This is a genomic window from Pseudomonas sp. YQ_5 (assembly GCF_043103305.1).
Lineage (GTDB): Bacteria > Pseudomonadota > Gammaproteobacteria > Pseudomonadales > Pseudomonadaceae > Aquipseudomonas > Aquipseudomonas putida_Y.
Window position 1 is genome coordinate 1 of the sequence record NZ_JBICJS010000121.1, and the last position, 54,422, is coordinate 54,422.

Below are 54,422 nucleotides of genomic sequence, written 5' to 3' on the forward strand. Positions count from 1 at the left end.
TTTGCTTCGGGCCAGTATTGCCTGCACCAGCGCGCGCGACCGCCTTGTTTGTTCCACACAATATCGAGGCGGACACCAAGGCGGGCGCGCGCCTCTGCCCCAGGAATAATTGGCCCGAAACAAACGTAGGAGCGAGCGCAGCTCGCGATGCGCCGCGCGGGCGGCGCTCGATCTCACGGTCGAAATGACTCTTGAGACATGCCCCCGCAGCCACAATGCAATTTAATGACATGCCCCACTCCCATACAACTTTTGCCCCGCGAACGCATCAAACCCCAAGTAAGCCCCATCCACTCCAAGGAGGTCACCCATGGCGCTGCGCACGACACTGCTGCTTTCCTGCATGACCCTGGCCCTGCTCGGCTGCGCCGGCAACGATCACCCGGCACCGCCGCGTACGCAGCAGGTGGACCTGCAACGCTACCAGGGTACCTGGTACGAACTGGCGCGGCTGCCGATGTTCTTCCAACGCAACTGCGTGAAGTCCGAGGCGCGCTACGGCTTGCGCGAGGACGGCCGTATCGACGTCACCAACCGCTGCCAGGAAAAGGACGGCCATTGGAATGAAGCCAAGGGTATTGCCGAACTCCAGCAGCCAGGCAGCACCGACAAGCTCTGGGTGCGCTTCGACAACTGGTTCAGCCGCCTGGCACCGGGCCTGACCAAGGGCGAGTACTGGGTGCTGTACCACGACAAGGACTACCGCGTGGCACTGGTCGGCCACCCCAACCGGGAGTACCTGTGGCTGCTTTCGCGCACGCCAGCAGTCACCGACCAGCAGCGCGAGCAACTGCTGACAATCGCCCGGGAGCAAGGTTATGACACCAGCAAGCTCATCTGGCGACAGGCCAACTAGCAGACCGTCGACGGCGGGCGGCAATCCGGCTAAGGTGTGTGCCCCGTATCACCTTGGCCGCTTCCGGCCTGAAACAGGACCCTGAGCATGGACCTGCTGTTCCTCGGCACCTCCGCCGGGGTGCCCACCAAGGCACGCAATGTCAGCGCCACAGCCGTGATCGAAGCCAGTGGCAGCCACTGGTATCTGGTCGATTGTGGCGAAGGCACCCAGCACCGGCTGCTACACACCCCACTTTCGGTCCGTGACCTGCGCGCGATCTTCATCACCCACGTGCATGGTGACCATTGCTTCGGCCTGCCCGGCCTGTTGGCCAGCGCGGGCATGAGCGGGCGCACCCAGCCGCTGGAAGTGATCCTGCCCGCCGCACTGCACGACTGGGTACGCCAGGGCCTGCTTGCCAGCGACACCTTCCTGCCGTTCGAGCTGCACCTGTTGCCCGTGGAAGCGTTGAGCGAATGGCGCAGCGAGAACCTGCAGGTGACCACCGTGCAACTGTCGCACCGGGTGCCCAGCGTGGGTTTCGTATTCATCGAAACCAACCCGGAGCCACGCCTGGACATCCAGCGCCTGGACGCCGAGGGCATACCGCGTGGTCCGCTGTGGGGTGAGCTGGCCAAGGGGTTGACCGTGACGTGCAACGGGCAGCTGCTGAACGGCAATGACTACCTGCGGCCTTCGCGCCCGCCACGGCGGGTGATCGTGTGCGGGGACAACGACAAACCAGAACTGCTGGCAGCCGTTGCCAAGGGTGCGGATGTACTGGTGCACGAAGCCACCTTCACCCAGGCGGTGGCCGAACGCACCGGGGGCACGTTCGGCCACAGCACCGCCGCTGAGGTGGCACGCCTTGCCGAGGCCGCTGGCGTGCGCAACCTGGTACTGACGCATTTCAGCGCCCGCTACCAGAACGATCCACGGCGCAGCCCGCACATCGACAACGTGCGCGACGAGGCCCTCGCCCATTACAGCGGACAGTTGACCCTGGCGCAGGACCTGCAGCGCTATCACCTTGGCCGCGACGGCTGTCTTGAGGCCAGTGGTTAGGCCGCCAGCCGCCCGCTGGCAATTGCCTCCGACGCCGCCAGCATCGCCCGTAACAGCACCGCGCAGCCTGCCGCCAGGTCATCAGGCGTGGCGTTCTCGATTTCGTTATGGCTGATGCCGTTTTCGCACGGCACGAAAATCATCCCCGCCGGCCCCAGCTCGGCCAGGAAGATGGCGTCATGCCCCGCTCCACTGACGATGTCCATGTGCGGCAGGCCCAACGCCTTGGCCGATTCGCGTACGGCGTCGACACAGCCTTTGTCGAAGTAAAGCGCCGGGAAGTCGGCCGTGGGCACCAGCTCATGGCTCAGGCCATGCTTGGTACAGGTCGCCTCGATCACCTCGCGCACATCGGCAATCATCGCATTCAACTGCTCGCCCTCAAGGTGGCGGAAGTCCAGGGTCATGCGCACTTCGCCCGGGATCACGTTACGCGAGCCCGGGTACGCCTGAAGGCAACCCACCGTGCCGCAGGCGTGGGGCTGGTGGGCAAGTGCCGTGCGGTTGACCGCCTCCACCACAGCGGCTGCGCCCACCAGGGCGTCCTTGCGCAGGTGCATGGGCGTAGGGCCGGCATGGGCTTCAACACCCCGCAGGGTCAGGTCGAACCACTTCTGGCCCAAGGCGCCGAGGACCACGCCGATGGTCTTGGCCTGGTCCTCAAGGATAGGCCCCTGCTCGATATGCGCTTCGAAATACGCCCCCACCGGGTGCCCCGACACCGCACGCGAACCGGCGTAGCCAATGGTGTTCAACGCTTCGCCAACGCTGACGCCCTGGGCATCGCGCTTGGCCAGGGTTTCTTCCAGGGTGAACTTACTGGCGAACACCCCTGAACCCATCATGCACGGCGCAAAACGCGAACCTTCTTCGTTGGTCCACACCACCACTTCGAGCGGCGCTTCGGTTTCCACGCCCAGGTCGTTGAGGGTGCGGATCACCTCCAACCCGGCCATCACCCCGAAGCAGCCATCGAACTTGCCGCCGGTGGGCTGGGTGTCGATATGGCTGCCGGTCATCACCGGCGGCAGCTTGGGGTTACGGCCCGGGCGGCGGGCGAATATGTTGCCGACGGCGTCGATGCTGACCGAGCAACCGGCCGCCTCGCACCACTGCACGAACAGATCGCGGGCCTGGCGGTCGAGGTCGGTCAAGGCCAGGCGGCAGACACCGCCCTTGGCGGTGGCGCCGAGCCGGGCCAGGTCCATCAGCGATTGCCACAGGCGGGTACTGTCGACGTGATGGGCGTTGGTCTTCAGGATCTCTTTGACGGGGGTCACGGGTTTCTCCTTCAGGCTTTTTTTGTTGTCTGTTCAGGGCGCTTGGCGGGCACGCCCGCTACCACAGGACTGCGTACCGCCATACCGCCAAGCACGTAGTACAGTGCACCGCCCAGCAACGAGCCGGTGAACCAGCCATAGTCGTAGAACCAGCTGAAACTGCTGTTGCCAATCGCCATTACCGTCAGCCCTACTGGCAAGGCGAAGGCGGCAAAACCGGCCCAGTTCCACGCGGGATACACGTCGTCGCGGTATAGCCCGGCCAGGTCCAGCTTCTGCCGGCGGATCAGGAAGTAGTCCACCGCCATGATGCCGGCAATGGGCCCCAACAAGCTGGAATAGCCCAGCAGCCAGTTGGAGTACACGCTCTCCAGGCTAAGGTCGGAGACAATCAGGCCCAGCTTCTTCAGCAGCTCATGACCCATCAGCGCCAGGCCGATAAAGCCGGTCAGCCATATCGCGCGGCTTCGCCCGATCAGGCGTGGGGCAATGTTCTGGAAGTCATTGGTCGGCGACACGATGTTTGCTGCAGTGTTGGTCGACAGCGTGGCGATCACGATCAGCGCCATGGCCAGGGCCACCCAGAACGGGCTTTGAATCTTGCCGATCAAGCTGACCGGGTCGGACACCGTCTCGCCCACCAGTGATGCCGACGCGGCGGTCAGTACCACTCCCAGCGCAGCGAACAGGAACATGGTCAGCGGCAGGCCGAAGATCTGCCCGAGAATCTGGTCCTTCTGGCTGCGGGCGTAGCGGCTGAAGTCGGGAATGTTCAGTGACAATGTGGCCCAGAAGCCGACCATGGCCGTGAGCCCTGCGCAGAAGTAACTGACCACGCTCGCCCCTTCCGGGCGCTTGGGCGGCTGGGCCAGCAGTTCGGTCATCGACATGTGTGGCAAGGCCCAGAACAGCAGACCGATGCCCACTGCCACCAGTAGCGGTGCCGACAGCGTTTCCAGCCACTTGATCGACTCGGCGCCGCGCAGTACCACCCACAGGTTCAGGCACCAGAAGATCATGAAGCCAATCACCTCGCCCGTCCCGCCCAGCGCCTTCCAGCCGTCGAACACCGAACCGAGGAACAGGTGAATGGCCAGCCCGCCAAACATGGTCTGGATACCGAACCAACCACAGGCCACCACCGCGCGGATCAGGCACGGTACGTTGGAGCCGAGAATGCCGAACGACGAACGCAGCAGCACCGGAAACGGGATGCCGTACTTGGTACCGGGAAAGGCATTGAGGGTAAGCGGTATCAGCACGATAACGTTGGCCAGCAGAATCGCCAGCAGCGCTTCGCCAACGCTGAGGCCGAAGTAGGCGGTGAGCACGCCGCCGAGAGTGTAGGTGGGTACGCAGATGGACATGCCCACCCACAGGGCGGTGATGTGCCATTTGTTCCAGGTGCGCTGGTGCACCTTGGTCGGTGCTATGTCGGGGTTGTAGCGCGGGCTGTCGAGGACATCGCTGCCCTCGGACAGCTCGAACAGGCCATCTTGCTCGACCACTTCCGATCTGCTCTGTTGCATAGGCCCTTCTCCAGTTTTTTCTTCTATTTTTCGCTCATCAGGCTGATTCGATGACCGGAGTTCGCACGCTGAATGTGCATAGAAATCTCGACCAGATTTTCATCTTGTCAAGCCAGTCAAATACCCTTAAAGCCCCTGCCTCCGCATGCACACTTAATTTATCCCTTTAATATCAATTAGTTAAAAACCACAAAATTAATGGGAAAATTTTCTTGCTGAATCCAGAATCAGCATCTAGCCTCGAATCTTGTCAGGTCTGACAGGATTGACCGCCCTGCCCGCCCTGGCATCCATGACAATGCAAAGAACCGGCCAAGACCGGTCAGCCTGCGAGGAAAACGGCATGTCCCTGTTGATCCGTGGCGCCACCGTGGTTACCCACGAAGAGAGTTACCCCGCCGATGTCCTGTGTGCCGATGGCCTGATCCGTGCCATCGGGCAAAACCTCGAACCACCCACCGACTGCGAGATCCTCGACGGCAGCGGCCAGTACCTGATGCCCGGCGGCATCGACCCGCACACCCACATGCAGTTGCCGTTCATGGGCACTGTAGCCAGCGAGGACTTCTTCAGCGGCACCGCTGCGGGCCTGGCAGGCGGCACCACTTCGATCATCGACTTCGTCATACCCAACCCGCAGCAGTCGTTGCTGGAGGCCTTCCACACCTGGCGTGGCTGGGCGCAGAAAAGCGCCAGCGACTATGGCTTCCACGTCGCCATCACCTGGTGGAGCGAGCAGGTGGCCGAAGAGATGGGCGAGCTGGTGGCCAAGCACGGGGTGAACAGCTTCAAGCATTTCATGGCCTACAAGAATGCGATCATGGCCGCCGACGATACCTTGGTGGCCAGCTTCGAGCGCTGCCTGCAACTGGGCGCGGTGCCCACCGTGCATGCCGAGAACGGCGAGCTGGTGTACCACCTGCAGAAAAAACTGCTCGCCCAGGGCATGACCGGGCCGGAAGCCCACCCGCTGTCACGCCCCTCGCAGGTTGAAGGCGAAGCAGCCAGCCGCGCCATCCGCATTGCCGAAACCCTCGGCACGCCGTTGTACCTGGTGCACATTTCCAGCCGCGAGGCACTGGATGAAATCGCCTATGCCCGAGGCAAGGGCCAGCCGGTGTATGGCGAGGTGCTGCCCGGCCACCTGCTGCTGGATGACAGCGTCTACCGTGACCCGGACTGGGCCACCGCAGCCGGTTATGTAATGAGCCCGCCGTTCCGCCCACGCGAGCACCAGGAAGCGCTGTGGCGCGGCTTGCAGTCGGGCAACCTGCACACCACCGCCACCGACCACTGCTGCTTCTGCGCCGAGCAGAAAGCCATGGGCCGCGACGACTTCAGCCGCATCCCCAACGGCACCGCCGGCATCGAAGACCGCATGGCGGTACTGTGGGATGCCGGGGTCAACAGCGGGCGCCTGTCGATGCACGAATTCGTCGCGCTGACCTCTACCAATACGGCGAAAATCTTCAACCTGTTCCCGCGCAAGGGCGCTATCCGCGTGGGTGCCGATGCCGACCTGGTGCTGTGGGACCCGCAGGGCACCCGCACCATCTCCGCCCAAACCCACCACCAGCAGGTGGACTTCAACATTTTCGAAGGCCGAACCGTGCGCGGCATCCCAAGCCACACGATCAGCCAGGGCAAGGTGCTCTGGGCCGATGGCGACCTGCGTGCCGAACCGGGCGCGGGGCGCTATGTGGAACGGCCGGCGTACCCGTCAGTGTATGAGGTGCTGGGGCGCCGGGCCGAGCATCAGCGGCCGATGCCAGTTCAGCGCTGAAGCCATTGGGGCTGCTGTGCAGTCCATCGCGACACAAGGCCGCTCCCACAAGGACCGCGATCGCCTGTGAGAGCGGCCTCGCGTCGAGATGGGCCGCGCAGCGCCCCCAGAATCCACCGCAATACCTGTCGCCTGCACCATAAAAATAGAGAGGCTACAACCGTGATCGACGCCCTGAACCATTTGCCGCGCCCCCGGGCCGGCGCCGACCAGTTGGCCGAGCGCTTCAGCGATCTGGCCCCACCCCTCACCGCGCGCCAGGCCGCCCTGGAAAGTGCACGCTGCCTGTACTGCTACGACGCCCCTTGCGTCAACGCTTGCCCTAGCGAGATTGACATTCCCTCGTTCATACACCGCATCAGTGACGAGAACCTGCAAGGTGCTGCCGAGCGCATTCTTTCGGCCAACATTCTTGGCGGTAGTTGCGCCCGCGTGTGCCCCACCGAAATCCTCTGCCAGCAAGCCTGCGTGCGCAATAACGCCCAGGAATGCGCACCGGTGCTGATCGGCCTGCTGCAGCGTTACGCCCTGGACAACGCCCAGTTCAGCGCACACCCGTTCAAGCGCTCGGCAGCCACCGGCAAGCGTATCGCCGTGGTCGGCGCCGGCCCGGCAGGGCTGTCCTGCGCCCACCGCCTGGCCATGCACGGGCATGACGTGGTGGTGTTCGAGGCCTGCGACAAAGCCGGCGGCCTCAACGAGTACGGCATCGCCCGCTACAAGCTGGTAGACGACTATGCCCAGCGTGAAGTGGATTTCTTGTTGGGCATTGGCGGTATCGAAGTCCACCATGGCCAGCGCCTGGGTGGCAACCTCAGCCTGGGCGAGCTGCGCGATCAGTACGACGCGGTGTTCCTGGGCCTCGGCCTGAACGCCGTGCGCCAGCTAGGCCTGCCCGACGAGGAAGCCCCCGGCGTGCTCGCCGCCACCGAATACATCCGTGAGCTACGCCAGGCCGATGACCTGAGCCAGCTACCGTTGGCCGACCGCTGCCTGGTGATCGGTGCTGGCAACACGGCCATCGACATGGCCGTGCAGATGAGCCGTCTGGGGGCCCGCGACGTCAACCTGGTTTATCGCCGTGGCCACGCCGACATGGGCGCGACCGGCCACGAGCAGGACATCGCCAAGGCCAACCAGGTGCGCCTGCACACCTGGGCCCGCCCTGATGCCGTGCTGCTGGATGACGCCGGTAAGGTCCGCGGCATGCGTTTTGCCCGCACCGAACTGGCGGAAGGCCGCCTGCGCGATACCGGCGAAACCTTTGAGCTGGCTGCGGACGCGATCTTCAAGGCCATTGGCCAGCGCTTCGACGACGCCAGCCTCCATGACCCGGTGGCTGCGCAACTGGCCCGCGAGGGTGAGCGCATCCGCGTTGACGAAAACCTGCAGACCAGCCTGCCGGGCGTGTACGCAGGCGGCGACTGCACCGCGCTGGGCCAGGACCTTACCGTGCAGGCCGTGCAACACGGCAAGCTGGCCGCCGAAGCCATCCATGCCCAACTCATGCTCAACGTGGAGGCAGCGTAAATGGCCGACTTGTCTATCGTATTTGCCGGCATCACGGCACCCAACCCCTTCTGGCTGGCCTCCGCACCGCCAACCGACAAGGCCTACAACGTGGTCCGCGCCTTCGAGGCCGGCTGGGGCGGCGTGGTCTGGAAGACCCTGGGCGAAGACCCTGCAGCGGTCAACGTGTCGTCGCGCTACTCGGCGCACTATGGCCCCAACCGTCAGGTACAGGGGATCAACAATATCGAGTTGATCACCGACCGCTCACTGGACATCAACCTGCGTGAAATCACCCAGGTAAAGAAGGACTGGCCCGACCGCGCATTGATCGTGTCGCTGATGGTGCCGTGCATAGAGGAATCGTGGAAGTTCATCCTGCCGCTGGTGGAAGCCACCGGGGCCGATGGCATCGAGCTGAACTTCGGTTGCCCGCACGGTATGCCGGAACGCGGCATGGGGGCGGCCGTCGGCCAGGTGCCGGAATATGTGGAAATGGTCACCCGCTGGTGCAAGACGTACTGCGCGCTGCCGGTGATCGTGAAGCTTACGCCAAACATCACCGATATCCGCCAGTCGGCCCGCGCCGCGCACCGGGGCGGGGCCGATGCCGTGTCGTTGATCAATACCATCAACTCGATCACCAGCGTCGACCTGGACCGCATGGTGGCCCACCCGATTGTCGGAGACCAGAGCACCCATGGCGGTTACTGCGGTTCGGCAGTGAAGCCGATTGCCTTGAACATGGTGGCGGAAATCGCCCGCGACCCGGAAACGCGTGGCTTGCCGATTTGTGGCATTGGCGGCATCGGCAACTGGCGTGACGCCGCCGAGTTCATGGCCCTGGGCAGTGGCGCCGTGCAGGTGTGCACGGCAGCGATGCTGCATGGCTTCCGTATCGTCGAGGACATGCAGGACGGCCTGGCACGCTGGATGGACCAGCATGGGCACCCCAACATCGAGGCGTTCCGCGGGCAGGCGGTGGGGCATACCACCGACTGGAAATACCTGGACATCAACTACAAGTCGGTGGCGCACATTGACCAGGAGGCGTGCATCGGCTGCGGGCGCTGCCACATTGCGTGTGAGGACACCTCGCACCAGGCGATTGCCAGCACGCTGAAGGCTGACGGCACGCATGCCTACAGTGTGATCGAAGAGGAATGCGTGGGCTGCAACCTGTGCCAGATCACCTGCCCGGTGGAAAACTGCATCGAAATGGAGGCACAGGATACCGGCAAGCCGTACCTGAACTGGACGCAGGATCCGCGTAACCCGTACCGCGAGGCCAGTTGAAGCAATGGGGGGCTGCCATGCAGCCCTTCGCGGGTTCACGGCTCCCACAGGACTGCGCCGTTTCTGAGGACAGCGCAGAACCTGTGGGAACGGGCAAGCCCGCGAAGGCCGTGCAGCGGCCTCCATCGCCGGTTCACGGCTCCAGCCCGATCCCCCGCAAGATCACGCTGGTCACCGTCTGCACCGCACTCTCGAACGCCATGTCCGACAGCATCTCGCCGCCGTTCAGCAACTGCACCTGGTAGCCGAAGTCGGCGTAATGCTGGGTCGAGGCCCAGATCATGTACAGCAGCGCCGACGGCTCCACCGGCAAGATGCGCCCCTCTTCCACCCAGCAGCGGATCTTGGCTTCTTTCATCTTCGCCCAGGGCACCAGGCTTTCGTCGAGGTTAACCCCCAGCACCGGCGCCCCATGCAGCATCTCTTCGGCCCAGATTTTCGAGCCCAGCGGCCGCGAGCGCGAATGGCCCATCTTCGCCCGGATGTAGCTGGTCAGCACCACACGCGGGTCGTCGAAGTTCTCGAAGCACAGGGCGTCCTGCTTCCACACATCCAGCAGGTCCTGCAGCACTGCGCGGAACAACTCATCCTTGGTGCTGAAGTAATAATGCAGGTTGGAGCGTGGCAGCTCAGCCTGCTCGGCGATATCCCCCATGGAGGTGGCGCCATAGCCCTTTTCAGCAAACACCTTCTCCGCCGCTTGCAGGATTTTTTCGATATTGCGTCGGCGGATTTCGATCTTGTGATTGGCCATCAGGCTTGGGCCGTCCACACCGCCAGCTCATAACCGTCCGGGTCAATGAAATGAAAGCGCCGCCCGCCGGGAAAGGCAAAGGTCGCCCGGCTGATTTTCGCCCCGGCGGCTTCGATCCGCTGCTGCGTGGCCGCCAGGTCGTCGGTGTACAAGATAACCAGGGGCCCACCCGGACGCACCGGCTCACCCGTGGTGAAGCCACCCGTCAACCGGCCATCACTGAACTCGGTATAGGTAGGCCCGTAGTCGGTGAACGCCCAACCAAACACGCTGCCATAGAAGGCCTTGCTCCGTGAAATGTCGCTGACATTGAACTCGATGTTGTCGATCTGCCGGTCAGTACCGCGAATGCCCATGTGTGCTCCGTGCCGAAGGGTGTTTGGCCTAGTCTACTCCGGTCAAGGCAGTCGCCCCACTCATTCGCTACCCACAACGCGCCCGGTCGCGCGCCGGGCACTGTGCGCGGTGCAGATTGAGCGCGGTGTTGATGATGCCTATGTGGCTGAAGGCCTGGGGGAAGTTGCCGAGCATGCGGCGGCCGGCCGGGTCGTACTGTTCGGCCAGCAGGCCGAGGTCGTTGCACAGGCTGGTCAGGTATTGGTACAGCGCTTCGGCTTTGGCCTGGCGCCCCAGCAATACATAAACGTCAGCCAGCCAGAACGAACACACCAGGAAAGTGCCCTCCCCCGGCGTCAAGCCGTCGCTGCAACTGTCACTGTCATAGCGCAGCAACAGGCCGTTCTTCATCAGGCGCTGTTCGATCTGCTCCAGAGTACGCATGAAGCGTGGGTCATCTGCCGGCAGGAAGCCGGTCAGAGCGATCTGCAACAGGCTGGCGTCCATTTCGGTCGAACCATAGGCCTGGACAAAGAACCGGCCGCTGGCGTCCAGGCCGTGCTCGCACACGTCGCGGTGAATCTCGTCAGCCACCTGGCGATAATGCTGCCCGCGCTCGCGGCCTTCTTCCGTGGTGTCGGCCAGCCCTGCGGCGCGGTCGAAGGCGACCCAGGCCATCACCTTGGAGTGCACGAACTGCTGCCGGCCGCCACGCACCTCCCAGATGCCTTCGTCCGGCTCGCGCCAGATACCCTCGACATAAGGCAAGATCAAGCGCGAAATGGCGGCGCTGCGCGGGTGACGGGGCAACCCGCCCTTGATCGCCTGGGTCATCGCATCGGCCAGTTCGCCATAGATGTCCAGCTGTGTCTGCGCAGAGGCCGCGTTGCCCACCCGCACCGGCTGTGAATGCTCATAACCGGCCAGCCACGGCAAGGTGAACTCCTGCAGGTCCCGCTCGCCAGCCAGGCCATACATGATCTGCATCTGCTCGGGGTTGCCGGCCACCGAGCGCAGCAGCCACTCGCGCCAGGCCTGGGCCTCGTCGAAGTAGCCAAGGTTCATGAAGGCCAGCAGGGTCATGGTCGCGTCGCGCAACCAACAGAAGCGGTAGTCCCAGTTGCGCTCGCCACCCACACGCTCGGGCAGCGAAGTGGTGACGGCAGCGACCATACCGCCGGTGGGGGCGTAGGTCATGGCCTTGAGGGTGAGAAGCGAGCGGCGCACCAGGGCGGAATATGGCCCGACCTGCGGGCAGCGGTCGGCGAAGGCCTGCCATTGCTCGCGGGTGTTGGCCAGGGCTTCGTCGATTTCACAGTCGGGCTGCATCGGCAAGTGCGAGGGCTGGTGACGCAGGCTGAAGACCTGGCGCTGGCCCGTGCTGACGCGAAAGCGGCAGCCGGTATGGTGGTCGCGGGCTTGCGGAGGCACGGTGCTGCACAGGATCAGCCGATCAGGGCCGGCGACGGCGCTGAGGGTCAGTGGGTCGAGTCGTTCCACCCAGGGCACGCTGCGGCCGTAGTCGAAGCGCATGACCAGGTCCATTTCGAAATGGGTTTCGCCAGACAAGCCTTCGACAATGCGCACCACCGAGTTGACCTCGCCCAAGGGCATGAAGTCGAGCACCCGGGCACGACCGCTTGCGGTCACCCAGGTGGTTTCCAAAACCAGGGTGTCGCCCAGGTATTGGCGGCTGCTGTGCACTACCGGGTCGCAAGGGGCCAGGCGCCAGCGGCCGTTTTCTTCGTTGCCCAGCAGGGCCGCGAACACGGAGGGGGCGTCGAAGCGTGGCAGGCACAGCCAGTCCAGCGAGCCATCGCGGCTGACCAGCGCCGCACTGCGGCAGTTGCCCAGCAGGGCGTAGTCTTCGATGTGGGCAGACATTGGGTCTCCTTTGTGTGGTTGCCTGTGCTGGCCCGCGACAGGGCCGGCACAGGCTTGCAAACCTCTCACCCCAAACGGTGCCACTCCCGCTTGTCGCGGGACAGCAATTCATTGCCGGCCTCAGGTCCGTCCTCGCCAGCCGAATACTCATGCACTTCGCCGCCCTGGGCCCAGGCATCGAGAAACGGCTGCACCGCCCGCCAGCCGTTCTCGATGTTGTCTGCCCGCTGGAACAGGGTCTGGTCACCGGTCAGGCAGTCATAGATCAGCGTCTCGTAGCCGGTGGCCGGGGTCATCTTGAAGAAGTCCTTGTAGGCAAAACCCAACTCGACATTCTCCATCACCAGCTCTGGCCCGGGCCGTTTGGCTTGCAGGTCGAACCACATGCCTTCATTGGGCTGGATCTGGATTTTCAGGTAGTTGGGCTTGGGCCGCTCCAGCTCCGACTCGCGAAACTGCGCATACGGTGCGGGCTTGAAGCAGATGGCAATCTCGGTATCACGCACACTCATGCGCTTGCCGGTGCGCAGGTAGAACGGCACGCCGGCCCAGCGCCAGTTATCAATCATCACCTTCAGCGCCACGTAAGTCTCGGTCTGGCTGTCCGGCGCGACGTTGGGCTCCTGGCGGTAGCCTGGCAACGACTTGCGCCCCTGCTTGCCGGCGCTGTACTGGCCTCGCACGGAGTTTTTCAGGGCCATTTTTGCCGACCATGGGCGGATAGCGCCGACCACCTTGGCCTTTTCACCGCGCACCGCATCGGCGCCGAACGCGGCCGGCGGCTCCATGGCCACCATCGCCAGCAACTGGAACAGGTGGTTGGGCACCATGTCGCGCAGAGCGCCGGTGCTGTCATAGAAGGCACCCCGAGTCTCGACACCGACAGTTTCTGCTGCGGTGATCTGCACGTGATCGATGTAGTGATTGTTCCAGAACGATTCGAACAGGCCGTTGGAAAAGCGGCTGACCAGAATATTCTGCACCGTCTCTTTGCCCAGGTAATGGTCGATGCGATAGATCTGCCGCTCGCCCATCACCTTCAGCAGGCAGGCGTTGAGTGCCTCGGCGCTAGCCAGGTCGGTGCCGAACGGTTTTTCAACCACCACCCGACGAAAGCCGCCGGCCGACTCGTCCAACAGGCCTGCCTGCCCCAGGCGCTGCGCCACCTCGGGGAAGAAGCGCGGCGACGTGGCCAGGTAGAAAATAGCATTGCCGTGACTGGTCTTGTCGATGCGTCTGGCCAGGGCCTGGTAGGTGGCCGGATCGAGAAAGTCGCCCGTCTGGTAATCCAGGCGCTTGGCCAGACGGGCCCAAAGCTTCTCGTCCAGACACTTGGCGCTGCCCTCGCCGCCTTTGTCACGCTCGACCATGAACGCGTGCAGGCGCGCGGCGAACGCTTCGGCGCTGGCCGGGTTATGGTCGACGCCGACGATGCGCAGGTTACGGTCCAGTAAACCGTCGCGGCTGAGGTTGTACAGCGCTGGCATCAGCAGGCGCTTGACCAGGTCGCCATTGGCGCCGAACAGGAACAGGGTACAAGGAGGGGCGGCCGCAATGGTCTGTTTAGTCATTCGCCTTTCTTCTCGACGTGGCCACCGAAGCCCAGGCGCATGGCCGAGAGGATCTTGTCACCATAGGTGCCCTGTTGCTGGCGCGAACGGAAGCGCGCGAACAGGGCGCTGGACAACACTGGCACCGGCACCGCCTGCTCGACGGCGGCGTCGATGGTCCAGCGGCCTTCGCCACTGTCGGACACCGAGCCACTGAATTGCGACAGCTGCGGGTCAGCCACCAGCGCATCGGCGGTGAGGTCGAGCAGCCACGAGGTCACCACGCTGCCGCGTCGCCACACTTCGGCAATTTCGGCCACGTTCAGGTCGAAGCGCTGGTCTTCGGGCAGCTCGTTGCCGCCTTTGCTGCGCAGCAGGTCGAAGCCTTCGGCATAGGCCTGCATCAGGCCGTACTCGATGCCGTTATGCACCATTTTCACGTAGTGCCCGGCGCCGGGTGGGCCGGCGTGGATGTAGCCGTGCTCGGCACGCTGGTGCTCGCCGTTGCGGCCATGGGTACGCGGGATGTCGCCCACGCCCGGCGCCAGCGCCTTGAACAGCGGTTCCAGGCGCTCGAAAACGTCCTTTTCGCCACCGATCATCATGCAGTAGCCGCGGTCAAGGCCCCACACGCCGCCGGAAGTCCCGACGTCCAGATAATGCAGGCCGCGCTTGGCCAGCTCTGCAGCGCGGCGCATGTCGTCCTTGTAGAAGGTGTTGCCGCCGTCGATGATCGCATCGCCCGGCTCCAGCAATTCGGCCAGCTGGGCGATGGTCTGCTCGGTGGGGTCGCCAGCCGGCAGCATCACCCATACCGCGCGCGGCGCTTTCAGCTTTTGCACCAGTGCACCGAGGTCGTGCGCGCCCTGGGCGCCTTCGCCCTCCAGGCCGGTGATGGCTTCACGGTTGCGGTCGTGCACTACGGTGCGGTGGCCGGCGCGCATCAGGCGCCTTGCGATATTGCCGCCCATACGGCCCAGCCCGATGATTCCCAGTTGCATGAGCCAATGCTCCCTTTCGAAATGGATGACGACACGGTCCAGCTTTTCAGATTAGTCCAGCATGCCGCCCGAGGGTTCAGCGACGAACGGCGAGACCACGATAAACAAAAAAGTTCCCAAGCCCGGTGAAAGAATTCAGAATGCGCCCCGCGTGAAGCGTCTACGCTTTGACTTGTCACCAGCCAAAACCGCGAGGTGTGCTCATGGGTACATTGATGCCAGCAACTCCACCCCAGACCCTCTATGTCTCCGTGCGCCGTGATGAGCTGCGTAAACTTAAAGACGAACGGGACCAGCTGCGTCAGCAGGTCGCCCAACTGAACCTGCTACTGGCGCAAGCGCGCACCGATGGCAAAGCCGTCAGCCTCTGAGCTTGCCCCTTCCGTGTGGGGGCTGAACCGCTCCCACTTCGCTTAATCGAGCAACCAACTGTTATCGCCATTTTCCAGGACGCCGCCATGACTGGTAGCATCGCCAACCCTGGCAAGCGGCTTTCCTTCATCCATCATCAGTGCCGAGCCGCTGGTAATCGCCGCCCCACATCCGAGCCTGTCGCCAACCCTGGCGGCCTCCCTGCCGTTGACGAAGAACAGGCTGGAGCCGCTGCTGACGCTGGTGGGGCCGCACAATGGGCAATGGTGAGGGTGACCAAGCAGAACGATGGCAGGCATTGTCGCCACTCCTGAATCATGTAAAGCGCCAGGCGCTCATGCCGGCAGCGCCAATCAGAATGTCCTCGACAGCCGCCAGTGCACCACCTGGCCATCGATCTTGGGGAAGGGTGTCTGGTGCATGAACACCTGTTCACCCACACTGCGCTCGACGCAGGTGTAATGACCGGGCCATGGGCAAGGGGTGCCAGAGGGCCAGCCAGGGGTGTCCTCGCGCCTGGCGGTTTCCGGGTCGCGGAACTGCTTGCCCAGTCGTCGGTAATGCGCCCTTGCGATGAGCGCCTTTGGAAAAAAATGTGGGGCACTCTCCAGAGCATCCCCTGGCACAGACCATAAAAACGCTACCAGCGCCGCTTCGAATGCCCAGTAGCCCAGGTGGTCACCCCGTGCCCGGGCATGGCGCTCGTGCCAATAGCAGCCGTGCGCCTTGGCATACCACCGTTCGAGATAGCGCAAGAGCGCATCATGCTGCGCGGGGCCACGCAGGTCGAGGCTCTCCAGCAAGGCGGCGTAGGTCTCGGGGTGAAGCAGCGAGGTACCCGGGTATGCCTTGCCCAGCCGCAGGAACAGGCGATGCAGCAGCAGGTCGGGGCTGCGCTCGTCGTCCTGGTTCAGCCAGCCCAGCACCTGGCCGACCCGTTCGGGATAACCGCACAGCACGGCCAACGACAGCAGCCACAAGGCAACCCGGTATTCGTCCGCCACCCAGGGGCGCAGTTGCTCGCAGGTTGTCGGGTACGCTGAAAAATGCCGGGTGAACTGGGCGAACGCGTAATCAACATAGGCCTCCACCAGTTCCATCGGCTCGCCACCCGAGTAGCGCTGGATGGCCAGCTCCAGTGCCATGTGCGCCCAGTCGCGACTAAGGCCACGGTAATGATGCTTGCGCTCGGCGGGCCCGGCCAGCAATGCCTGGTTATCAAGGTCGGCGAACGCCTGCTCTTTTTCACAGGTCGAGGCGTGGTAATGCTGCTCGACCATCCACGGGTCGCGCTTGATGCTGTCGAACGGGTCCATTGGCCCTCCCGCACGCTATAAGCCTTTCACCAGGCGCCAAACCACGGAGCGCCCATTTTCGCTCGGCATCTCTACGCCTTGCATGAATGTCTGAGGCCCTACAGCCCATTCATCACATACCCACACACCCGTGCGCGGGCAAATTTCACCCGACTTGGCAAGTGCATCCGAATATGGCGCGCTTTGCAGGCCTTCAGGGAAGCTTTTGATCACTTGACGCTTGCGAGCATCGTCTACCAAATCCTTTGGGTAAAAAGGAAGGTCTCTGTAGGGTGCATCGTCGATGCCCCACAGCACAGTGACCAATCCTGCCTCAAATGCCCAGTAGCCAAAGAAACCCGCATCGCTTCGTGCTTTGTGCCGATCATGCCAATAACAGTTGCGCATGCCCCGATACCACTGTTTCAGGTAACTACGCACTGCCTGTTGCTGCTCATCCTTCTCAGTATTTAAAGCATTGAGCAGTTCATGATAAGGGCGCTCATGAATCAACGTACTACCGGGGATAGTCACCCCAACACGAGAAAACAGTTGCCGCAACAGGATATCTTCTCCGTCATCAGGGACTTCACTCAGATAATCTGCGATTTGCTTGATGCGCCCGGGCTTGTTGAACAGCACTGCAAACGATAGAAGCCAGAGTGTGAATTGATACGCATCAGGCTCCCACAGCTTAAAGCTAAAATTCGGATAAGCTTGCTTGTGACGTTGAAATTGGGAGAACATGTGATCCACATAAAAATCAAGTGACTCAACGGACTTGCCTCCCGAATAGAGAGCAATGAGTAACTCCATAGACTGAAAGCACCACCTCCAGCTCAACATCTCGACATTTACATATTCAGGACGCTCAATTTCAAGAAAAGACTCAGCTTGGCGCTCAACATAGTTCTCCTTCCAAAAAGAAACATTATCGAGATAGGCTGCCTCCTCCAAAAAAGGCTCACGCTTGATACGATCAAAGTCAGTCATTACACACTCCTAATAAATTACATTGCCGATAAATTTTGCATTTTCGTCGAGCTTGACTATTTTCGTCACCACACCACTTTCATCTACGATCATTAACCAACGCTCATATCCAGAGAATGCAATTTCTTCCGCCTGCTTTTTCCCAAGATCTAAGTCAAGCCTAGGCTCAATCCACGCATCACTCATCTGCCTGGCCCTCGGGAACCCCTCACTCCCCTTCGTAACCGGCAAACTACCCGGCGAAAACGCGCCGCCCGTTCGATACTTGGTCTCGGTAATAATGAACGGTGGTGGCGGATGGGCATTACGATAGACGCCATCCAGCCCACGCCCGGTGGGTTTCATTTCCAGGCTGCGAGGCCCACGCGCGGCGGACAACAGGTTTTCATGGCCCTTGCCGAGCATGTACTGATCACTAACCACCTCCCCATAAATGCCCTTCTGCGCCCGGGTCGCCATCGCGTGATCGAACACGTGCACATTGGCACCCTGCGCAGCGACTGTCGGCGACGTGGGTACGGGCGGGCCGAGCCCACCCTCGGGGCGCTCAAGGTAACGCGGGCGCATGCCGATGCCAGATGTCACCCGCCCACCACTCATGGCCATGGGCACCGGCTTTTGCGCATGCACCCCGGCTTGCGCAACCTGCGCGGGCAGGTCGCTGGCCTGCTCCAGCACCTTGGCCAGCCTGGCATCGAGCTGCATCAGCGCATGGGGGATTTCCCGCACGGCATGCACCTGCACGGCGTAGAACTGCGCTTCCATGGCCTGCAACCGCACCAACAGGTGCGAGGCCGCCTGGTTGAACGGCCAGTTGCCCAGGTAGCTGCGAAGCTTTGCCGTTGCCGCGAGCACCTTGGTCAAAAACAGGTTCAGGTAGGCCAGCAAGTCCTTTTCATAGCTCGCGAACCTGACCTGACGCAGCCAGAACTCCACGCTGCCGCGGGTGAACTTGCCGAGAAACGCAACCACTGTCTGCAGGATGACCTGGCTTTCACGGATCAGCAGCAAGCACAAACCACGCAAGAACGCTGCTGCTTCCTGCCCAACCAGTGCTCCTGCCACCGACCCCACGGGCGTGCCCACCGCCCCCGCCACAGCACCGATGATCGGCGCGATCAAGGTCATCAGGCAGGCCACCAGCAACACCCACTCTTGCCATTCTGGCGGCTGCGGCGCTGCCTGGCTGCCGTCCGCCGCGTAGCGCTTGCCCAGGCGCAGGCACACCGCAGCCAGGTCGCGGGCACTGAGCACGATCACCACCCCCGGCACCAACGACAGAAGCATGTCGGCGATGACCACGCTCAGTGGCCGCTCCTCGGCAAACTCGCCAAGCACCAGGTCACGCAGCCAGCCAAAGCCGTCGGCCACTTTCTCCACCGCTTCATCCAGCCAGTCAGCCGTCGAACTCATGGCTGGCCACCTGTCGAGGTGCAGCCGGCAAGCAATGCCTGCAAGGCAGTATCCAGCTCGGTTGCGGTCGTCAGCTGCAGCGGGCCTGGGCCAACTTCGTAGCGCACCTGGGCGCTGCAACCGGGGGTTACGCCAGCCAGGCGGGCATAGCCGTTCTGGTCGACCACGCCCTGGCGCTGGGTGCCATCGGACAACGTTGCCACGTAGGCCGTGCCCGCAATCGGCGTACCGTCGGCATGCACCAGGCGAAATTCGATTTCGTCCTGCTCGGGTGCAGGCGGCACTCCGTAACGTGCAGGCGCCTTGACCTGGGCGATGGCGTGTAACAGCAGTGGCTCGGGGCAACCGATTTCGATGCGGCCATCGCCCAGCTTGATGAAGGCCCCGCCGCAGCTCAGGGTCAGCGACGTTCGGCTGTCGATATGCACGTGGCCGTGATGGCTGGTGATCGACACATCCTCATCGGCGTCGACCCGCAGTAGCCCGCCGACCTGCACGCGCTTGTCCAGCGCGACCTGCTCGGTGGCCTCAAGGCCGACCATTACACTTAGCGCCCCGCCGACGGCCAGCGACTTGCCCAGGCCAATACTTTCGACTTTGCCAAGGGCGACCGTTTCGCGCTTGCTGGCGCCAACCTTGACGCTGCGGTTGCCGCCGATGTCCACCACTTCGTCATGCTCGACGCGTTCGCTACGGTCATTGCCAATGAACGTGGTTTCGTTGTGTTTCACAACATTGTTCTGGTCGCGCTCGGCATGAATGAACACTTCCTGCCGCCCCAGTTCGTCTTCGAAGCGCAACTCGTTGAAGCCATCACCTTTATGGGTCTGGCTCTTGATGGTCATGCGGGTCTTGTGGTCCGGAAGGTCGTACGGCGGCAGCTGGTCACCGCAGTAGGTGCGCCCGGTGATCATCGGCTGGTCGGGGTCGCCATTGACGAACTGGACAATCACATCCTGGCCAATACGCGGGATGGCCATCGAACCCCAGCTGCCACCAGCCCAGCCTTGCGACACCCGTATCCAGCAGGAACTGAACTCGTTGTTCTTGCTCTCCCGGTCCCACGGGAAGCTGACCTTGACCCTCCCCCATTCGTCGCAATAGATCTCCTCACCAGGCGGGCCGACCACGGTGGCCATGTGTGGGCCATCAATGCGCGGCTTGGCCATGGGGGCCGGGCGCCACTCGACCATGCCCTGCACCAGCAGCGCATCGTTCACGTAGCGGGTGCCTTGTTCAGCGCCAGCAGCTTCTTCCTGCAGGCTGGTGAGCTGGGTACCTTCGTGACACAGGCTGATCACGCGCCAGTGAACATTGAGGTCTTCCCGCGGGTGGCCGACGAGGGTGAAGCTCAGGCCTGTCTGCAGGCGCACATCGTCGCCCTGCACTTCGGCCAGGCATGCGTCGTGGCGCAGCGCCGTCAGCCGAGTTTCAGTGAAGGGCTTGCCCACCGCATCGCGCTTGTAGCGCCCCGGGTAATCAAAGCGCTCGTAGTCCAGGGACTGGTGCGTGACGCCAATGGTCTGAGCCTTGTGCTCCTGGCGGTAGGCCGGGTTGGTGAAGGTGTAGTCGCGCTGCACTTGCCGCGCTGTACGTACCTGCTCGCAATAGCGCAAGCGCCGCAGGCACGCGCGGGCCTGGTCGCCACCACTGCTGGCGTGGTACAGCACCTTGTCGGGGCCGACATCATCCTCATCCAGCCAAAGCGCCTCGTCGTCCGCTGTCTTGAGCGCGCCCCGGCTGAGCAGCCCAAACGACAGCAGGCGGTCGGTAACGATCAGCGTGTGCTGCCGGGCGCAGTGTTCGAAGCGGTAGACGAACCCCTCTTCAGCGGCAAGGCGATGGATGAAGTCGAGGTCGGTTTCACCCGCCTGGACACAAAACTCCCGCACCTGGTGCTGCGCGCTGCTTTTCAGCTCAAAGCGGGTGATGCCCTGACGCATGAACATGAGTTCAAGAATCTGCGGCACGGTTTTCTGCTGAAAGATCCGCCAGTTCGAACGCAACCGCGCGCGGGCCAGTTGCGGCTCGACCACAGCGTGGTAGCGCGTGCGACAAAAGCCGGTTTCGCCCTGGCTGAAGGCACTGACCAAGCCATGCACATGACGCAGTGGCCGATCTGCGCAATAAAGGGTGAATAGCGCAGGCTTGTCGAGGACGTGGCCGAAGTCGATATCACTTTCGTAGCTCACAAGTTCCAGGTTCAGCACAAATGGCTGGTTGAGGGTTTCATCCAGCTTGAATGAAACCACTTCGAATTCCGTGCGCCCGGCGAGCGCCTGAAAACTGAAGCGAAAGTCAGACTGTTTCATGAGTTGCTCTACCCGCCATCATGTTTACCGGCGAAAAACAACCACACCCTGGCTTTCTTCAAGATGAGAATGTCGAACGAAATTGGCCAACCACCAAGGTGCAAACCCGCTAAATGCTTGGCATTGCGGGCTTCACTCCATGACAGCGATCAGGATGAGGCAGTGGGTTCAGGAGCAACTTAGACCGTATCACCACGATAAGACAGGAACGCTGTGTTTAATATAAATGGCGATTCTGCAGGCAATTTCCTACAGCATAAACTGACAACTTTTTATCATGCGACCCGTTTGCCGAACTGCCGACTCTGCAACTCAGACAATTATTCGATCCAAACTTCTTGAACCGCTTGGTTACTCGCCCCTTTGCAGGGCGTCGCACCGATATAGGACTGGGCACATCCGGACATGCAGCAGCCAGTCGCAGTTGGCGGCACGAGAGCGCACCAAAACAGTGCGCTACCATCATGAACGGGGCATGCAGTTCGCCCCCTCCCCCCCCTCGCCAGCCATGCCTTCACATCCGTTTCCATGCGCCAACGTTTGCGTCTATTCCGCGGCATCACAATAGTGACCAGCGGGTCACCTTTTCACCTTTTTCTCTCCTACACTCGGGTTTCGGCCCGCCATTTGCTCAACGGAAGAGTGACGAAAAAAGTCGAACTTTACGGAAAGCGGGCAGGTCAGGAACTAAGTAGGCCAAACGCAAAGGGACTTCCCAGCCACGGCCACCAACCTAACAGCCCAATCGCTTTCGGCCGGAACGCCGATCGCGCCGTGCGTGCGCGCACAGCACTGGGGCATGGAACGCACTACGCAGCATTCAGCAAGCAGAGAGAACCAGCACGAAACATCGCCACGGGTGCCAGCACCCGACCATGCATAGGGACGGAGAGAAGTATGATCAGTGCCGCTGTCGAGCCTCACGTAGACGCTTTCAAACCGGATAACCGCGAGCCGCTCACCCCGGATTTCGCCACGACAGGCAAGGCACCGCGCGCCCAGCGCCAGCACAACCCGAACATGCGCAAGATTCTGTTCGTGACTTCGGAAATCGCCGACCTGGTGAAAACCGGCGGCCTGGGTGACGTGTCCGCTGCCCTGCCCCGTGCCCTGGCGCACCTGCACGATGTGCGGGTACTTATCCCCGGCTACCGCCAGGTAATGGAAAGCGACAACCCGATACATATCGTGGGTGAGCTGGGCGGCCATGCGGCCCTGCCGCCATGCAAGATCGGGCGCATGGACATGGCCGACGGCCTGGTCATCTATGTGTTGATCTGCCCCGAACTGTACCAGCGCGACGGCACACCCTATGGTGCCAACAATGGCCGCGACTGGCCCGACAACCACATCCGCTTTGCCCGCCTGGGCCTGGCTGCTGCCGAAATCGCTGCTGGCGAAGGCAAGATCCACTGGACGCCGGAAGTGGTGCACGCGCATGACTGGCCCGCCGGCCTGGCCCCGGCCTACATGCACTGGCGCGGCTTGAATACGCCCACGTTGTTCACCATCCACAACCTGGCGTACCAAGGTGTGTACAGCCGCGGCTGCAGCCCGGAGCTGGCGATACCCGAACATGCCATGCAGCAGGAAGGCATGGAGTTCTACGGCAAGCTGTCGTTCCTCAAGGCCGGGCTGGCCTACTCCAGCCACATCACCACAGTCAGCGCCACCTACGCCCGGGAAATCACCACCCCGGAATTCGGTTGCGGCCTGGACGGCTTCCTCGCCAGCAAGGCCCAGCAAGGCCTGCTCGGTGGCATCCCCAACGGCATCGACGAAAGCTGGGACTCGGCCACCGACAAGCACCTGCAGCACAACTTCAGCATCAATGACTGGGAGGGCAAAGCGCGTAACACCCAGGAGGTACGTGAGCTGTTCGGCCTGGAAGATTCCGAAGGCCCGTTATTCGCCGTGGTGTCGCGGCTGGTCTATCAAAAGGGCCTGGACCTGACTCTGGGGGTGGCCGACTACATCGTCGAGCAGGGCGGGCAGATTGCGATCATCGGCCGCGGCGAACCGGAAGAGGAACAGGCCATGCGCGAGCTGGCGCTGCGTCACCCGGGCCGCATCGGTGTGCGTATCGGCTTCAATGAAACCGACGCCCGGCGCATGTTCGCCGGCAGCGATTTCCTGCTGATGCCGTCGCGCTACGAGCCGTGCGGCCTCAGCCAGATGTACGCGCAACGCTTCGGCTCGCTGCCGGTGGCACGCAATACCGGCGGCCTGGCCGACACCATCGAGTGCGGCGTGACAGGCTTCCTGTTCAACGAGTCTACCGTCGAGAGCTATCGCCAGGCACTCAGCCGCGCCTTTTATGTATATGGCAAGAAGGACCTGCTGAACGCCATGCGCTGCCTGTCGATGACCCAGCCGTTCAACTGGTGCCAGGCGGTTGAACCCTACGCCCGCCTGTACGAGGACCTGGTCAAGCAGGCACAGCTGAGCCACTACTGAGCGGGGGTCAGAAGATGCACAGACATGGCGCACACTTGCTGGACGCCACGTCGGCGCGCTTCGCCCTCTGGGCGCCGGATGCGCGCAGCGTGAGCGTGGAGCTGGAGCGGCAGCCGGCCATCGAACTGCTGCCGGATGATGAGGGCTGGTACAGCGGCGTGGCGCCATGCCAGGCCGGTGACCGTTACCACTACCGTATCGACGGTGAGCTGCAGGTGGCCGACCCGGCCTCGCGCTACCAACCCGACGGCGTCCACGGGCCGAGCCAGATCGTGGATGTGGCCGGTTACGCCTGGCAACACCCGTGGCAAGGCCGACCTTGGCATGAGGCCGTGATCCAGGAGGTGCATGTTGGCCTGCTCGGGGGGTACGCCGGGGTTGCCCGGCAATTGCCGCGCCTGGCCGAACTGGGCATCAGCGCGATCGAATTGATGCCGCTGGGGCAGTTCCCTGGCGAACGCAACTGGGGTTACGACGGCGTACTGCCATACGCCCCACAGAACACCTACGGCAGCCCCGAGCAACTGTGCGCACTGGTCGACCAGGCCCACGGCCACAGGCTGATGGTGCTGGTCGATGTGGTGTACAACCACTTCGGCCCCGACGGCAATTACCTGCACCAGTACGCCAGCCCGTTCTTCCGTGAAGACCGGCAGACACCCTGGGGCGCGGCCATCGACTTTCGCCGCCCGCAGGTGCGCGAGTACTTTATCCAGAATGCCCTGATGTGGCTGTGCGACTACCGCTGCGACGGCCTGCGCCTGGATGCCGTGCATGCCATCGACCAGCCCGATTTTTTGATCGAGCTGGCCCAACGGGTGCGCGCCGCCATAGAACCAGGCCGGCACGTGTGGTTGGTGCTGGAGAACGAGCACAACCAGGCGGAGCTGCTGGAACAGGGTTACGACGCCCAGTGGAACGATGACGGCCACAATGCCCTGCATGTGCTGCTGACCGGTGAAATCGAAGGCTACTATGCCGACTACCAGCATCGCCCCATCGACCAACTGGCACGGTGCCTTGGCGAAGGTTTCGTGTTCCAGGGCCAGGCCAACCGGCATGGCAAACCACGCGGCGAACCCAGCGGGCATTTGCCACCCAGCGCCTTCGTGTTGTTCCTGCAGAACCACGACCAGATCGGCAACCGCGCGCTGGGTGAGCGCCTGACCCGCCTGTGCCCCGTGCCAGCCTTGCGGGCAGCCACCGGCCTGTTGCTGCTGGCACCCATGATCCCTCTGCTGTTCATGGGCGACGAAGCCGGCAGTTGCCAGCCGTTCCTGTTTTTTACCGACTTCCATGACGCGCTGGCCGACGCGGTACGCGAAGGCCGTCGTGGCGAATTCGCCCACTTCACCGCGTTCGCCGACCCCAAGCAGCGTGAGCACATTCCCGACCCCAACGCCGAACAGACGTTCGCCTCTTCACGCCCGCAGAACAAGGCGGTGATCGCCGGCTGGCATGGCCTTTACCAGCAACTGCTCGACCTGCGCCGCCGCCATGTCATCCCGCACTTGCCCGGCAGCCGTGCCCTCGGCGCCGAGGTGCACGCTGACAAAGCGCTGACCGCGCGCTGGCGGCTGGGCAATGGCAACACGCTGCGCATCGACCTGAACCTGGCCGACACCCCGCAGGCCGTCGAACTGCCCGCGCCATCCACACGGCTGTTCGACAGCAGCGACACCCGCCACCCGGATACCCACCTGGCTGCGTACAGCTGCGTGGTTAGCCTGCTTCCCCCTGCCCAGGAGCGCCCATGAGCGAAACCGCCCTGCACCGTCTGGCAACCAGCGTCGGGCTGAGCCGCGACTGGATTGACGCCAATGCCAGGCCCCAGCGTGTCAGCGACGAAGTGCTGCGCAACATCCTCGAAGGCCTTGGCCACCCGGCCGGCGACGACGCGGCCGTTGCCGCCAGCCTGCGTGCGGTGGAAACCGCCGAAGACAGCGAACACCTGCCGCCCTTGCTGACCGCCGACCTAGGCCAGCCGCTAGCGCTGGCGCGCTACTTCAGTGCCGCCAGCGTGGCCCACTGCACCCTGGAAGATCACACCTCGGTCACCCTCAGCCTCGATGACCAGGCACGCCTGCCCGGCGAGCTGCCCATCGGCTATCACCAGGTGGAAATCGACAGCCGCCGCTTCACCGTAGCGGTGGCGCCAACACGCTGCCACAGCCTGGAAGACAAGGTGCAACAGCCGCCACCACGCTGCTGGGGCCTGGCAGTGCAGCTGTACAGCCTGCGCCGCCCCGGCGACGGTGGCTTCGGCGACTGCCTGGCGCTGGAGCAGTTGGCCCGTTCGGCCGCCGAGCGCGGCGCCGATGCCTTGGCTATCAGCCCGATTCACGCCCTGTCGGCCATCGACCAGGAACACTACAGCCCCTACTCACCTTCCAGTCGCCTGCTGCTCAACACCCTGTACACCAGCCCTGCGGCCCTGCTGGGTGAACGGGAGGTGCGCATGGCCATCGAAGCGTGCGGGCTGGAGCAACAACTCGAAGAGCTGGAGCAACGCCCTCTGGTCGACTGGCCACGCGCCGCCAGCGCCCGGCTGCGTTTGCTTGAAGCGCTTTACCAAGGTTTCAGCCAAGGCGACCACCCGCTACGCCCGGATTTTGACAGCTTCCGCGAAGCCGGCGGCCAGACGCTGGAGCACCACTGCCGCTTCGAGGTGCTGCAGGCCCAGGCGGTGGAGCACGGCCTCGGTGCCGACTGGCGCAACTGGCCCAAAGCCTGGCACGACCCCTACCACCCGGAAGTGGAGGCTTTGGCCAACGCCTACCCGGCCAAGGTCGAGTTCCACGCCTTCTGCCAGTGGCTGATCGAGCGTGGCCTGCAACGTGCCCAGGAAGCGGCCCGCAGCAATGGCATGGCCGTGGGCCTGATCGCCGACCTGGCGGTGGGCGCTGACGGTGCCGGCAGCCAGGCCTGGAGCCGCCAGGACGAACTGCTGGCTGGCCTGAGCGTGGGTGCGCCGCCCGACATCCTCAACCACATCGGCCAGGATTGGGGCATTTGCGCCTTCTCGCCCGAGGGCCTCAAGCGCAATGGCTATCGCGCCTTCATCGAAATGCTGCGGGCCAACCTCGCCCACGCTGGCGGCCTGCGCATCGACCATGTGATGGGCCTGCGCCGGCTATGGCTGATCCCGCAAGGGGCCAAACCCAGCGAAGGCGCCTACCTCGACTACCCGCTAGACGACCTGCTGCGCCTGCTGGCGCTGGAGTCGGTGCGTCACCAGGCGATCATCCTTGGTGAAGACCTGGGCACCGTGCCCGACAGCCTGCGCGAAAAGCTGGCCGAAAAGGCCGTGCTGGGCATGCGCGTGCTGCCGTTCGAGCAAACCCAGCCGGGCCAGTTCAAGCCGATTCTCGACTGGCCGGACAATGCCCTGGCCACAACCGGCACCCACGATCTGGCGCCACTGGCTGGCTGGCTGGCAAACCGCGACATCGACTGGAGACACCGCTTGCAACTGATTGACGCCGCTACCGAGTTGCACTGGCGACACGAGCGTCAGAAAGAACGCGACGGCCTGCGCCGCATCCTGGAAGCCAACTACGGCGAACTGAAGGACAATGACGCGCTGATCGATGCGGCCATCCGCTTCGTTGGCCATACCCGTGCGCCGCTGGTGCTGGTGCCGTTGGAAGACCTGCTGGGCTGCGACGAGCAACCCAATTTGCCGGGCACCACCAACGGCCATCCCAACTGGCGGCGGCGGTTTGCCCGTCCGGTTCGCGAACTGCTCGACGACGAGGACGCCGCACGGCGCCTGGAGCTGCTGGCCCAGGCCCGCGAACAGGCGTGGGAGCGTGACCGATGAAGCCACTGACCGCGACCCTGCGCCTGCAATTTCACAGCGACTTCACCCTCGATCACGCCGTGCCGCTGGTGCCGTATTTCGCCCAATTGGGCATCAGCCACCTGTATGCCTCGCCCATACTCAAGGCCCGCGCAGGCTCGCGCCATGGCTACGACGTGGTCGATCCTACCTGCGTCAACCCGGAACTGGGTGGCGAGGCCGCGCTGGAGCGCCTGGTCGCCGCCCTGCGCCAGCATGGCATGGGGCTGATCCTCGACACGGTGTCCAACCACATGGCCGTGGGCGGTGCCGACAACCCCTGGTGGCAAAGCCTGCTGGCCTGGGGGCGGCGCAGCCCGTATGCAGAGTTCTTCGACATTCAGTGGCACTCCAGCGACCCACTGCTGGCCGGGCAACTGCTGTTGCCGTTCCTCGGCAGCGACTACGGCGTGGCGCTCAAAAATGGCGAGATACCGCTGCAGTTCGACAAACAGCAGGGGCTGCTGCAAGTGGCCCATTACGCGCATCGTTTCCCGATCTGCCCGGTCGATTACGGTTGGATTCTCGCGCTCAGCCCGGAGCCTGTGCTGAAGGTTCTGGCCGAACGCTTCACGGCATTGGGCGACTCGGCCACCCCGCTGGCCGATAGCCTGCCGCTACAAGCCGAACTGGCACGTCTGGTGCGCGATGGCGCCGACCTCGAATCGGCCCTTGTGGCCTTCGACAGCCGCAGCGAGGCCGGCTTCAAGCGCCTGCACCTGTTGCTGGAGCGCCAGACCTACCGCCTGGCCAGCTGGCGCACCGCCGCCGACGACATCAACTGGCGGCGCTTCTTCGACATCAACGAGCTGGGCGGCCTGCGGGTGGAGCGCGCCGTGGTGTTCGAAGCCACCCATGCCAAGCTGTTCGAACTGATCGAGCGCGGCCTGGTGGACGGCCTGCGCATCGACCATATCGACGGCCTTGCCGACCCGCGTGGCTACTGCCGCAAACTGCGCCGGCGGGTTGATAGCCTGCTGGCGCGGCGGCCGCTGAATGCAGGGCTGGAGCACTTCCCCCTGTACGTGGAAAAGATCCTGGGTGCCGACGAGCACCTGCACCGCGACTGGCTTACCGACGGCACCACCGGCTACGAGTTCATGAACCAGGTGTCGCTGCTGCAGCATGATCCGGCCGGCGAAGCGCCGCTGAGCGAACTGTGGAGCAACGTCAGCGAGCGCCCGGCGTTCACCGAAGAAGTGCGCCAGGCCCGTCACCTGGTGCTCAACGCGAGCCTGGCCGGTGACTGCGAGTCGGTGGCTCAGGCACTGTTGCAGGTCGCGCGCAACGACCTGATGACCCGTGACCTGACCCTGGGCGCGATTCGCCGGGCCTTGCAGGCGTTGGTGGCGCATTACCCGGTTTACCGCACCTACTTCAATGCCTGTGGGCGCCCGGCGCAGGACGAAACATTCTTCCAGCAGGCCCTGACCAACGCTCGGCAAGACCTTGCCGAAGCTGACTGGCCGCTACTGGACCAACTTGAACGGTGGCTGGGTGGGCAAGCCTGGCGGCATCTGCCACCGGGGCGCGCCCGCAAGCAACTGCGCCACGCCTGCGTGCGCTTCCAGCAACTGACTGCGCCCAGCGCCGCCAAAGCCGTGGAAGACACCGCCTTCTACCGCAGCGCCCGGCTGCTGTCGCGTAACGACGTGGGTTTCGAGGCCGAGCGCTTCAGCGCACCCCCCATGCATTTCCACAACGAGGCCCAGCGGCGCCTGCGCGATTTCCCCGACAACCTGCTGACCACCGCCACCCACGACCACAAGCGCGGCGAAGACACGCGTGCACGCCTGGCCGTACTCAGCGAGCGCGGCACGTGGCTGGCCAGCCGGGTGGAGCATTGGCGGGAGTTGGCCGCCCCCCTGCGCGCGCAGTTGGACGACGGGCCCGCGCCCAGCCCCGGCGACGAGTTGATGCTGCTACAAACCCTGCTCGGCAGTTGGCCCTTGGACCTCGACCTGCACGACGACAACGCCCTGCGTCACTACGCCGAGCGCATTCGTCAGTGGCAGCAGAAGGCCCTGCGCGAGGCCAAGCTACGCAGTAGCTGGAGCGCGCCGAACGAGGCCTACGAAGGCGCCTGTGCCCGTTACCTCGACGGCCTACTGCTGGACAGCGAGAACCAGCAACTGCGCAAGTCGCTGGCCGACGCGGCGCAGCTGCTGGCCTGCCCCGGCGCTCTCAATGGCTTGGTCCAGGCCCTGTTGCGCATGACCACACCCGGTGTGCCCGACCTGTACCAGGGTAACGAATACTGGGACTTCAGCCTGGTCGACCCGGACAACCGCCGCGCCGTGGACTACGCTTCGAGGCGTCGCACGCTGGACGACGCCACGCCGGTTGCCGAGCTGTTGGCCCACTGGCGCGACGGCCGCGTCAAACAGGCCTTGATCGCGCGGGTGCTGGACTGCCGCCAGGCCCACGCCGAGCTGTTCCGCCGTGGTGCCTACCTGCCACTGACCGTAAAGGGCCGGCACGCTGACAAGGTCATAGCCTTTGCTCGCCTGGGGGAAGGCGAGCACGCCATCGTCGTCGCTCCGCGCCTGGCCAGCAGCCTGCTCGGAGGTGCCACTACACCGTTGATCCCGGCAAAGAACTGGGACGACACCCGGCTGGTACTGCCGTTTGCCTTGTCACCTGCCAACTCGACGGGACTTTTCTCCTGTGCGGCGGTCAGCTCTTCAAAGGAGTTGCTGTTGAGCGCCGTGCTGGCGGAGTTTCCGGTCAACGTGTTGATACAACAATCTTGAGCATCAGGAGCGTCATGATGAGTGTCGATGAAAAGCGTATTCGCGAATTTGCCTACCAGATCTGGGAATCCGAAGGTAAGCCTGTAGGAGAGGAAGAACGCCACTGGGAAATGGCCCGCAAGCTGGCCGAGGCCGAAGCGCTGGCGCCCAAGGCAGCCCCGCGCAAGAAAGCAGCGGCCAAGCCGAAGGCGCCTGCAGAACCCAAGGCGGCGGCCCTGCCGGGGGTCAAACCTGCTGCGGCGAAAAAGCCCCGGGCGGCGAAAAAGCCTACTGCCGGTTGAGCCTGTCCCGGCCTCTTCGCGGGTAAACCCGCTCCTACATGCACCTGTGATGGACCTGTAGGAGCGGGTTTACCCGCGAAGAGGCCAATGCAGGACAGCACAATTCCCCTTCCATCACGGCCACTTGAGGATCGTCATGAGCCCCCGCACCCCGAAGAAAACGCGCTCGGTCGCACCATCACGCATCCGCGAAGGCCTACCCTTCCCCCTCGGCGCCACCTGGGATGGCCTAGGGGTCAACTTCGCCCTGTTCTCGGCCAACGCCACCAAGGTCGAGCTGTGCCTGTTCGACTCCACTGGCGAGCAGGAAATCGAGCGCATAGAGCTGCCCGAATACACCGATGAGATCTACCACGGCTACCTCCCCGACGCTCACCCCGGCCTGGTCTATGGCTACCGGGTGTACGGCCCCTACGAGCCGGAAAACGGCCACCGCTTCAACCCCAACAAACTGCTGATCGACCCGTATGCCAAGCAACTGGTCGGCAGCCTGAAATGGTCCGAGGCCCTGTTCGGCTACACCATCGGCCATCCCGACGGTGACCTGTCATTCGACGAGCGCGACAGCGCGCCTTTCGTGCCCAAATGCAAGGTCATCGACCCGGCGTTCACCTGGGGCCGCGACCAGCGCGTGCAGGTCCCGTGGGAGCGCACGATCATCTATGAAGCGCATGCCCGCGGCATCAGCATGCGCCACCCGGCTGTGCCTGAAGAACTGCGTGGCACCTTCGCCGGCCTGGCCAACGACGAGCTGCTCAAGCACATCAAGGACCTTGGCGTGTCGAGCATCGAGCTGCTGCCGATCCACGCCTTTGTCAACGACCAGCACCTGCTGGACAAGGGTCTGAACAACTACTGGGGCTACAACAGCATCGCCTTTTTCGCCCCGCACCCGCGCTACCTCGCCAGCGGCAAGATCGCCGAGTTCAAGGAGATGGTCGCGCACCTGCACGACGCCGGGCTGGAGGTGATCCTGGACGTGGTCTACAACCACACCGCAGAAGGCAACGAGCGCGGCCCGACCCTGTCGATGCGCGGTATCGACAATGCCTCGTACTACCGCCTGATGCCGGACGACAAGCGCTACTACATCAACGACTCGGGCACCGGCAACACTCTGGACCTGAGCCACCCCTGCGTGCTGCAGTTGGTCACCGATTCGCTTCGCTACTGGGCCGGCGAAATGCACGTGGATGGTTTTCGCTTCGACCTGGCGACCATCCTTGGCCGTTACCACGATGGCTACAGCGAGCGTCATGGCTTCCTCGTCGCCTGCCGTCAGGACCCGATGCTGAGCCAGGTCAAGCTGATTGCCGAACCGTGGGACTGCGGCCCCGGCGGCTATCAGGTGGGCAACTTCGCCCCGGGCTGGGCGGAATGGAACGACCGCTTTCGCGATACCGCACGCGCCTTCTGGAAAGGCGACGAAGGCCAGTTGGCCGATTTTGCCGCGCGCTTGACCGCCTCGGGCGACATGTTCAACAACCGCGGGCGCCGGCCCTATTCCTCGGTCAATTTCATCACCGCCCACGATGGTTTCACCCTGCGCGACCTGGTGTCTTACAACCACAAGCACAACGAAGACAACGACGAAAACAACCAGGACGGCACCGACAACAACCTGTCGTGGAACTGTGGCGTCGAAGGGCCGACCGACGACCCGGGGATCAATGCCCTGCGCATGCGCCAGATGCGCAACTACTTCGCCACCCTGCTGCTGGCCCAGGGCACGCCAATGATCGTTGCCGGCGACGAGTTCAGCCGCACCCAGCACGGCAACAACAACGCCTACTGCCAGGACAGCGAGATCGGCTGGGTGAACTGGGACCTGGACCAGGAAGGCGAAGAGCTGCTGGCCTTCGTCAAGCGTCTGACGCGTCTGCGCCTGGCCTACCCGGTGCTGCGCCGCTCACGCTTTCTGGTGGGGGACTACAATGAGGCAATTGGGGTCAAGGACGTGACCTGGCTGGCACCCGATGGCAGCGAGATGAGCGTTGAACAATGGGAAGACCCGCACGGGCGCTGCCTGGGCATGCTGATAGATGGCCGCGCGCAGGTCAGTGGTATCGCCCGGCCAGGTGCCGAGGCCACCGTGCTGCTGATCGTCAATGCCCACCATGACATCGTGCCATTCAAGCTGCCGGCCGTGCCTGAAGGCGATTACTGGAGCTGCCTGATCGATACCGACCGGCCGGAGTTGCGCAAGGGGCAGCACCTGCAGTTCGACAGTACCTTCGAGGTGAAGGGTCGGTCGATGCTGCTGATGGTGTTGCAGTACGACGAGGAGTGAACAGTGATAGCCCAGGAAGGTCCTACGTTGTAATCGCCACGCCAAACCCGGTGGGAACGGTGACCGGCCCCCACAAGGTCTGGCGGCGACAGTGAGGCAGGGTTAACTTCAGGAGGAATTGTGAGCCTCGAAGCCGGCAGTAATGGTTTCGCCAGTGTCAGCCAGGCCCCGGCCGTGAAACGCCTGCGGGTACTGACGGTGAACACCCACAAGGGCTTCACCGCCTTCAACCGGCGCTTTATCTTGCCAGAGCTGCGCGAGGCTGTGCGCAGCACACAGGCCGACATTGTCTTCCTTCAGGAAGTGCTGGGTAGCCACGACCGCCACGCTGCGCGCTACCCCGGCTGGCCACAGACCTCGCAGTACGAATTCCTCGCCGACAGCATGTGGAGCGACTTCGCCTATGGCCGCAACGCGGTCTATCCCGACGGCCACCACGGCAATGCGCTGCTGTCCAAGTACCCGATCATCGAGCACCGCAACCTGGACGTGTCGATCACCGGCCCAGAACGCCGCGGCCTGTTGCACTGTGTGCTGGAGGTGCCTGGACAAGGCCAGGTGCATGCGGTCTGCGTGCACCTGTCGCTGCTGGAAAGCCACCGGCAAAAGCAGCTGCAGTTGCTGCGTAAGTTGCTGGACTCTCTGCCGGCCAACGCGCCGGTGATCATCGCCGGCGACTTCAACGACTGGAAAAGTCACGGTAATCGCACCCTTGGCCTGCAACGCGACTTGCATGAAGCCTTCGAGCGCCACCACGGCCATCTCGCCCGCACCTACCCTGCCCGCCTGCCACTATTGCGCCTGGACCGCATCTACCTGCGTAACGCCGAAAGCCATGGGCCGAGGATTCTGGGGCACAAACCTTGGTCGCACCTGTCAGACCACCTGCCACTGGCCGTTGAAGTGCGGCTTTAGCAATCATTCTTCATAGCCACGGCACGGCAAATAGCGAACCCCGCTATACCCTGCATCTTAGTTCGAAAAAACAATGAGTTAATCGTTAAGACGCGCCTTGAACACTTCGTTCACGTTTTCTTGACGCAAGCGGTGACCTCTCCTTAGCTGAACAATACCAAGCTGTAAAAATCTTGCGCCGGGCCTCTAGCTCGCGCCTTCGTGCGCGTTTGCGATAACTGGCGCGCTGGTTTGGGTCGCCCACTGTTTTTGCAGTACAGCTCGTGACAACAGGCCAGGTTCTCGGGCTGCACCACAAAAACAAAGGAGATCCGCCATGAAAAGCACCTCGAACCCCTTGCGCTTCGACAGCATTTTCTACGCGGTTTCCACGTCGCTGCTTCTGGCAACCCCGGTGGAAACGATCGCGTACGAACTGCAGGGTGACCCCATCTCCCCCGGCTTTCTGCAGCAACCCGTAACGACGCCACTGTCGCTCGACCCGGTCAGTGCCAATGGGTTGAGCCTCGGCACCCTCAATACGTTTTCGCAGCAGATGAGCGAACGGCACCGGCAGGCGGCACCCGACCTGATTGCCAGTCAGTGGGCGCAATTCTTCCCCACCAGTGCCCGCAGCCGAGCGCTGCCTCCGGCACAGCTGGAGGCGCCCAGCCAGCAACTGATGATCGGCCCGGACCTGTTCGTGCGTGAAACGGCGGCGGGCAATGTGCACCGCGCGGGGATATTCGTGGGGCACAACAACCTGCAAAGCAGCTTCAAGGGCACGCGCTCACTGCTGGGCGACAAGCAGCGCAAAGCGGTGAACTTGAGCGGGGAAAGCCTGGGGGTGTACTGGAGCATGACCCATGAACAGGGCTGGCACCTGAATGCCGTGGCCATGGGTTCGCGGATCGACGTAATGGGCCGTGGCGAAAACGGCCAGCGCCTGGACGACAGTGGCCACGCAATGACCTTCTCGGTAGAGGGCGGGTACCCGATCCGCCTGAGTGGCAACTGGGTGATCGAGCCCCAGGCACAGTTGATCAACCAGCAATTCTTCCCTGGCAACCAGGTACAGGAGGAGACCTTGCGGGCGTTCGACAGCCAGCCGAGCTGGAGCGGCCGGGTTGGTGCCAAGTTGTCCGGACGCTACGAGGTGCGCGGCATGCCGATCGAGCCCTATGTGCGGACCAACGTGTGGTATGACTTCAGCAATGCCGATGAGGTGAAGCTGGACCAGGTCGACAAGATTTCCAGCTCGCGCTACTCGACCACGGTGGAGTTGGGGTTGGGCCTGGTGGCGCGGGTGACGCCTTCGGTGGCCATGTTCGTCAGCGCCGATTACAGCAGTGATGTGGATGACAATGACCTGAACGGGCTGATCGGCAGCCTTGGGGTGCGGATGCGGTGGTAGGCAGGGCCGGCCTCTTCGCGGGTAAACCCGCTCCTACACACTGATCGGGGCCACACGCATCGGTGGCTCGGCACAGGCCGTTGTAGGAGCGGGTTCACCCGCGAAAGGGCCGGGCCTGCCGGCCAATTTCCAAAGGCCATTCACGGTTGCCGCCGCTACCGGATTCGCGGGTAAACCCGCTCCTACAGGCGAAAAGGCCAGTGCGGTCAACCGATCAGGCGGGCTTCATGATCAACACCCCCAGCGGCGGCAGGTTCAGGGCCAGCGATAATGGCTGCCCGTGGCTGGCCACTGCTTCACTGGCCACCGCCCCCAGATTACCCACGTTCGACCCGGCATACAGCTCGGCATCACTGTTCAGCAGCTCCTGCCAACGCTCGCCGAACGGCACGCCAATGCGATAGCCCTCACGGGGTACCGGGGTGAAGTTGGCCACCACCAGCACCGGCTCGCCGCTGCTGCTCCAGCGCAGCCAGGCGTACACGCTGTTCTGCGCGTCGTCACCGATCAGCCACTGGAAGCCCTGCGGCTGGCAATCCTGCTCGTGCAACGCCGGCTCTTCGCGGTACAGGCGGTTGAGGTCGCCCACCAACCGCTGCACACCCTGGTGCTCGGGGTACTGCAGCAGGTACCAGTCCAGTTCGCTGTCGTGGTTCCACTCACGCCACTGGCCGAACTCGCAGCCCATGAACAGCAGCTTCTTGCCCGGGTGTGCCCACATGAAGGTGAGGTAGGCGCGCAGGTTGGCGAACTTCTGCCAGCGGTCGCCGGGCATCTTGTCGATCAGCGAGTGCTTGCCGTGCACCACTTCATCATGGGAGATGGGCAGGATGAAGTGCTCGGAATAGGCATAGATCAACCCGAAGCTCATCTCATTATGGTGGTAGGTGCGGTGCACCGGGTCGTTCTGGATGTAGTGCAGGGTGTCGTGCATCCAGCCCATGTTCCACTTGTAGGCAAAGCCCAGGCCGCCCTGTTGGGTGGGCTGGCTGACCCCAGGCCAGGCGGTGGACTCCTCGGCGATGATCAGCGCGCCCGGGGCCTCGTGGGCAGCCACGCCGTTGAGGTGGCGGATGAAGTCGATGGCTTCCAGGTTCTCGCGCCCACCGTGGCGGTTGGGGACCCACTCGCCGGCCTTGCGCGAGTAGTCGCGGTATAGCATCGAGGCCACCGCATCGACGCGCAGGCCGTCGATGTGGAAATGCTTCAACCAGTGCAGCGCCGAAGCCATCATGAAGCCGCGTACCTCGTTGCGGCCGAGGTTGTAGATCAGTGTGTTCCAGTCCTGGTGGTAGCCTTCCAGTGGGTTGTCGTATTCGTACAGAGCCGTGCCGTCGAAACGCGCCAGGCCATGTTCGTCAGTGGGGAAATGCGCCGGCACCCAGTCCAGCAGTACACCGATGCCCCCTTGGTGGCAGGCGTCGATGAACGCGGCGAAATCTTCGGCACTGCCGTAGCGCGAGGTGGGCGCGAACATCGACAGTGGTTGATAGCCCCAGGAGCCGCCGAACGGGTGTTCCATGATCGGCAGCAGCTCGATGTGGGTAAAGCCCAGTTCCTGCACATAGGGCACCAGCCGCTCGGCCAGTTCGCGCCAATTGTAGAAACGCCCGATTTCCCCCGCTTCGTCCAGCTCGCAGCGCCATGACCCAGGGTGCAGTTCGTAGATCGACAATGGCGCGTTGTAGGCGTGGCGCTGGGCGCGTTGCGCCATCCAGTCATGGTCCTGCCAGGCGTGGCTGAGTTCACCGGCTACCTTGGACGCCGTGCTCGGCGGCAGCTCGGTGGCACGGGCCAGCGGGTCGGCCTTCAGCGGCAGTATGCCGTCCTTGCCGAGCACTTCGAACTTGTAGGTTTCGCCCACGCCCAGACGCGGAATGAACAGCTCCCATACCCCGGCGCTGTGGCGCAGGCGCATGGGGTGGCGGCGGCCATCCCAGTTGTTGAAATCACCCACCACCGACACCCGCCGGGCATTCGGTGCCCAGACCGAGAAACACACGCCGTCGATGCCATCGACCTGAGTCGGCTGGGCACCGAAGCGCCCGGACAAATCGCGGTGATTGCCTTCAGCGAACAGGTGAAGGTCCATGTCACCCAGTTGCGGGCCGAAGCTGTAGGGGTCTTCGGTAACCTGTTCGCCACCGGCCCAGACGATATGAAGCTGGTAGGGTTGTGCCTCATCGAGGTGCGCGCTGAACAACCCGGGCAGGCTGCCCTGCTCCATTTCGGCAAGTACCCGCCCGTCATCCCGGGCCTGGACGCGCACTTTCAGGGCATTGGGCAGAAAGGCGCGGACCACCTGCCCGCCCGCGCCGTCGCCGTGGGGGCCGAGTACCGCAAAAGGATCGGCGTGTTCGGCGCGGGCCAGGGCGTCGAGGTCCCGTTGCCGAAGGCCACCGTTTTCACGCGTTGTAACGTTCATTCTGACTCTCCCCAGGTACTGATCAGTCCATGCAGACCATGCAAAGGCACGGCCAGCCAGCTCGGACGGTTTTCGGCTTCGTATGTAATCTCGTAGGCGGCTTTTTCCAGGCAGAACAGCTCCAGTGCCGCGCGCTCGCCCTCGGCGTGCTGCCAGGCGTGGGGCATGGCGGCGGTGGCCAGGCCATAGGCTTCGACAAAGGCATGCCGGGACTGGTGCAGGTACTGCCGGGCAACCCGCTGCCGGGCTTGCCGCGCCGGCTCGGAAAGGTCCACCGCAGACGCGCTGCGCAAGATCATCGCAGCAGCATAGTCGAAGGATCGCAGCACGCCGCTGACATCCTTGTAGGGGCTGTGTTTTGCCCGGCGCTCTTCAAGTGGCCGGGCAGGCTCGCCTTCAAAATCGATGAGGTAGGCATCACCCTGCACCACCAGCACCTGGCCCAGGTGCAGGTCGCCGTGCACACGCATCAGCAGGCCACCCTGGGCCTGCGCGGTCAGCTTGTCGATATGCTGGGCCAGGCCCTCGCGCTGTTGCTGCAGGTCGTCGACCAAGGCCTGGCTGTCGCTGTCCAGCGTGTCACGGTGCTGGGCCAGCAGGTCGAGGGCGTGGATCAGTTCGGTACTGATCTGTGCACGCCAGCGCTCGCTGTCCCGGGCATCGCTGGGGCGCGGCTGGAAGGCCGGGTCTTCGGTGGGTGCGGCCAGCAGCAGGTGCATCTCGCCCAGGCGCTGGCCAAGCAAGGCCGCAAAGCCGCTGAGTTCGGCCAATGCGTCAGTGTGCGCTTCGCCGTCGTTGCGAGTGGGCTCCATCTGGTCGCGGATGGCCCGTTCAAGGGTGTTCTGGGTCCAGCCCCAGGCATCGCCCTGGTTACTCAGGTAACCCTGGGCAATCATCAGCAGGTGCGGCGCGTGTTGCTCGTCCACCCGGCTGACCCAGGCCAGCAGCGGCGAGATATTGGCAAAGCCGGCGGCGGTCAGGTAGGCACTCATTTCCAGCTCTGGATGGATACCCGGGTTGACCCGGCGGATCAGCTTGAGCACCACGCGGTCGCCGATGACCACCGAACTGTTGGACTGCTCGGCGCTGAGGTAGCGCACTTCGCTCTCCTCGTCGAGCGCCAGGCCGGCCAGCTGCTCTGTGCATTCGAAGCGCAATTCACCCTCAGCGTCGCCACACGGCAGACGCAGGCCATCCTGGCAGGCTTGTATCACGGCGTGAATGAACGGCTCCAGGACGAAGGCGTCGGTGATCAAGCCAACCTGGTGGGTACGGCGCACCCGCGACAACGCCAGCTGCTGCGGCAGCGCGGTATGGATCTGTTCCTCACGCAGCAGGCCGAACGGTAGCTGGTAGCGGGTGGCCGTGCCGTCGCTGAGTACTTCGATTTCGCTGAGCAGCACCGGCGTGGTGGCGGTGCCGAAACGCACGCCGTAACACAGGCGCACGGCGTCGATCGGCCCTTCCTTGCCAGCGAACCAGCGGCGTTTGGGCAGGTACTGCGGCAGGATGGTGCTTTGCAGCGTATCGCTTGCGGGGGCTTGCAGCAGTTCTTCCATGCGCTTGCGCAGTACCAATGTGGTCAATTCGGGTAACCCCTCGGTGGCCTGAATGTGCCAGCTGGGCATGCGATCGCGGCTGGCCAGCAGGAACCAGTAGAAGGCATAAGGTGGCAATGTCAGCAGAAACGGCAGTTGGCCGATTGGCGGGAACGCGCTGCCGCCAAGCATCTCCACCGGTACTTTGTCGGCGTATTGTGACAATTCGAGTTCGGCAGCCTGGGCGGCGCGGGACACGTTGGCCACGCAGAGAATGACCTCGGTATTGCCGTCGGCATCGGTGTACTCGCGGATATAGGCAAGGATGCGCCGGTTGCTGGGCGTGAGGGTGCGCAGGCTGCCGCGGCCAAAGGCCTTCTGCTGCTTGCGTACCGCCAGCATGCGCCGGGTCCAGTTCAGCAGCGAATGCGGGTCGTGGCTTTGCGCCTCCACGTTGACCGTCTGGTAACCGTAGAGCGGGTCCATGATCGGCGGCAGCACCAGGCGCTGGGGGTCGGCGCGGGAAAAACCGCCGTTGCGGTCTGGCGACCACTGCATGGGAGTGCGGACGCCATCGCGGTCACCCAGATAGATATTGTCGCCCATGCCCAGTTCGTCGCCGTAATACAGGGTTGGCGTGCCGGGCATCGACAATAGCAGGCTGGTCAGCAGCTCTATGCGCCGCCGGTCACGCTGCAGCAGGGGCGCCAGGCGCCGGCGAATGCCCAGGTTGATGCGCGCGCGGCGGTCTTCGGCATAGTAGTTCCACAGGTAGTCGCGCTCGCGGTCGGTGACCATTTCCAGGGTCAGTTCATCATGGTTGCGCAAAAAGATCGCCCACTGGCAGTTGGCCGGAATTTCCGGGGTCTGGCGCAGGATGTCGGTGATCGGGAAGCGGTCTTCCATGGCCAGGGCCATGTACATGCGCGGCATCAACGGAAAGTGGAAAGCCATATGGCATTCGTCGCCGTCACCTTCGCCGAAGTACGGGCGCGTGTCTTCCGGCCACTGGTTGGCTTCGGCCAGCAGCATGCGATCGGGGTAGTTGGCGTCGATCTCGGCGCGGATCGCCTTGAGCACCTCGTGGGTTTCGGCGAGGTTCTCGTTGTTGGTGCCGTCGCGCTCGATCAGGTAAGGGATCGCGTCCAGGCGCAGGCCATCTACACCCAGGTCGAGCCAGAAGCGCATGACGCCGATCACCGCCTTGAGTACCTGCGGGTTATCGAAGTTGAGGTCCGGCTGGTGCGAGTAGAACCGGTGCCAGAAGTACTGGCCGGCGACCGGGTCCCAGGTCCAGTTGGACTTTTCGGTATCGAGGAAGATGATGCGCGTACCGTCGTACTTCTGGTCGTCGTCCGACCACACGTAGAACTCGCGCGCCTTGCTGCCGCGCTTGGCGTGGCGGGCACGCTGGAACCACGGGTGCTGGTCGCTGGTGTGGTTGATGACCAGCTCGGTGATCACCCGCAAGCCGCGCTTGTGGGCCTCGGCGATGAAACGGCGGGCGTCGGCCATGCTGCCATAGTCGGGATGCACGGCCTTGTATTCGGCGATGTCGTAGCCGTCGTCACGGCGTGGCGATGGGTAGAACGGCAGCAGCCACAGGGTGTTGACGCCCAGCTCGGCAATGTAGTCGAGCTTGCTGATCAGGCCGGCGAAGTCGCCGATGCCGTCGTTGTTCGAGTCGAAGAACGACTTGATGTGCAGCTGGTAGATGACGGCGTCCTTGTACCACAGCGGGTCGTCGATGAAGGCTGCCGGGCGGGAACGCTTGGCCATGTGCGACTCCTTTCAATTGCATGTTTGCCCCTTCTTGCACCATCGCTGTGGGAGCGGGCGTGCCCGCGAATCAGCCACCGCGGTGCTTGGCACCGGCTCTGCCGGTGTTCGCGGGCATGCCCGCTCCCACAGGGGAAAAGGCTGCAGGCCGGTTTTACCCGGCTTTCTCGATGCGCCAGATGCCGAACGGCAGGTGCCAGGGCTCTATGCGCATCCATTGGGTCTTGCCGTACCACGACCAGCGGTGGCCGTTCATCAGGTCTTCACCCTGGGTTTCGGCGTTGTCGTCCAGCCCCAGCTCCCACAGTGGCAACTCGAAATGCGCCTCCTGGGCGTTGTGCGGGTCGAGGCTGATGGCCACCAGGATGTAGTTGTCACGCTCAGGCGTTCGCTTGGCGAAGTACAGGATGTTGTCGTTCCAGCAATTGAAGAAGGCCACACCTAGGTGGGTTTGCAAGGCACGGTTCTGCCGGCGGATGCGGTTGAGCTGGGCGATCTCGGCAATGATGTTGCCGGGCTGGGTGAAATCACGTGGGCGGATTTCGTACTTCTCCGAATCCAGGTATTCCTCCTTGCCCGGCAACGGCGTGCCCTCGCACAGCTCGAAGCCCGAATACATGCCCCACAAGCCTGAGCCCATGGTCGCCAGCGCCGCACGGATAAGAAACCCTGCGCGGCCTGAGGTGTGCAGGAAAAACGGGTTGATGTCCGGTGTATTGACGAAGAAGTTGGGCCGGTAGCACTGGCTCCACGGCGGCTGGTTGAGCTGCTCGAAATATTCGCGCAGCTCCTGCTTGTGGTTGCGCCAGGTGAAATAGGTATAGCTCTGTGCGTAGCCGACCTTGCCCAGGCGCGCCATCATCGCTGGCTTGGTAAAGGCTTCGGCGAGGAAGATGACGTCGGGGTGCTGGCTGCGCACATTGCCGATCAGCCATTGCCAGAACGGCAACGGCTTGGTGTGCGGGTTGTCGACGCGGAAGGTCTTCACGCCCTCCTCGACCCAGCCGACCACCACATCGCGCAGGGCCAGCCACAGCGAGGGCACGGCCTCTGGCGCATAGAAATCGACGTTGACGATGTCCTGGTACTTTTTCGGCGGGTTTTCGGCGTAGCGGATGGTGCCATCCGGACGCCAGCTGAACCAGCCCGGGTGCTCCTTGAGCCAAGGGTGGTCCTGGGAGCACTGGATGGCGAAATCGAGGGCGATTTCCAGGCCGTGTTCCGCCGCTGCGGCCACCAGACGGCGAAAGTCATCGCGGCTGCCCAGTTGCGGGTGAATGGCCTCGTGGCCGCCTTCCGGGCTGCCAATGGCATAAGGGCTGCCCGGGTCGCCCGGCTCGGCCTTGAGGGCGTTGTTGCGGCCCTTGCGATGCTGCATGCCGATGGGGTGGATGGGCGGGAAGTACAGTACGTCGAAGCCCATGTCGCGGATCATCGGCAGCCGTTCGTGCACGTCGTTGAAGGTGCCGTGGCGCTGCGGGTCGTCGGTAATGGAGCGCGGGAACAGCTCGTACCAGCTGGCGAACAGTGCGGCCGGGCGGTCGACATCAAGGGGGAAATCAGGGCTGCGGGTCAGGTAGCTGCGGTGTTCGGCTTCGCCCATAAGGCGGGCGGTGGTCGGGTCGAGAAACAAAGCCACCTGGTCATCGATACTGAGCGTGGGCAGGCGCTGCTGCAAGGCCTCTAGCGCCTCGCGCAGGGCGCCGCTGCACAGTTCGATGCCTGTGCCGAGCATCAAACGGCCTTCTTCCAATTCCAGTTTTACCTCGACGCCGGCGTGGTACTTCTTCTCCAGGTCGTGGCAATAGGTGGCAAACGGGTCGATCCAGGCCTCGATACTGAACCGGTGCGGACCCAGTTCGGTGGGGGTGAATTCGGCCTGCCACAGGTCGTTACCCGCCGACTGCATCGGCACGCAATGCCAGCGCCGGCTGTGCGCCTGACGCCAGTTAAGCATCACCGCCAGGCGGTCGTGGCCGTCGCTGTAGGCCTTGGTGCTGACTGCCACTGGCTGGCCACTGACGGCCTTGGCGGCGAAGCTGCCGGCGTCGAGCACGGGTTGGGTGTCTTCGATCACGATACGCGGCGCCAGCAGCGCCTGGGACAGGCTGATGGGCTGGTCCGGGTGATCGTTCGCCATGGGCACGCTTTCAAAGGGCTCGTTTCGTGACATCGACCTTGCTCCCTCAGGCTGGTGGCGGTAAGGGTTCAGAGCCGGGCACAGGCGGGGGGTTCAAAATAATTGAGCGAACGGCAGCTGCCAGCGGTCAGAGCCTACAGCACCTCTTCACCCACCCACGCGAGGTCAGGCCATGAACATTCCCATTCCACCGGAGACACCCGATCCCAACATCGACGACCCGAGCTTGCCGCCGCCCGTGCCGGAAGAAGAACCGGACGAGCTGCCGATCAAGCCGACCGTGCCGCCGACGGTTGGTGACCCGCCGAGTCAGGAGCCACCGGTGAAGGCTTAAGGGTAGACCACGGAACTGATATGTCTGTCAGTTGCGTTCAACTGGAGCTCGCATGATCATCGGGCCTCCTCAAACCGGAGGTGGTTGAGTCATGTCAGAAGCGCGCGATTACATCAGGTAGCACGGGATGACGTGAGGGGCCAACTTTCGCAGTTTGGCGCCGCAGGTTCATCCCGGGCAATCTGGACTATACGTTATCGCTGCTTGAATTACGCTATACGCTTAGTGTGCGGCGGTATGCACTTCGCCCAATCAGGGCAATTATTCTCGAAGCCCGCGCAACGCGGGATCTGCAGCCCCCTTTTACAACTGTTATTTTTACCAGTTTCGTAAGATCGCTGCTTGCGTTATATAAACCACACAACACCCGTCAGGAGAACGACCACCGCCTTGTTGCTCAAACTCGTGAACTCGCCGAACCGATGAACACCACCTATTCAGCCCAATAAAATTTGTCAGACGCCTCATTACTAGACTGAAGTTTTCGACAATATTGATTTTCACACGGGGTAATACCATGCCAGCCAACACTATCACCCCTGACACCCATGTCAGCTACTGCGTTTACGGGTACAGCAAAGCACTGACCCTGAAACCTCGCCTAACCGGCTTTAACGGCGCACATTTTGACCCTCACGCACATTACTACCATTTGGGACAAGGCTATCGCGCCTTCAGCCCTACACTAATGAGATTCATCTCCCCGGATCGTATTAGCCCCTTTGGACGTGGAGGAATTAATAGCTACGCCTATTGCAATGGCGATCCAGTCAACCGCACAGACCCAAGTGGAGCCGTTGCTTTCGCTCGACTCGCTCATCTCGCTTTACGCCCCCTGAATTGGGCATACAAAATCTTTTTCAAAAAACCAAATATAAACGTTAATTTTAACAAGCAGAATGTACAGCTCCCCGGCCAAAGCCCTGAAGAAACTGCACGGCTCAGATTGATAGCTATGAAAAACGGCCTACGCGTAATGGAGGGTCTTTCAGAGAAGGCCCCCCACCTAGTAGAAAAAGTAGGCCAATATTTAGCACCTGGGGATTTAACCGCGGCAGCAGCAGCCTCAGACCCCTTCAAAACCGGTATACCGCCCAGAATCGTCCACCGCATCACAACAGAAAGATATTTGAAACAAGCTGCAAACATCATGGGTGGAGAAGTAACCGACTATCGGAACGATGCCTTGCTAACCAAAGCAAACATATCCAGCCTTGACAAAATAGAAGCAGAGGTAAGAAAAATGCAAACCCCTAGTGACTTCTGGGACTCAGATCACTATATCAGCCCACATGAGCGATATAAGAAGTTAATGAGACATATAAGTATTGTCCGTGATTCCTTGCAGCATCCGGAACTCTGGTTTTAATTAGGATAGCTTGACCAAAACGGGCTAGCTGTGCCGGCCTTTCGCGGACTTTGCCCTGCGGACCGGCACCGCTACACCTTTACTCGGTCGATCCCACCATAAACTCCGCGACACTGATCTCACGCATGCGGAACTTTTGCACCTTCCCGGTCACCGTCATCGGGAAATCGTCGACAAAGCGGATATACCGCGGCACCTTGAAGTGGGCAATGCGTGCCTTGCACCAGCCCTGCAGCTCCTCGACCGTGGCGCTGTGCCCCGGGTGCAGCTTGATCCAGGCGACGATCTCTTCGCCATAGCGGCTGCACGGAATGCCGATCACCTGCGCATCGGCCACCGCCGGGTGGGTGTAGAAAAACTCTTCCAGCTCACGCGGGTAAATGTTCTCGCCGCCACGAATGATCATGTCCTTGTTGCGCCCGACGATGCGCACATAGCCCTGCTCGTCCATCACCGCCAGGTCACCCGAATGCATCCAGCCGGCCGGGTCGATAGCGTCCGCGGTGGCCTGGGTCGAGCGCGATCATTGTGTGCACGTTTAACCGCGAAATAGGGGCCGGACAGCCCAGCACATCATCCATGTTGACGCGGTTTAACTGTGCTCGCCGCTACGAGTGACCGTTACTGGATCACTGAGTCGCGACGGCTATTAAATCCATCAGTCTAGGATTTACGCAGAGATCGGTACAACTGACATTTCTGCCAGCAGCACAGGTGTTTACTTTAGCGCATGCTACCCGTGATTACCCTACTAAAAGCGGCTTGGCAGTTCATAGACCGAGGCGAAATCACAGCACTTTTAAGAAGCAAGCCGACAACTGCGCGAAGCAAAGGAGTCATGAATGCCCCCATCAACGCCACACACTCAAAGCCCTCAGTCTGTATGCTTTACCCCCTATGGCCACAGCGGGGCGATCGGCGACGCGGCCATCGTCACTGGTTTCAATGGTGTTCCGTTTGATATTCACGCCAATTGCTACCACTTAGGCCAGGGCTATCGGGCATTCTTTCCCGGGTTAATGCGATTCTCCAGCGCCGATAGGCTGAGCCCGTTTGGGCTCGGTGGACTGAACGCGTATGCCTATTGTAATGGCGACCCTGTTAACTACGGCGACCCCCAGGGCGCAGCCAGAGTGCTGATTGGGCGGGCTGGGAACACCGCTCGTTCTGGGAAGGTCACCGCGAGAGGGCAATTTGGTATTGGCAACACATCGCATGAAGTAAAATCCTATAGGAACGCAATGCGGGAGAATGAGAAGGCGCAGGTGCAGGGAGTCGAAATCGCCCTGGACCTCTTAAATCATGAAGTTGATCTATTCAATGGCGTGACAAAACATCTGAAAAGATGGGACTTTCATAGCGCCGCCCGTATAAACCCCGGCGTCCAGGAAAATCTCATCAAGGCTAGTACCAAGGCGTTTACAGACCATATGAAGGATATATTAGCCGGCCAGAAGCGACGGTATGCTGATGATGTTATTTTAACCGATACGCATAGAAAATACCTGAGCACCCTCGATTCAGCACTGATACGTGCCTACGCTCCGTACCGGGAACATCAGAGCCACTGGTACCATCCTGGGTACCATATTGAGGGGATAAGGGATACACCCCTGTTCCTAGCACAATGGGCAATAAGGGACGCTAAGTTATTGCTCGATGTCGGTGATTCACCACTTTACCGCGGAGTTAAGGATAGTCTGAAGTAGTCATACATTTCTGGCTGACTGCAGTATCTGCCGATTTCAAAAGCGCCAGGCACACCTCTGCTGCGTTGGCCAGCAAATGGAGGATGGGGGGTTCGTTCCGAACCAGTTCTACATCAGGTGCACGCGCAACATCGCCATCTTCCTGGCATGCAGTGACCTCAATATCGAGCCAATGTAATAGATCCGGAATCTGATGCTGGCATGGCTTGGCCTCATCGTGGGTTCACCCGCGAAGAGGCCGGATAACCCAGTGCATCAACCTGCAGAAACAGCCGAAATTTCTGCGACACTGATCTCACGCATCCTGAATTTTTGCACCTTGCCTGTCACCGTCATCGGGTATTCGTCAACGAAACGGATATATCGCGGCACCTTGAAGTGGGCAATGCGCGCCTTGCACCAGCCCTGCAGTTCCTCGGCCGTAGCGCTATGCCCCGGGTGCAGCTTGATCCAGGCGACGATCTCTTCGCCATAGCGGCTACACGGAATGCCGATCACCTGCGCATCGGCCACTGCCGGGTGGGTGTAGAAAAACTCTTCCAGCTCACGCGGGTAAATGTTCTCGCCGCCGCGAATGATCATGTCCTTGTTGCGCCCAACGATGCGCACATAGCCCTGCTCGTCCATCACCGCCAGGTCGCCCGAATGCATCCAGCCGGCCGGGTCGATGGCATCCGCCGTGGCCTGGGGGTTGTCCCAGTAGCCAAGCATCACGCTGTAGCCGCGGGTGCACAGTTCGCCGATCTCGCCGCGCGCGACGATGCAGCCGTCGGCGTCCACCAGTTTGTTTTCCAGCTGCGGCTGGGTGCGGCCGACGGTGGTCACGCGCAGCTCCAGATCGTCGTCCGGGCCGGTCTGCAGCGACACCGGGCTGGTTTCGGTCATGCCGTAGGCGATCTGCACTTCTGCCATGTGCATCTGGTCGATGACCCGGCGCATCACCTCGATCGGGCAGGTGGCACCGGCCATGATGCCGCTGCGCAGGGTCGACAGGTCCATGTGGGCGCGCGATGGGTGATCGAGCATGGCGATGAACATGGTCGGTACGCCATAGAGGATGGTGGCGCGCTCTTCGGCCACGGCGCGCAAGGTAAGTTCGGCGTCGAAAGCATCGTTGGGGTAGATCATGGTGCTGCCGTGGGTGATGCAGCCGAGGTTGGCCATGACCATGCCGAAGCAATGATACAGCGGCACCGGGATCACCATACGGTCGCGGGCTGTCAGGCCAAGGCTTTCACCCACCATGAAACCGTTGTTGAGGATGTTGTAGTGACTGAGCGTGGCACCTTTGGGTGCACCGGTGGTGCCGGAGGTGTACTGGATGTTTACCGGCTGGTCGAATTGCAGGCTTTGCTGACGGGCTGTGCAGGCCTCGACAGACGTCTGCCCTGCCCGCTCGGCCAAGGCGTGCCAGGGCAGGAAGCCGGCAGGCGGGTTGGCGGCCAGGCTGATGACACCACGCAACTCGGGCAGGCAATCACTGGCCAGCTCACCAGGCCGGGCGCTGGCCAGTTCAGGCACCAGCTCCTGCAGCATGGCGTGGTAATCAGACGTCTTGAAGGCTTCAGCGCAGACCAGCCAGCGGCAGCCAGACTGGCGCAACACGTACTCCAGCTCACCCACTCGGTAGGCCGGGTTGATGTTGACCAGGATGGCGCCGACCTTGGCACTGGCCAGCTGCAAGATGCACCACTGGGCGCAGTTGGGCGACCAGATGCCAACACGGTCGCCGGTGTTCACGCCCAGTGCGATCAGCGCGCGGGCGTGTATTTCGACCTGCTCGGCCAGCTGCCGCCAGCTGTAACGCAGGCCCTGGTGGCGGGACACCAGGGCCTCGCTGTCGGAACAGCGGGCCACGGTGGCATCGAAGGCCTGGCCGATGGTCTGGGTCAGCAAGGGTCGGTCCTGGCGACCGCGGGTATAGCTCGGTTGACTCATGGGTGTCCCTTCTTGTGGTTGTTTTGGGCACGGCTGAAGCAAGCGGGAATACTCTGGCGCAGATTTACGTTTACGTAAAGGTGACGAGCGGATTGACAGTGACCTTACGCAGGTTTACGTTAACGTAAAGGTGATGAACGATACCGGGATCTCCGGCATGACGCAGACCCTTGTAGGAGCGGGCTTACCCGCGAATGCGATCACCCAGCCAATGACGGTGGTCCTGCTGACGCATTCGCGGGCAAGCCCGCTCCTACAGGGGTCAGCGGTTAGCCTTTGAGCTACGGTTTACCCAATTTTCAAGAACAAGAAGGTGCCCCAGCATGCATTACCCCTCCCTGAACTTCGCCCTGGGCGAAACCATCGACATGCTCCGCGACCAGGTGCGCACCTTCGTCGCCGCCGAACTGGCCCCGCGCGCCGCGCAGATCGACCACGACAACCTGTTCCCCGCCGACATGTGGCGCAAGTTCGGTGACATGGGCCTGCTGGGTATCACCGTACCGGAAGAGTATGGTGGCGCTGGCCTGGGCTACCTGGCACATGTGGTGTCGATGGAAGAAATCAGCCGTGGCTCCGCCTCAGTGGCGCTGTCCTACGGCGCCCATTCCAACCTGTGCGTCAACCAGATCAACCGCAACGGCACCCACGAGCAGAAGCTCAAGTACCTGCCCAAGCTGATCAGCGGCGAGCACATCGGCGCCTTGGCCATGAGCGAGCCCAATGCCGGCTCCGACGTGGTGTCGATGAAACTGCGCGCAGAAAAACGCGGCGATCACTACGTGCTCAACGGCAGCAAGACCTGGATCACCAACGGTCCCGACGCCAACACCTACGTGATTTACGCCAAGACCGACCTGGACAAGGGTGCGCACGGTATCACCGCGTTCATCGTCGAGCGCGACTGGAAAGGCTTCAGCCGCAGCAACAAGTTCGACAAGCTGGGCATGCGCGGGTCCAACACCTGCGAGCTGTTCTTCGACGGCGTGGAAGTGCCGGCAGAGAACATTCTGGGCCAGCTTAACGGCGGCGTGCGCGTTCTGATGAGCGGCCTGGACTACGAACGTGTGGTGCTGTCCGGCGGCCCGACCGGCATCATGCAAAGCTGCATGGACCTGGTGGTGCCGTATATCCATGACCGCAAGCAATTCGGCCAGAGCATCGGCGAGTTCCAGCTGATCCAGGGCAAAATTGCCGACATGTACACCCAGCTGAACGCCAGCCGCGCCTACCTGTATGCCGTGGCCCAGGCGTGCGACCGCGGCGAGACCACCCGCAAGGACGCTGCCGGCGTGATCCTGTACACCGCCGAGCGTGCCACGCAAATGGCCCTGGAGGCGATCCAGATTCTTGGCGGCAACGGCTATATCAACGAATTCCCGGCTGGCCGCCTGTTGCGCGACGCCAAGCTGTACGAAATCGGTGCCGGCACCAGCGAAATCCGCCGGATGCTGATCGGCCGCGAACTGTTCAACGAAACCCGCTGAACATAAGGGACGGGCGCACATGGCTACCTTGCACACCCAGATCAACCCGCGTTCGGCAGAATTCGCCATCAACAGCGCGGCCATGCTCGAGCAGGTCCAGGCCCTGCGCGGCCTGCTCGCCCAGGTTGCCCAGGGCGGCGGGCCCAAGGCTCAGGAACGTCATACCTCACGTGGCAAGCTGCTGCCGCGCGAGCGTATCGACCGCCTGCTGGACCCGGGCTCGCCGTTCCTCGAGATCGGCCAGTTGGCCGCCCATGAGGTATACGGCGAGGACGTGCCGGCTGCGGGCGTGATTGCCGGCATCGGCCGTATCGAGGGCGTCGAATGCATGATCGTGGCCAACGACGCCACGGTAAAAGGCGGCTCGTACTACCCGCTGACCGTAAAGAAACACCTGCGTGCACAAACCATCGCCCTGCAGAACCGTCTGCCATGCATCTACCTGGTGGACTCCGGCGGCGCCAACCTGCCACGCCAGGACGAAGTGTTCCCCGACCGTGAGCACTTCGGGCGCATCTTCTTCAACCAGGCCAACATGAGCGCGCAAGGCATCCCGCAGATCGCCGTGGTGATGGGCTCGTGCACCGCTGGCGGCGCTTACGTGCCGGCCATGGCCGACGAAGCGATCATGGTGCGGCAGCAGGCGACCATCTTCCTCGCCGGGCCGCCGCTGGTAAAAGCCGCCACCGGCGAAGTGGTGAGCGCCGAAGACCTCGGCGGCGCCGATGTGCATTGCCGCACCAGCGGCGTCGCCGACCATTATGCCGACAACGACGAACACGCCCTGGCCATCGCACGACGCAGTGTGGCCAACCTCAACTGGCACAAGCTCGGCAAGCTGCAGCGGTTGGCCCCAGTGGCACCGCTGTATGCCGCCGACGAGCTATACGGCGTGGTGCCCGCGGATGCCAAGCAACCGTTCGACGTGCGCGAGGTGATCGCCCGCTTGGTCGATGGCTCGGTGTTCGATGAATTCAAGGCGCTGTTCGGCACCACTCTGGTGTGCGGCTTCGCCCACCTGCACGGCTACCCGGTGGCGATCTTGGCCAACAACGGCATCCTGTTCGCCGAAGCTGCGCAAAAAGGCGCGCACTTCATCGAACTGGCCTGCCAGCGCGGCATCCCTTTGCTGTTCCTGCAGAACATCACCGGTTTCATGGTCGGCAAGAAATACGAAGAAGGCGGCATCGCCAAGCACGGCGCCAAACTGGTCACCGCCGTGGCCTGCGCCCAGGTGCCAAAGTTCACGGTGATCATCGGCGGCAGCTTTGGCGCCGGCAACTACGGCATGTGCGGCCGCGCCTACGACCCGCGCTTCCTGTGGATGTGGCCCAACGCGCGGATTGGCGTGATGGGCGCCGAACAGGCCGCCGGGGTGCTGGCCCAGGTCAAGCGCGAGCAGAGCGAACGCAGCGGCCAGCCATTCAGCGCCGAGGATGAGGCCAGGCTCAAGCAGCCGATCCTCGACCAGTACGAACGTCAGGGCCACCCCTATTATTCCAGTGCCCGCCTGTGGGACGACGGCGTCATCGACCCGGCACAGACCCGAGACGTCCTCGGCCTGGCGTTGTCTGCCGCGCTGAACGCGCCGATCGAACAGAGCCGCTTCGGCATTTTCCGGATGTGACCCATGAGCGATTTCAGCACCCTCGAAGTGATCCGCGACCCACGCGGCTTCGCCACCCTGTGGTTAAGCCGCGAGGACAAGAACAACGCCTTCAACGCGCAGATGATCCGCGAGCTGATCGTGGCCATCGACCAGTTGGCCGAAGACGCCAGCCTGCGCTTTGTGCTGCTGCGCGGCCGTGGCCGGCACTTCAGCGCCGGTGCCGACCTGGCCTGGATGCAGCAGTCGGCACAACTGGACTTCAACACCAACCTGGATGACGCCCACGAACTGGGTGAGCTGATGTACGCCCTGCACCGCCTCAAGGCCCCGACCCTGGCCGTGGTGCAAGGCGCAGCCTTCGGCGGCGCGCTGGGCCTGATCAGCTGCTGCGACATGGCCATCGGCGCCGAAGACGCCCAACTGTGCCTGTCGGAAGTACGCATCGGCCTGGCCCCGGCGGTGATCAGCCCGTTCGTGGTCAAGGCCATTGGCGAACGCGCCGCGCGCCGCTACGCCCTCACCGCCGAGCGCTTCAGCGGCGTACGGGCCCGCGAACTGGGCCTGCTGGCCGAGGTATACCCAGCCAGCGAACTGGACGACCACGTCGAAGCCTGGGTAGGCAACCTGCTGCAGAACAGCCCACAAGCATTGCGCGCCACCAAGGACTTGCTGCGCGAAGTGGACGACGGCGAACTCAGCCCGGCCCTGCGCCGTTACTGCGAAAACACCATCGCCCGCATCCGCGTCAGCGCCGAAGGCCAGGAGGGGTTGCGTGCTTTCCTGGAAAAACGCCGCCCTGCCTGGCAAACCGTTGACAAGAAGGAGCCGCGCCCATGAGCCGCCCCGCTTTGACCACCCTGCTGGTCGCCAACCGCGGCGAAATCGCCTGCCGGGTAATGCGCACCGCCAAGGCCATGGGCCTGACCACTGTTGCCGTGCACAGCGCCACCGACCGTGACGCCCGTCACAGCCGCGAAGCCGACATCCGCGTCGACCTGGGCGGCACCAAGGCCGCCGAAAGCTACCTGCTGGTCGACAAGCTGCTGGCAGCAGCCAAGGCCAGCGGCGCCCAGGCTATCCACCCAGGTTATGGCTTTCTGTCCGAGAACGCAGGTTTCGCCCGCGCCATCGAGCAGGCCGGGCTGATATTCCTCGGCCCACCGGCCAGCGCCATCGACGCCATGGGCAGCAAATCGGCAGCCAAGGCACTGATGGAAGCGGCCGGCGTGCCGTTGGTGCCGGGCTACCACGGCGAGGCCCAGGACCTGGACACCTTCCGCGCCGCGGCCGAACGCATCGGCTACCCGGTGCTGCTCAAGGCCAGCGCTGGTGGCGGTGGCAAGGGCATGAAAGTGGTCGAGGAAGAAAGCCAACTGGCCGACGCCCTGGCCTCGGCCCAGCGAGAGGCACAGTCGTCGTTCGGCGATGCGCGCATGCTGGTGGAAAAGTACGTGCTCAAGCCGCGTCATGTCGAAATCCAGGTGTTTGCCGACCAGCACGGCAACTGCCTGTACCTTAACGAACGCGACTGCTCCATTCAGCGCCGCCACCAGAAGGTGGTGGAAGAGGCCCCTGCGCCCGGCCTGTCGCCCGAACTGCGCCAAGCCATGGGCGAAGCGGCGGTGCGTGCCGCCCAGGCTATCGGTTACGTGGGTGCTGGCACCGTGGAGTTTCTGCTTGATGCACGTGGCGAGTTCTTCTTCATGGAGATGAACACCCGCCTGCAGGTGGAACACCCGGTCACCGAGGCCATCACCGGCCTGGACCTTGTTGCCTGGCAAATTCGCGTGGCCTGTGGCGAAGCCCTGCCGATCACACAGGAACAGGTGCCGCTGATCGGCCATGCCATCGAAGTGCGCCTGTATGCCGAAGACCCGGCCAACGATTTTTTACCCGCGACCGGTAAATTGGCGCTGTACCGTGAATCGGCGCCTGGCGAAGGCCGCCGGGTGGACAGCGGGGTTAGCGAAGGCGATGTGGTGTCGCCGTTCTACGACCCGATGCTGGGCAAGCTGATTGCCTGGGGTGAAAACCGCGAACAGGCACGCCTGCGCTTGCTGACCATGCTCGACGAGTTTGCCATTGGCGGGCTGAAGACCAACATCGCCTTCCTGCGCCGCATTCTCGCGCACCCTGCGTTCGCGGCGGCAGAGCTGGACACCGGCTTCATTCCCCGCCACCAGGATGTGCTGCTACCGGCGCCACGTGCGCTGCCTGCTGGCTTTTGGGAGGCGGCAGCCGAAGCCTGGCTGCAGGGCCAGGCGGGGCATCAGCGCGATGACGATTGCCATTCGCCTTGGAGCGGGCGTAACGGCCTGCGCTTGGGCCTGCCGGCACGCAGTAGCTTGCATCTGGTAAGCGCCGGACAAGATCAGGCAGTGGCCTTGGAACGTAGCGCTGCTTCTACCTGGCAGCTGCAAGGTGAGCAGTTGGTGCATGACCAGAACGGCGTGCGTCGCCAGCATCTGGCAACCCGTCGGGGTGGCACGCTGTACCTGCACTGGGATGGCGAAATGCATGCCATCGAAGCCTTCGACCCGATTGCCGAGGCCGAAGCCAGCCACAGCCATCAGGGTGGGCTGGGTGCGCCCATGAACGGCAGTATCGTGCGGGTGCTGGTCGAACCTGGGCAGGTGGTGGAAGCCGGTACTGCGCTGGTGGTACTGGAGGCCATGAAGATGGAGCACAGCATTCGTGCGCCGCATGCCGGCACGGTGAAGGCGCTGTTCTGCCTGGAGGGGGACATGGTCAGCGAAGGGACTGTGCTGGTCGAGCTGGGTGAGTGAGGCGGGGGCGCTTGGCTTGAGTTCTGGGGTGCCTTCGAGATCGAGCGCCGCCCGCGCGGCGCATCGCGAGCTGCGCTCGCTCCTACGTTTGTTTCGGGCCAGTCATTCCTGTGGGATCTGCGCGCGTATGCCTTGGCGCTTGGCGCGATATTGCGTCGGACAAACAAA

37 protein-coding genes and 1 pseudogene are annotated in these 54,422 nt (G+C 62.9%); 21 read left to right on the forward strand and 17 right to left on the reverse strand.

Annotated elements, in window-relative coordinates; all coding sequences use genetic code 11:
* Window positions 1-310 precede the first annotated feature (310 nt).
* Together ACF8EA_RS25865 and ACF8EA_RS25870 are read left to right on the forward strand one after the other, a co-directional pair.
* Complete coding sequence (locus ACF8EA_RS25865) at window positions 311-856, forward strand: lipocalin family protein (protein WP_392523723.1); 546 nt, start codon at window positions 311-313, stop codon at window positions 854-856.
* An 87-nt stretch (window positions 857-943) separates the two neighbouring features.
* Window positions 944-1,903, forward strand: coding sequence for a ribonuclease Z (locus tag ACF8EA_RS25870; RefSeq protein ID WP_392523725.1), 960 nt, complete (start codon window positions 944-946; stop codon window positions 1,901-1,903).
* Here ACF8EA_RS25870 and ACF8EA_RS25875 read toward each other — a convergent pair.
* Window positions 1,900-3,183 carry a Zn-dependent hydrolase gene (locus tag ACF8EA_RS25875; RefSeq protein ID WP_021782135.1) on the reverse strand — a complete coding sequence of 428 codons (1,284 nt, stop codon included), beginning with the start codon at window positions 3,181-3,183 and terminating at the stop codon, window positions 1,900-1,902. The two genes, ACF8EA_RS25870 and ACF8EA_RS25875, sit on opposite strands and share 4 nt — an antisense overlap.
* An 11-nt stretch (window positions 3,184-3,194) precedes the next feature.
* Window positions 3,195-4,712 (reverse strand): NCS1 family nucleobase:cation symporter-1, encoded by a 1,518-nt coding sequence (locus ACF8EA_RS25880; RefSeq protein WP_028697670.1) that lies wholly within the window; start codon window positions 4,710-4,712, stop codon window positions 3,195-3,197.
* Window positions 4,713-5,055: 343 nt separating this feature from the next.
* On the opposite strand from ACF8EA_RS25880, the gene hydA reads away from it, so the two are divergent.
* The 3 genes from hydA (at window position 5,056) to preA (ending at window position 9,300) form a co-directional block, all read left to right on the forward strand.
* Complete coding sequence (hydA, locus tag ACF8EA_RS25885) at window positions 5,056-6,495, forward strand: dihydropyrimidinase (protein ID WP_103462312.1); 1,440 nt, start codon at window positions 5,056-5,058, stop codon at window positions 6,493-6,495.
* A gap of 162 nt (window positions 6,496-6,657) precedes the next feature.
* The gene (locus ACF8EA_RS25890; protein ID WP_392523727.1) at window positions 6,658-8,025 is read left to right on the forward strand and encodes an NAD(P)-dependent oxidoreductase; all 1,368 of its coding nucleotides are present in this window, start codon (window positions 6,658-6,660) and stop codon (window positions 8,023-8,025) included.
* Entirely contained in the window at window positions 8,026-9,300 is a 1,275-nt protein-coding gene (gene preA / locus ACF8EA_RS25895) for an NAD-dependent dihydropyrimidine dehydrogenase subunit PreA (RefSeq protein ID WP_392523729.1), read from the forward strand.
* A 133-nt stretch (window positions 9,301-9,433) separates the two neighbouring features.
* Here the strand turns inward: preA and ACF8EA_RS25900 are convergent, their stop codons facing one another.
* From ACF8EA_RS25900 to gnd, 5 genes are all read right to left on the reverse strand, one after another.
* The gene (locus tag ACF8EA_RS25900; protein WP_028697673.1) at window positions 9,434-10,054 is read right to left on the reverse strand and encodes a TetR/AcrR family transcriptional regulator; all 621 of its coding nucleotides are present in this window, start codon (window positions 10,052-10,054) and stop codon (window positions 9,434-9,436) included.
* Window positions 10,054-10,410, reverse strand: coding sequence for a VOC family protein (locus tag ACF8EA_RS25905; RefSeq protein ID WP_021782130.1), 357 nt, complete (start codon window positions 10,408-10,410; stop codon window positions 10,054-10,056). The genes ACF8EA_RS25900 and ACF8EA_RS25905 overlap by 1 nt, the downstream gene beginning before the upstream one ends.
* Window positions 10,411-10,477: 67 nt before the next feature.
* The gene (locus tag ACF8EA_RS25910; RefSeq protein ID WP_392523730.1) at window positions 10,478-12,274 is read right to left on the reverse strand and encodes a glycoside hydrolase family 15 protein; all 1,797 of its coding nucleotides are present in this window, start codon (window positions 12,272-12,274) and stop codon (window positions 10,478-10,480) included.
* A gap of 65 nt (window positions 12,275-12,339) precedes the next feature.
* A complete protein-coding gene (gene zwf / locus ACF8EA_RS25915; RefSeq protein ID WP_392523732.1) occupies window positions 12,340-13,845 on the reverse strand; it encodes a glucose-6-phosphate dehydrogenase in 1,506 nt (501 codons plus the stop codon).
* Entirely contained in the window at window positions 13,842-14,825 is a 984-nt protein-coding gene (gene gnd, locus ACF8EA_RS25920; RefSeq protein WP_392523733.1) for a phosphogluconate dehydrogenase (NAD(+)-dependent, decarboxylating), read from the reverse strand. Before gnd ends, zwf begins: the two co-directional genes overlap by 4 nt.
* Before the next feature lie 203 nt (window positions 14,826-15,028).
* Between gnd and ACF8EA_RS25925 the strand changes: the two genes are divergently transcribed.
* Complete coding sequence (locus ACF8EA_RS25925) at window positions 15,029-15,196, forward strand: DUF6026 family protein (RefSeq protein ID WP_014860810.1); 168 nt, start codon at window positions 15,029-15,031, stop codon at window positions 15,194-15,196.
* A 42-nt stretch (window positions 15,197-15,238) separates the two neighbouring features.
* Here the strand turns inward: ACF8EA_RS25925 and ACF8EA_RS25930 are convergent, their stop codons facing one another.
* Genes ACF8EA_RS25930 through ACF8EA_RS25950 form a run of 5 tightly spaced genes read right to left on the reverse strand, consistent with a single transcriptional unit; the run spans window position 15,239 to window position 21,210 of the window.
* Window positions 15,239-15,496 carry a PAAR domain-containing protein gene (locus ACF8EA_RS25930; protein WP_392523735.1) on the reverse strand — a complete coding sequence of 86 codons (258 nt, stop codon included), beginning with the start codon at window positions 15,494-15,496 and terminating at the stop codon, window positions 15,239-15,241.
* A gap of 54 nt (window positions 15,497-15,550) precedes the next feature.
* Complete coding sequence (locus ACF8EA_RS25935; RefSeq protein ID WP_392523736.1) at window positions 15,551-16,513, reverse strand: PoNe immunity protein domain-containing protein; 963 nt, start codon at window positions 16,511-16,513, stop codon at window positions 15,551-15,553.
* 15 nt (window positions 16,514-16,528) lie between these two features.
* Window positions 16,529-17,485 (reverse strand): PoNe immunity protein domain-containing protein, encoded by a 957-nt coding sequence (locus tag ACF8EA_RS25940; protein WP_392523738.1) that lies wholly within the window; start codon window positions 17,483-17,485, stop codon window positions 16,529-16,531.
* A gap of 9 nt (window positions 17,486-17,494) precedes the next feature.
* Window positions 17,495-18,898: a hypothetical protein gene (locus ACF8EA_RS25945; protein WP_392523739.1), complete on the reverse strand. Its 1,404-nt coding sequence runs from the start codon at window positions 18,896-18,898 to the stop codon at window positions 17,495-17,497.
* The gene (locus tag ACF8EA_RS25950) at window positions 18,895-21,210 is read right to left on the reverse strand and encodes a type VI secretion system Vgr family protein (protein ID WP_392523741.1); all 2,316 of its coding nucleotides are present in this window, start codon (window positions 21,208-21,210) and stop codon (window positions 18,895-18,897) included. Before ACF8EA_RS25950 ends, ACF8EA_RS25945 begins: the two co-directional genes overlap by 4 nt.
* Before the next feature lie 897 nt (window positions 21,211-22,107).
* Here ACF8EA_RS25950 and glgA point away from each other — a divergent pair.
* The 8 genes from glgA (at window position 22,108) to ACF8EA_RS25990 (ending at window position 35,140) form a co-directional block, all read left to right on the forward strand.
* Complete coding sequence (glgA, locus tag ACF8EA_RS25955; protein WP_392523743.1) at window positions 22,108-23,667, forward strand: glycogen synthase GlgA; 1,560 nt, start codon at window positions 22,108-22,110, stop codon at window positions 23,665-23,667.
* A gap of 14 nt (window positions 23,668-23,681) precedes the next feature.
* On the forward strand, window positions 23,682-25,424 hold the full coding sequence (treZ, locus tag ACF8EA_RS25960) for a malto-oligosyltrehalose trehalohydrolase (RefSeq protein ID WP_392523744.1): 1,743 nt from the start codon (window positions 23,682-23,684) through the stop codon (window positions 25,422-25,424).
* A complete protein-coding gene (gene malQ, locus ACF8EA_RS25965; protein ID WP_392523745.1) occupies window positions 25,421-27,490 on the forward strand; it encodes a 4-alpha-glucanotransferase in 2,070 nt (689 codons plus the stop codon). Before treZ ends, malQ begins: the two co-directional genes overlap by 4 nt.
* Window positions 27,487-30,261: a malto-oligosyltrehalose synthase gene (locus ACF8EA_RS25970; RefSeq protein ID WP_392523747.1), complete on the forward strand. Its 2,775-nt coding sequence runs from the start codon at window positions 27,487-27,489 to the stop codon at window positions 30,259-30,261. The genes malQ and ACF8EA_RS25970 overlap by 4 nt, the downstream gene beginning before the upstream one ends.
* A gap of 14 nt (window positions 30,262-30,275) precedes the next feature.
* Entirely contained in the window at window positions 30,276-30,542 is a 267-nt protein-coding gene (locus ACF8EA_RS25975; RefSeq protein WP_103462310.1) for a DUF2934 domain-containing protein, read from the forward strand.
* Window positions 30,543-30,678: 136 nt separating this feature from the next.
* Window positions 30,679-32,832, forward strand: a complete 2,154-nt coding sequence (gene glgX, locus ACF8EA_RS25980) for a glycogen debranching protein GlgX (RefSeq protein ID WP_392523749.1) — start codon at window positions 30,679-30,681, stop codon at window positions 32,830-32,832.
* A gap of 120 nt (window positions 32,833-32,952) precedes the next feature.
* Entirely contained in the window at window positions 32,953-33,747 is a 795-nt protein-coding gene (locus ACF8EA_RS25985) for an endonuclease/exonuclease/phosphatase family protein (protein WP_103469827.1), read from the forward strand.
* A 316-nt stretch (window positions 33,748-34,063) separates the two neighbouring features.
* Complete coding sequence (locus ACF8EA_RS25990) at window positions 34,064-35,140, forward strand: autotransporter domain-containing protein (protein WP_392523750.1); 1,077 nt, start codon at window positions 34,064-34,066, stop codon at window positions 35,138-35,140.
* Window positions 35,141-35,354: 214 nt separating this feature from the next.
* Here ACF8EA_RS25990 and glgB read toward each other — a convergent pair whose 3' ends face one another.
* From glgB to ACF8EA_RS26005, 3 genes are all read right to left on the reverse strand, one after another.
* A complete protein-coding gene (gene glgB, locus ACF8EA_RS25995) occupies window positions 35,355-37,565 on the reverse strand; it encodes a 1,4-alpha-glucan branching protein GlgB (RefSeq protein WP_392523752.1) in 2,211 nt (736 codons plus the stop codon).
* Window positions 37,562-40,882: a maltose alpha-D-glucosyltransferase gene (gene treS, locus ACF8EA_RS26000; RefSeq protein WP_392523753.1), complete on the reverse strand. Its 3,321-nt coding sequence runs from the start codon at window positions 40,880-40,882 to the stop codon at window positions 37,562-37,564. Before treS ends, glgB begins: the two co-directional genes overlap by 4 nt.
* Window positions 40,883-41,036: 154 nt before the next feature.
* A complete protein-coding gene (locus ACF8EA_RS26005) occupies window positions 41,037-43,055 on the reverse strand; it encodes an alpha-1,4-glucan--maltose-1-phosphate maltosyltransferase (protein ID WP_392523755.1) in 2,019 nt (672 codons plus the stop codon).
* Between the two features lie 139 nt (window positions 43,056-43,194).
* Between ACF8EA_RS26005 and ACF8EA_RS26010 the strand changes: the two genes are divergently transcribed.
* On the forward strand, window positions 43,195-43,356 hold the full coding sequence (locus ACF8EA_RS26010) for a hypothetical protein (RefSeq protein ID WP_015271006.1): 162 nt from the start codon (window positions 43,195-43,197) through the stop codon (window positions 43,354-43,356).
* A 517-nt stretch (window positions 43,357-43,873) separates the two neighbouring features.
* Entirely contained in the window at window positions 43,874-44,725 is an 852-nt protein-coding gene (locus ACF8EA_RS26015; RefSeq protein WP_392523757.1) for an RHS repeat-associated core domain-containing protein, read from the forward strand.
* A gap of 79 nt (window positions 44,726-44,804) precedes the next feature.
* Here ACF8EA_RS26015 and ACF8EA_RS26020 read toward each other — a convergent pair.
* A pseudogene (locus ACF8EA_RS26020) lies at window positions 44,805-45,236 on the reverse strand (AMP-binding protein); the annotation flags it as partial.
* Between the two features lie 331 nt (window positions 45,237-45,567).
* Here ACF8EA_RS26020 and ACF8EA_RS26025 point away from each other — a divergent pair.
* Complete coding sequence (locus ACF8EA_RS26025) at window positions 45,568-46,434, forward strand: RHS repeat-associated core domain-containing protein (RefSeq protein ID WP_392523758.1); 867 nt, start codon at window positions 45,568-45,570, stop codon at window positions 46,432-46,434.
* A gap of 255 nt (window positions 46,435-46,689) precedes the next feature.
* Here ACF8EA_RS26025 and ACF8EA_RS26030 read toward each other — a convergent pair whose 3' ends face one another.
* On the reverse strand, window positions 46,690-48,372 hold the full coding sequence (locus tag ACF8EA_RS26030) for an AMP-binding protein (RefSeq protein ID WP_392523759.1): 1,683 nt from the start codon (window positions 48,370-48,372) through the stop codon (window positions 46,690-46,692).
* Between the two features lie 323 nt (window positions 48,373-48,695).
* On the opposite strand from ACF8EA_RS26030, the gene ACF8EA_RS26035 reads away from it, so the two are divergent.
* The 4 genes from ACF8EA_RS26035 to ACF8EA_RS26050 are packed head-to-tail and all read left to right on the forward strand — an operon-like array spanning window position 48,696 to window position 54,254.
* Entirely contained in the window at window positions 48,696-49,859 is a 1,164-nt protein-coding gene (locus ACF8EA_RS26035) for an isovaleryl-CoA dehydrogenase (protein ID WP_003251317.1), read from the forward strand.
* A gap of 19 nt (window positions 49,860-49,878) precedes the next feature.
* On the forward strand, window positions 49,879-51,486 hold the full coding sequence (locus ACF8EA_RS26040) for a carboxyl transferase domain-containing protein (protein ID WP_021782113.1): 1,608 nt from the start codon (window positions 49,879-49,881) through the stop codon (window positions 51,484-51,486).
* Window positions 51,487-51,489: 3 nt separating this feature from the next.
* Window positions 51,490-52,305 (forward strand): gamma-carboxygeranoyl-CoA hydratase, encoded by an 816-nt coding sequence (locus tag ACF8EA_RS26045; RefSeq protein ID WP_392523761.1) that lies wholly within the window; start codon window positions 51,490-51,492, stop codon window positions 52,303-52,305.
* A complete protein-coding gene (locus tag ACF8EA_RS26050; RefSeq protein ID WP_392523762.1) occupies window positions 52,302-54,254 on the forward strand; it encodes an acetyl/propionyl/methylcrotonyl-CoA carboxylase subunit alpha in 1,953 nt (650 codons plus the stop codon). The genes ACF8EA_RS26045 and ACF8EA_RS26050 overlap by 4 nt, the downstream gene beginning before the upstream one ends.
* Window positions 54,255-54,422 lie beyond the last annotated feature (168 nt).

Excerpts from the sequence above, each read along its gene's own strand:
- ACF8EA_RS26050 (WP_392523762.1), top strand. The coding sequence starts at position 52,302 with ATGAGCCGCCCCGCTTTGACCACCCTGCTGGTCGCCAACCGCGGCGAA.
- ACF8EA_RS25930 (WP_392523735.1), bottom strand. The coding sequence starts at position 15,496 with ATGCCTGCCATCGTTCTGCTTGGTCACCCTCACCATTGCCCATTGTGC.
- ACF8EA_RS26040 (WP_021782113.1), top strand. The coding sequence starts at position 49,879 with ATGGCTACCTTGCACACCCAGATCAACCCGCGTTCGGCAGAATTCGCC.
- ACF8EA_RS25865 (WP_392523723.1), top strand. The coding sequence starts at position 311 with ATGGCGCTGCGCACGACACTGCTGCTTTCCTGCATGACCCTGGCCCTG.
- malQ (WP_392523745.1), top strand. The coding sequence starts at position 25,421 with ATGAGCGAAACCGCCCTGCACCGTCTGGCAACCAGCGTCGGGCTGAGC.
- ACF8EA_RS26035 (WP_003251317.1), top strand. The coding sequence starts at position 48,696 with ATGCATTACCCCTCCCTGAACTTCGCCCTGGGCGAAACCATCGACATG.
- ACF8EA_RS25970 (WP_392523747.1), top strand. The coding sequence starts at position 27,487 with ATGAAGCCACTGACCGCGACCCTGCGCCTGCAATTTCACAGCGACTTC.
- gnd (WP_392523733.1), bottom strand. The coding sequence starts at position 14,825 with ATGCAACTGGGAATCATCGGGCTGGGCCGTATGGGCGGCAATATCGCA.
- ACF8EA_RS25880 (WP_028697670.1), bottom strand. The coding sequence starts at position 4,712 with ATGCAACAGAGCAGATCGGAAGTGGTCGAGCAAGATGGCCTGTTCGAG.
- ACF8EA_RS26005 (WP_392523755.1), bottom strand. The coding sequence starts at position 43,055 with ATGTCACGAAACGAGCCCTTTGAAAGCGTGCCCATGGCGAACGATCAC.
- ACF8EA_RS25905 (WP_021782130.1), bottom strand. The coding sequence starts at position 10,410 with ATGGGCATTCGCGGTACTGACCGGCAGATCGACAACATCGAGTTCAAT.
- zwf (WP_392523732.1), bottom strand. The coding sequence starts at position 13,845 with ATGACTAAACAGACCATTGCGGCCGCCCCTCCTTGTACCCTGTTCCTG.
- ACF8EA_RS25990 (WP_392523750.1), top strand. The coding sequence starts at position 34,064 with ATGAAAAGCACCTCGAACCCCTTGCGCTTCGACAGCATTTTCTACGCG.
- ACF8EA_RS25950 (WP_392523741.1), bottom strand. The coding sequence starts at position 21,210 with ATGAAACAGTCTGACTTTCGCTTCAGTTTTCAGGCGCTCGCCGGGCGC.
- ACF8EA_RS26010 (WP_015271006.1), top strand. The coding sequence starts at position 43,195 with ATGAACATTCCCATTCCACCGGAGACACCCGATCCCAACATCGACGAC.
- ACF8EA_RS25975 (WP_103462310.1), top strand. The coding sequence starts at position 30,276 with ATGATGAGTGTCGATGAAAAGCGTATTCGCGAATTTGCCTACCAGATC.
- treZ (WP_392523744.1), top strand. The coding sequence starts at position 23,682 with ATGCACAGACATGGCGCACACTTGCTGGACGCCACGTCGGCGCGCTTC.
- glgX (WP_392523749.1), top strand. The coding sequence starts at position 30,679 with ATGAGCCCCCGCACCCCGAAGAAAACGCGCTCGGTCGCACCATCACGC.
- ACF8EA_RS25940 (WP_392523738.1), bottom strand. The coding sequence starts at position 17,485 with ATGACTGACTTTGATCGTATCAAGCGTGAGCCTTTTTTGGAGGAGGCA.
- ACF8EA_RS25900 (WP_028697673.1), bottom strand. The coding sequence starts at position 10,054 with ATGGCCAATCACAAGATCGAAATCCGCCGACGCAATATCGAAAAAATC.
- ACF8EA_RS25925 (WP_014860810.1), top strand. The coding sequence starts at position 15,029 with ATGGGTACATTGATGCCAGCAACTCCACCCCAGACCCTCTATGTCTCC.
- ACF8EA_RS26015 (WP_392523757.1), top strand. The coding sequence starts at position 43,874 with ATGCCAGCCAACACTATCACCCCTGACACCCATGTCAGCTACTGCGTT.
- glgA (WP_392523743.1), top strand. The coding sequence starts at position 22,108 with ATGATCAGTGCCGCTGTCGAGCCTCACGTAGACGCTTTCAAACCGGAT.
- glgB (WP_392523752.1), bottom strand. The coding sequence starts at position 37,565 with ATGAACGTTACAACGCGTGAAAACGGTGGCCTTCGGCAACGGGACCTC.
- treS (WP_392523753.1), bottom strand. The coding sequence starts at position 40,882 with ATGGCCAAGCGTTCCCGCCCGGCAGCCTTCATCGACGACCCGCTGTGG.
- ACF8EA_RS25935 (WP_392523736.1), bottom strand. The coding sequence starts at position 16,513 with ATGGACCCGTTCGACAGCATCAAGCGCGACCCGTGGATGGTCGAGCAG.
- hydA (WP_103462312.1), top strand. The coding sequence starts at position 5,056 with ATGTCCCTGTTGATCCGTGGCGCCACCGTGGTTACCCACGAAGAGAGT.
- ACF8EA_RS26045 (WP_392523761.1), top strand. The coding sequence starts at position 51,490 with ATGAGCGATTTCAGCACCCTCGAAGTGATCCGCGACCCACGCGGCTTC.
- ACF8EA_RS25945 (WP_392523739.1), bottom strand. The coding sequence starts at position 18,898 with ATGAGTTCGACGGCTGACTGGCTGGATGAAGCGGTGGAGAAAGTGGCC.
- ACF8EA_RS25870 (WP_392523725.1), top strand. The coding sequence starts at position 944 with ATGGACCTGCTGTTCCTCGGCACCTCCGCCGGGGTGCCCACCAAGGCA.
- ACF8EA_RS25910 (WP_392523730.1), bottom strand. The coding sequence starts at position 12,274 with ATGTCTGCCCACATCGAAGACTACGCCCTGCTGGGCAACTGCCGCAGT.
- ACF8EA_RS26030 (WP_392523759.1), bottom strand. The coding sequence starts at position 48,372 with ATGAGTCAACCGAGCTATACCCGCGGTCGCCAGGACCGACCCTTGCTG.
- ACF8EA_RS26025 (WP_392523758.1), top strand. The coding sequence starts at position 45,568 with ATGCCCCCATCAACGCCACACACTCAAAGCCCTCAGTCTGTATGCTTT.
- preA (WP_392523729.1), top strand. The coding sequence starts at position 8,026 with ATGGCCGACTTGTCTATCGTATTTGCCGGCATCACGGCACCCAACCCC.